Genomic DNA, 42,573 nt, shown 5'->3' with positions numbered 1-42,573 from the left:
TCCACGGCAACCGCATCGACGGCGTCGACGTCACCCCGACCACCAACGGCGGCTACCGCATCACCGAACCCACCAGCGGACACACCACCCGCTACCGAGGCGACGGCAGCGTCGCCGAAGGCGGCGTCGTGCTCACCGGGTTCTCGGGTGACCGGCACTTCGTGGTGACCCGCGACGGCCGGCCCCCGGTCCTCACCGATGTGAACGGCAAGCCGATCACCGACCTCAGGCTGACCCCGTTCGAAAACGGCCACCACATCACCGACCCGGCCACCGGCCGCTCCGTGCGCTACGACGGCGCCGGCACCGCGGTCGAGCGGGAACTCGGCCTGACCGAACTCGGCGAGCCGCACTTCATCGTCGACCGCGGCGCCGGCCCCGAACTCACCGACGTACGCGGCACCCCCGTCGCCGGCGTCGAGGTCACCCCGCTCACCGGCGGCGGCTACCGGGTCACCGAGACGGCCGGCGGCCACAGCACCCGCTACTCCGCCAACGGCTGGGCCGCCGAACACGGCATCGCCCTCGGCGGCGTCGAACCCCGCTTCGTGGTCGGCGAGGGCCCGAACCGCCACCTCACCGACGTGCTCGGCACCCCGGTGCCGCACCAGACCGCCACGCTCACCGCCGACCAGGGCTTCCGGATCGTCGACACCCGCACGAACGTATCCACCCTGCACGGTGCCGACGGCGCGTTCATCGAGCGCGGCATCGCCGTCGGCGGCCCCGGCGAGCCCCGCTTCGTGGTCGGCGAGGGCGCCGCCCGGGTGCTCACCGACGCGAACGGCGTCCGCGTCACCGACCGCGCGATCACCGTCGTCGACAACGGCTACCGCGTCACCGACCCGACCACCGGCCACTCCTTCCGCCACGACACCGCCAACGGCACGTTCGAGCACGGCACCAAGCTGGGTCGCGCCGACCAGGGCCCGTTCGCGGTCGGCGACACCCTCACCGACCTGCACGGCAACCCGCTCCCGGTGGAGCAGCGGCTCACCCGCCTCACCGCCGCCGACGGCACGCACACCGGCTACCGAGTCGACATCGTGCACCCGAACTCCCCGCGTCACGGCGAGTTCCACGAGTTCGGCACGAACGGCACGGTCACCCGCGAGGGGTTCAACGTGCTGGACGACGGCCGCTTGACCAACCACCAGTACGTCGTCGACCACAGCACCCCGACACCGACCTGGCGCCAGGACTTCCACCCCGACTCCCCCGGCGGCCCGTTCACCCACAACGAGTTCCAGCACGGCACGGTGGACACGAGCGGCGCGGCCAACGGCGGACTGCGGCTGAAGTCGAATTCGCCGGACCGGGTGGTGATCTTCGAGCGCCGGATGTTGCCCGGCGGGACCACGCTCGACGCCTTCCGGCGTACCGACCTCAGCGGCTTCGGCACCTTCAGCCACCGCACCAAGTGGATCGAGTGGGGCGCCGACGGCACACCCCTCGCCCAGGGTTCGCGCAAGTTCGACACGTCCGGCTTCGGCTACACCGACGTCGACCGGCACTTCGTCACGGTCCGCGAATTCCGGGACACCATCCAGAAGTTCGACGGCCGGGCGGGACACACCCTCGGCGTCAAGGGCACCGACGGCTGGACGTGGCACCGCTACGACGGCGCCGGCAACGAGTTGGCGAGCGGTCCGCGTACCACGCACTGGGACGGCGGCTGGAGTGACCGCCACGGCCCGGGGGCCGGCACCCACGCGGGCGAACTGGTCCAGAAGCAGTGGGGAGAAGTGCACCGGACCGACCATGCCCGGCACTACCTCGAACACCCGCTGGGCGCCGACGGTTTCCGCAAGGCGTCCTGGGACGAGTTGTCGCCGCAGGGCAAGGAGGCCGGGAAGCACGTGGTGGAGACGAACGGTTCGACGTTCACCACTACCCGGGTCTCCGAGCAGCGCCCGCCGAGTTGGGCCCGAAAGTGGCTGACCGACAACTGGACGAACCCGACCGGCAACCACGCCTTCCTCGCCTCCGACACCCGCTACCAGGTGTTCACCTGGGAGAAGTCGGTCGCCGGCGCGGACGGCACCGTGGTCCGCAGCAACGGCACCCGCTTCGTCGGCGACGACGGCAGTTCCTTCGACATCCTCGCCGACGGCACCTTCGCCCGCTCGCAGATCAAGTTGGCCGACGGTTCGACCCTCAAGGCCGGCGACACGGTACGGCCGCACGCGAACGCCCCCGCCGGAACGATCCCGTGGAGCAAGGGCGACGTCATCGGTTATCGCCTGGATGCCGGCGGGCGGAACTGGCAGGACTTGCGACCGGTGACGAACGCCGACGGCGTCGTCACGCATTGGGAGATGGTTCGCGAGGGCTTCGAGAACGGCAACATCCGGCACTACACCACGCCGGAATCGCCCGTGCACGGCACCCCGGACGCGCCGATCCCGGCCCCCGAGATCCCGGTGGCCCCCAACCCGCGCAGCAACTGGGTCGAGTACGACGCCCACGGATACGTGGCCGGGCGTCGGGATACCTGGACACTCGCCGCCGGCAATGAGATCACGATCGTCGCGCACGGCTCGTCCACCGCGAAGACCTGGCGGTGGGAACGCCTCGATGCCGCCGGCCAGGTGCAGGAGTCCGGCAAGCGGGTGTTGTTCCGCAGCTCGGACGACCCCAAGCTGCCGTTCGACGACTCGTTCCGGGACTTCGACGCGCACAACAACCTGGTCCGCGAACGACGCATGCTCGACGACGGCCGCTACGTCGACGCGTGGCAGGCACCGGGCACCCAGACCTGGACCTGGCACAAGTTCGACCGGGCGGGCGCGATCATGCCCCAGCCGGGCACGGGCACCCACGAGCGGGTGTGGTGGAACCCGAAGGCGGCCGAGGGCGCCGGCGGCTGGCAGGCGACCCCGCTCGACGGCAAAAACCTGCTCTTCCGCGACCGGTTCGTACCCACCACGGGCGAGACGCTGGTGATCCGCGAGACCCCGCCGCACATCACCGACGCGCCGGCGCGGGTGCGCGAGTACGGGCCGGGCGGCGCCACGTCGCCGAACACCGCCACCTGGAAGGAGTTCGACCACGGCACGGCGGTGCGCACCCGATCGCTCACCCCCGAGGGGAACTACCTGGAACGGGACGCGTGGCGCGGCCAGTGGCGGCGCTACGACGAGCACGGCAACCTGCTGGCCCGGCGCACCGACGGCGGCGCGGTGATCACCACCGACTCGCTGGGCCGGTGGCGCGTGGTCGGCAGCGAGTACGACTTCCGCGGCCAGGTGACCGAGGTGCGCGGCTGGGTGCGGCGCGTCCGCGAGGGCCAACGCATGCCGTGGCGGGGCGACATGACCGGGATCGACGTGACGCAGTTCCGCACCGCGTTGACCGGAATCCCGGGCGTCCCGCCGACCGGCTCGATCCACCTGGCCGAAGCCGCCTACCAGGGCGCGGGGACGGTCCTGGGCAAGAAGCTCGCGCTGGAGTTCGCCCAGGAGTTCGCCATCGAGTTCACCGCGAACATCATCGTCGCCGACATCAACGCCAGGTCGCAGGGCAAGAGCCTGACCGAGACCGACTGGCAGAAGGCGGCGCTGAACGCGGCGGTCGGCGGCGTGGTCAAGGGCGGTGTGGGGGCCTTCGTGCACGAGAACAAGTGGGACGGCTTCCGCAAGCTCGGCGACCTCAAGAGCGGCTACGGCAACATCGACGGCGGCAAGCACTGGAACCGCCGGCCGGGCAACCACGACAAGACGTGGGCCAACGAGTGGGCGGGCAACGAGACCGCGGTGCGCTGGCGCAGCGGCACCTACGACTTCGGCTACAGCGCCGGCGTCGGCATGCTGGCCGGATTGATCAACGGCAGCATCAACGCGAGCGTGTTCGGCATCAAGGGCGCCGACGGCCTCACCCACAAGCTCTCCGGCTGGGAGGCGCTGGGCGACGGCGGGATCGCCTCGTTGTCCGGCGTGGTCAGCACCGGCAGTGCCTCGCTCGCCCGGATCGGCTTCCTCAACGCCGCGGGCGGTCGGTTCTTCCACCGCCAGGGCGTCAGCGAGTTCCTGCTCAACATCGGATTCAAGATCGGCGAGAAGATGTTCAACGGGTGGTTGTTGCCCAAGGTGCGCGCGGGGATCGATCCGGTCTGGTACCAGCAGAAGGATGCGTAGCGAAGGTGCGTAGCGCACAGATGTCGAGCGTCGAGCGGCACACCGGCGGCGGGCCGGTGCCCGTGCGGGTGGCCGCCAAGGGCCGGGGCGCCCACCGCCGGATCGCGGACGCGGTACGGGCCGCCGCGCCGGGGGCGACCGTCGTGATCGAGGCCGGCCACTACACCGAATCCCTGGTGCTGGCCCGGTCGGTGACGCTGTGTCCGGAACCGGGCGGGGGCGAGGTGGTACTGACCGCGAGCGCCGAGGGGCCGGCGATCACGGTCGACGCGGCGGACTGCGCGGTGCGCGGGCTGACCGTGCAGGGCGCGGGCGGCGACGCGCCGGCGGTCAGCGTGGGTCCGGGCGCCGGCCTGATCGTGGCCGACTGCGCGGTCCGGGGCGGTCGGATCGAGGTGCGCGGCGGGCCCGATCGGGACGAACCCGACGGCGCCGACCCGGACTTGGACGCGCCGCCGACGGCCGGCGGCACCACCTCGGCGCTGCTGCTCACCGGCACGCGCGTGACCGGCGCGCGGCTCGCGGGACTGCACGTGTCCGGCGACGCGCGGGCCCGGGTGGAGGACGTCGAGGTGGGCACGATCGAGGGCACCGGGATCGTGGTCTCCGGCAGCGCCCGGGTCGGCATCGCCCGGCTGCGCCTGGACGCCACCTCCGGCTCCGGGATCCGGCTGCGCGGCCGGGCCGTACTGCGCCTGGCCGACTCGGTGTTGCACGGCTGCGGGCGGGTGGGCCTGCTCCTGGAGGACGCCTCCTCTGCCGCCGCCAGCGAGAGCCGGGTCAGCGCGCCCGGCGCGGCCGGGATTCGGCTCGGCGGCAGCGCGCGGGCCGAACTGACCGACTGTCGGATCCTGGACGCCGCCGCGGCCGGCATCGTACTCGACGGCAGCGCGCGGGTGCTCGCGCAGGGCTGTGCGGTCCGCCGCTCGGCGACCAACGGGGTGCTGCTCACCGAGGCCGCGGCGGCCGAGTTGACCGACTGCCGCATCCTCGACTCCGGTTTCGGCTCGATCCACGCGGCCGGTACCGCCGTTCTCAAACTGGCCGACTGTCGGGTGGTGGGCACCCCCGAACACGGCGTGCACACCGCGGACACCGCCCGGGTCGAGCTGACCGACTGCACGGTCTCCGCCGCCGCGATGAGCGGGATCGCGATCACCGGCCGCTCCTCGGCCGCGCTCTCCGGCTGCCTGGTCGCGGACACCACGACCGGGATCGGCATCGCATCGCCCACCGGGTCGCGGGTGTCGGGATGTACGGTGCGCGCCGCCGGGCGCACCGGGATCGAGGTGACCGGCGAGGGTGTCGCCGAGTTGACCGGCAACCGGGTCACCGGCGCGGGTGCCGCGGGCATCGTGTTCGACGCGGGCTCGCGGGCCGAGTTGGCGGGCGGCTCGATCGAGGACTGCAGCGGGTCGGGGCTGGTGGTGTGGACCGGCGCCCGGCCGACGGTGCACGGGGTGCGGATCGAACGTCCGGGCAAGAACGGGCTGTTCGTGGCCGAGCAGGCCGGCGGCACCTACACCGGCTGCGACGTGATCGGCGCGGGCTACGCCGCGCTGCACGTGGGCGGCGGCGCGGATCCGCTGTTCCGGCGTTGTCGGCTGCGCGACTGTACGGACGACCTGAGCACGGATCCGGAGGCCGCGCCGGTGTTCGACGACTGCGATCCGGCGCTCGGCGGCACGCGGGCCGGCGCACAGCCCGCCCCCGCGGCGATCGCGGGGGTCGGGCCGGGCCCGGCCGCCGCACCGCCGGTGCCGGATCTGCCCGAGGTGGTCGAGGAGAAGCTGACCGACCTGCTGGTCGAACTCGGCGAACTGGTCGGCCTGGACGGGGTCAAGCGCGACGTCGCGTCGATGGCCAAGCTGATGCAGACGGTCCGGCTGCGGGTCGAGGCCGGGCTGCCCGCGCCGCCGTTGAGCCGGCACCTGGTCTTCGCGGGCAACCCGGGCACCGGCAAGACCACGGTGGCCCGGCTGTACGGCCGCCTGCTCAAGGCGCTCGGGCTGCTCGGCCACGGGCACCTGGTCGAGGTCGACCGCAGCGCGCTGGTCGGCGAATACGTGGGCCACACCGGGCCCAAGACCGCCGCCGCGTTCAACCGGGCGATCGGCGGCGTGTTGTTCATCGACGAGGCGTACTCGCTCTCCCCGCTCGCGGGCGGCAACGACTTCGGCTCCGAGGCGATCGCCACACTGGTGAAGCTGATGGAGGATCATCGCGACGACGTGGTGGTGATCGCGGCGGGCTATCCCGACGACATGGACCGCTTCGTGTCCTCCAACCCGGGCCTGGCGTCGCGGTTCACCCGCACGCTGCTCTTCGAGGACTACGACGCCGAGCAGTTGGTGGCCATCGTCGAGCAACAAGCCGAGCGTCACCGCTACGAACTCACCCCCGCCGCACGCACCGAGTTGCTCGCCCTGTTCGCCGGCATGTCCCGGGGCGGCGGCTTCGGCAACGGGCGTTCGGCCCGCCAGGCGTTCCAGGAGATGACGGAGCGCCAGGCCGGCCGGGTCGCCGAACTCGAACACCCGGACGCGGCGCAGCTGATCGCGTTGGAGGTCGCGGATCTGCCGACGTCGTTGGCCTCGTAGTCCGGGGGCACGACGTCAGCGCGGATACATCTTGACCACCTTGCCGTCCAGATCGGCCCGCAGGTAGCCGGAGCCGTAGTCGTCGCTGACGTACACCCTCAGCGACGCCACCCGGTCGATCAGCCCGAGGTCCACGATCACGTAGCGGTTCTTCGGCGTGGTGATGCCGAGTTCCTTGTCGGCCTTGGCGAACAGGGCGGGCAACGCGTCCCAGTTGACCTTGGTGAGGTCGATGGTCTTCTCGTCCTCACCGGTGCGGCCGAAGCCGTTGTCCTTCGTGGTCTTCCCGTCGCGATAGGAATAACGGTCCTGGAGGCGGGCATTGCCGGGCACCGGTGCGTCGATGGAGGCGAAGGTGTCATGGACGCTGAAGGACTTGACCTTCGTCCCGCCGATGACCGGCTTCATCGACTCGATCACACCGCGGATCCCGGCCGGCGTCATCAGGTTCTCCTTGTCCGCGGCGGGCTTGGACGCCGTCCGGGTCGGCGACGGTCGCTCGGCCGGCTCGGTCGGCTCGTCGTTCGGCGAACTCTCCCGCGCATCGGGCGAGATGTTTGTTCGCGTCGCCGCCGGCTTGGCCCCGTCCCCGGCCGCGTCCGACCCCGAGTCGCGAAGCTGGGACACCAGGAGCACCGCGACGAGCGTGCCGACCAGGGCCGTGGCGACCACCGATCCCCCGACGATCCGGTTGCGCCGGGCCCGCTGCCGGGCGGCCGACTCGGGCGTCGCCGGGGTGAACACCGAACCGTACGGCGAGCCCGCTCCGGACGACCCGGCCGCCGCCGACCCGACCGGCGCCTCGCCCGAAGAGTCGGCCGAAGCTCCCTGCGATGAACGGGAGTTCGGCCCTGCGTCGACCCGATCCGCCCCCGCCCATCCGGGCCCTACCCGGTCCGCTCCCGCCCACGCGGGCCCGGACCCGGACCGCGAACCCATATCGGCCCCGAACGCGGCATCGAAGCCGGAACGGGACCCGGTGTCCGCCCCCGATTCGACCGCCCGACCACCGCCGAGCTCGCCCGGCTGCCACGCCAGGGCGTCGGCCACCGGCAGCGCCGAGGTCGTGTGCTGCGACGAGGCCCGCGCGCCCGGCTCGCCCGCGGCCGCCGCGAGCAGCGCGTCCAGTTGCGCCGCGTCCGGCCGAGCCGCCGGGTCCCGCACCAGCAGCGCTTCCAACACCGGCCGCAACGCCCCCGCGCGGACCGGCGCCGGCACCGTCTCGGTGAGCACCGCGGCGAGCGTGGCCAAGCTGGTCGCCCGGCGCAGCGGGTGCTCCCCCTCCACCGCCACGTACAACATCATCCCGAGCGACCACAGGTCGGACGCGGCGTTGTCCTCCTCGCCGCGAATGCGCTCCGGCGCGATGTATTCGGGCGAGCCGATCAGGTCCCCGGTCGCGGTCAGGCTGGTCGACTCACGCAGCGCGGCGATGCCGAAGTCGGTCAGGACCGGGCTGCCGTCGGCGCGCAGCAGTACGTTGCCCGGCTTCACGTCGCGGTGGTGGATCCCCGCCGCGTGCGCGGCGCTCAGCGCGGACAGTACGCCCCGACCGATCACGGCGGCCTCGACGGGAGCGATCGGCCCGTTGGCCAGCCGGTCGTGCAGGGATCCGCCGGGGACCAGCTCCATCACCAGCCACGGGTGCGGGACCTCGGCGGCGTCCACGATGTGATGGATCGTCACCACGTGCGGGTGGTTCAGCCGGGCCAGCGACCTGGCCTCGCGCAACACCCGCTCGCGCAACATCCGGGCGGCGGTCGGATCGTCCTCCAGGAGTGCCGGGTCGGGCGGCCGGACCTCCTTGAGCGCGACCTCGCGCTCAAGGGCCAGGTCGCGCGCCCGCCAGACCAAACCCATGCCGCCACCACCGAGCCGCTCCAGCAACTCGAAGCGGCCGTCGATCACGCGTCTGCCAGGTATGCCCGGGGTCATGCGGCACACCCTACAAATCAGGACTCCCACAACCGGTACCGCCGGCCGCATCGTGGGCAGATCCCTCGCCGAGGCGCCGTCGAACGTCGCCGCCGAGCAGGCCCGCGACCGCTCAGCCGCGCCGTGCCGCCACGACGTCGAGCAACCGGCCGATCCGGTTGCTGATGATCATGTCCACACCCATGTCCAACAGCCTGCGCATCACCCGGGGCGAGTCCACCGTCCAGGCACTCACGCCGTATCCGTCCGCATGGCAGCGCGCCACCGACTCCGCGTCGTACGCCCGCCAGCGCAGGTTGATGTACTCCGGCCGGAGCGTCCGCAGCACGTCCTCGCCCGGCACCCGCGCGAACGAGTCGCCGCTGAGCCCGATGTGGGCCTCGGGCGCATGTTCGCGGACCATGCCCATCGCGACCGGTCCACCGACGTAGAGGATCTGCTCGTTCAGCCCGTGCCGGGCGACCGCCTCGGTCGCCGGACCGGCCAGTTCGATCTCGCCGAAGTCGACCATCAGCCCGCCGGGGCCGCCCTTGATCAGGTCCAACGCCTCGTCGAAGCTCGGCACCCGATACTTCCCGCGCCGGCCGATCTCCCGGACCTCGGCCAGGGTCAACTCGCGCACCCGCGCGTTGCGCCACCACAACCGGCGCAGCGTCGCGTCGTGCAGCAGGACGAGGTGTCCGTCCCGGGTCACCTCCAGGTCGATCTCGACCAGGTCGGCCCCGCGCTCCAGCGCGCTCGACAACGACGGCAGGGTGTTCTCCCGGTAGCGTCGGGGGTCGCCTCGGTGGGCCACGGCCAGGGTCACGACAAACCTCTCGATCGGGGACCGGCGGGCACACCGTACACGCGCCGCGCCCGCCCCGGGTTCATCGCGTCGAGGGCCCGCCGGAGGCGCCGAATCCGCGCAGCAGGGTGTCCACGATCCGGGTGGCGAGCACGTCCGCGTCCTCACCCCGGTCGTCCTGCGCCGACTCGTGGATCAGCGCGTAGTAGACGCGCCGGGTCCAGTCGAGGTCCACCTCCGGACGCAGCAGCCCGCTCTCACGCGCCCGGCGGAAGAGCCGATCGCACCGATCGAGCACGTCGGTGTGCAGGTGCGCGACTTCGGGGTCGTCGGTACGCAGCGCGTTCATCGCGAAGCCCCACGCGATCTTGACCCGCAACACGTTCGCGGTCACCTGGTACAGCGCCACCGCCGGCGGCGTGGCGTCCGGCCGCGCCGCCGTCACCGCGTCGTGGAACTGCTGTGTGGCCCACCGGGTCATCGCCACGATCAGCGCGTCGCGGGTGGCGAAGCGCCGGTGCACGGTGGTCCGCGCCACGCCGGCGGCCTCGGCGATCTGCTCCATCGTGGCCGAGGGGTTGGCGCTCAGGATCCGCTCGGCGGCCTCCAGGATCGCGCGCACGGTCCGCTCCGCGTCCGCGCGCAGCGGTCGCGCCCGGCCACCGGCTCCGTCAGTTGGGGAAGTCACCCTCGAACTGTACGACAACGACGCCGGTCGGTTCATACTTGCTACATCAGTGATGCATGTTCTAGGTTCACTGCATCACCAAAGCAGCAGGTCGGTCATCGAAAACCATCGATGCCGGCTGCCCACCAAGGAGTTCTCATGGACCTGCGCCTCACCGACAAGGCCGCCCTCGTGACCGGCGCGAGCCGCGGCATCGGGCTCGCCATCGTGTCCACGCTCGTCGCCGAAGGGGCCCGGGTCCTGGCCGCGTCCCGCACGATCACCCCGGAGTTGGCCGCCACCGGCGCCACGACCATGACCGTCGACCTGGCCCGACCCGACGGCCCGCGCCGCATGGTCGATCGGGCCCTCGCCGAGTTCGGCCGGCTCGACGTCCTGGTCAACAACGTCGGCGGGGGCGACGCCGGCGGCGAGTCGCAGACCGGCGGCTTCCTGAGCTTCACCGACGAGCAGTGGCTCGCCTCGTTCGAGCTGAACTTCCTGGCCGGCGTACGCACCACCCGGGCCGCGCTGCCCGCGTTGGTCGACACGCGCGGCACGATCGTGAACATCTCCTCGCTCGGCGGCCGGGTGCCGCACAGCGGGCCCGTGCCGTACACGACCGCCAAGGCCGCGCTCACCGCGTTCGGCAAGGCCGTCGCGGAGGAGTTCGGCCCGCGCGGCGTCCGGGTCAACACCGTCTCCCCCGGCCCGGTGCGCACCGCGATGTGGGAGGCGCCGGACGGCTACGGCGCCCAACTGGCCGCGTCCATGGGCCTGTCCCACGAGCAGCTGCTGGACGCCCTGCCCGGCGCGTCGGGCATGGTCACCGGCCGCTTCGTCGACCCGGCCGAGGTGGCCACCGCGGTCGCCTACCTGGCCTCCCCGCTCGCCGGCAGCGTCACCGGCACGGACCACCTCGTCGACGGGGGCGCGCTCAAGGCGGCCTGAACCCCGCGGTCGGGGCCGGGCCGGTGCGATCGGCCGCACCGGCCCGCCCGATCGACACCGCCGCTCACCCCACCCGGGGCCGCACCCCGAGCGCGGGCAAGACCGTCTCGCCGATCCGATACGCCTCCTCGAGGAGCGGATTGCCGGAGAGGATGAACGTATCCACGCCCAGCGCCTCGAACTCCTGCAACCGCTCGATCACCTGGGCGGTACTGCCGACCACGGCCGTGCCGGGCCCCGGCCGGAACAGGCCCATCCCGGGCCACAGGTTCGGCGACACCTCCAACTCCCGGGCCCGCGCCGGTACCCGGCCCCCGTGCTGGCGGAACTGCCTTTCCCAACCCACCCCGTCGGCGTCGGCCGCCTGACCCAGCTGCCGGGCGTACGTCGCATGACTGGTCACCTCCAGCAACCGGTCCGCCGCCGCCCAGGCCTCGTCCTCGCGCTCCCGGACGATCAGGTGCAGCCGCAGCCCGATCCGCAAAGAACGCCCGTGTGCCGCCGCCCGCTCGCGCACCTTCGCCAGCTTCTCCGCGAGCTGGTGCGGCGGTTCGCCCCACGTCAGATACACGTCGACATGCTCGGCGGCCATCTCGATCCCGGCCGGGGACGAGCCGCCGAACCACAGCGGTACGTGCCCACCCTCGCGATGCAGCTCGCGCAGCCCGGCGCCGGCCTGCTTGAGGTCGTAGAAGGTGCCCTTGTGGTCGAAGACCTCGCCCGCGGTGAGCCGCTTGACGATGTCCCAATATTCGGCGCTGAGTTCGTACCGCTCGTCGTGTTCGAGATGCAGCCCGTACTCGCGCAGCCCCTCGGTCGAGCCGTTGACCACGTTGAACCGCAACCGCCCCGGGCCGAACAGCGCCTCGAAGCTCAGCGCCATCTTCGCCAGCAACGTCGGCGCGATCAATCCGGGATGCACCGCGAGCAGCGGCCGAAACGTCGGCGCCGCCGCGGCCAGGACACTGCCCAGCGACCACACGTCGTACAGATCCGTCGCGAGCAGCGCCCCGCTGAAGCCCAATCGATCGACCGCGCCGCCCAGTTGCTGGAGGTAGGCCAGGTCCACCGGCCGCCGCCCGGCGGGCTCCCACGGATAGGGCCCCTCGCGCGGGATCACGTACCACAACACCTCGGGACTCATCGGCCCGCACCGTCCGCCGCCGCGAGCGCCCGGGTCACCGGCGCGGACAACGCCGCCGTCTGCGCGTCGGCCACCGTGATCGGGCGGTCGATGAACCCGTTGGCCGCGAAGATGTCGGCGGCCTCCTGCTGCTCGGCGATGAACGAGGCCGGGATCGGCTCCAGCCGCCACGGCAGCGCCGCCAGCGCCTCGGCCCAATCGGCCCGGGTGCCGGGCAGTTCGGCCGCGTGCAGTTCGGCCGCCTCCTCCGGATGTGTCGCCGCCCAGGCGTCGGCCTCGCGCAGCGCGCCCACCACCGTCGCGACCACCTCCGAGCGCTCCTCGGCGAACGCACGGCGGGCGAAGAACACCGAGCGGTCGGTGATCACGTCGCCGACCCGGTGCAGCACCCGAAGGCCAGGCTCGCGGCGCGCGGCGGCCAGTTCGGGGCCCTGCGCGACCCACCCGGCGATCTCGCCGGCGCGCAGCCGCGCCGCCTGGTCCTGGCCCTCCGCCGGCCGCACCGGGGTGATGTCGTCCCGGTAGGACAGGCCGACGTCGTTCAACGCCTTGGCCACGAAGTGCGTCTGCCACGACCCGATGCTCAGCACGACCGTGCCGCCCTTGAGATCCACGGTGGTACGCACCGGGCCCTCGTCCGCGACCAACAGCGCGCCGTGCCCGGGCCGCGGCGCGGACACCGCGACATAGACGATGTCGTGGCCCTGCGCCTGACCGACGATCGGCGGCGTCGATCCCGTGCCGCCGAAGTCGATCGTGCCGGCGCCGAGCAGTTCGCCCACCCGGGTGCCCTCCACGGGCAACCAGGTCACCGTCTCGCCGAGCGGTTCCAGGGCACGTTCGAGGATGCCCAGTCGGGCGAGCAGGTACAGCGACGGATTGCTGCCGTGGACACCGATGGTGACGGTCATTCAGATCACTCCGGACGTGGACGGGACGGTGGCGGAAGTCGTGGCGGAACTCGTGAGGGAAGCGGTGGGGGCGGCCGTGACGGGCGCCGAGGGGACCGTGGCAGACGCCGTGGGGGCGGTCGGGGCGGCGGGACCCTTGACCGGCCCGTCCGCGACCCGGACCCCCAGGTCCGCCAGGAGCCGCCGCCGCAGCGCGGCGAAGGCCGGATCCGTCGGGTCGCGCGGTCGGTCCACGGCCACGATCTCGTCCGTGACCAGATTGCCGTCGCGCAGCACCGCGACCCGGTCGGCCAGCCGGATCGCCTCCTCGACGTCGTGCGTGACCAGCAGCACGGCGGGCCGGTGCACCCGGCACAGCTCGCCCACCAGGTCCTGCATGCGCATCCGGGTCAGCGCGTCCAGCGCCGCGAACGGCTCGTCGAGCAGCAGCAGTTCCGGCTCGCGCACCAACGCCCGGGCCAGCGCGACACGTTGTGCCTCGCCGCCGGACAACGTCGCGGGCCAGGCCGAGGCGTGCCCCTCCAGGCCCACCTCGGTCAGCGCACGCAGGCCGATCTCCCGAGTGGCCCGCCCCCTCGGCAGCCCGACCACCACATTGGCCAACACCCGCTTGGAGGGCACCAGGCGCGGCTCCTGGAAGACGATCGTGCGGGCCTCCGGAACGAGCACGGTGCCGCCGTCGTGCCGATCGAGTGCGCCCAGGATGCGCAGCAGGGTGGTCTTGCCGGTGCCGCTGGCGCCGAGCAGGGCGACGAACTCGCCCCGCGCGATGTCCAGATCGACGCCGTCGAGCACGGCCCGGGTGCCGAACACCCGACGCAGGCCCGCGAGATGCACGGCGGTCTCGGCGCTCATCGGCCCGCCCCCTGACCCTGGCCGCGCCACGGCATCAGCACCCGCTCCAGGATCCGCACGATCACGTCGGCGAGCAGGCCCAGGATCGCGTAGACGAGGATGCAGACGGTGAGGATGTCGGTGCGGGAGAAGCTCTGCGCCTGGCTCATCAGATATCCGATCCCCGCCGTGGAGTTGATCTCCTCGGCCGCGATCAGCGCGATCACGCTCAGCGTCATGGACAGGCGCAGCCCCGAGAGGAGCGCGGGCAACGCACCCGGCAGCACCACCTCGCGGACCAGCGCGAGCCGACCGACGCCGAAGCTGCGCATCGCCTCGACCAGCTTGCGGTCCACATTGCGCACCCCGCCGGACGCGGAGACGTACATCGGGAACGCCGTGGCCACCGCGATCAGGATCACCCGGGCCGACTCGCCGATCCCGAACCAGACCATGAACAGCGGGACCAGCGCGAGGAACGGCACGGTGCGCAGCAACTGCACGGAGGAGTCGAGCAGTTCCTCGCCGAGCCGGGAGAAGCCGGTGAGCACGCCCAGGGCCAGGCCGATGGACAGCCCGAACACCAGGCCCAGACCGGCGCGGCCCAGCGACACCCGTAGCGCGTCCGGGAGTTGCCCGTTGTCCCACATCTCGCGCGCGGCGTGCACGACGTCGGCGGGCGAGCCGAGCAGATCGGGGCTGAGCGCCCCGCTGTGCGAGGCCCAGGCCCAGCCGCCGATCAGCGCGAGCGGCCCGATCGCGCGCAGCGCGGGGCTGAGGAGGCGCGGCCGGGGTCGCGGGATGCGCGGACGCGGGGCGACCAGGCCGGGGTACTCGCGCTCCGGGGACTCGGCCTCGATCGCCCGGGGTTGTGCCTCGATCACCGTGGGCGCGCTCATCCCGCCGCCCCCGCGAGGGTCTCCACGTCGAGCAGGTGCGGCTTGACGTCGACGAGGGTCTGGGTGACCTTCTGGTCCTGGAAGAACCGGGCCACCTTGCCGAAGCGCTCCACGTCGGCGGGCCTGATCGGCTCCACCGTGGCCCCCTGCCGGGTGAAGTCGGTCTGGATGCGCTTGGGTTCGGCGCCGTAGGCGGTGGGTCCGGAGTCGGTGAAGACGTTGATGTACGCGGCGGGGTCGGCGATCTCCTTGGTGCCGGCGTCGTGCAGGTAGGTGTAGAACGCCTTGACCACGTCGGGGTGCTTGTCCGCGAACGCGTTGCGCACCGCCCAGACCGAGTAGTTGTCCGAGCCGAGCGCGCGCCCGTCGGCCAGGAAGCGGGCATTGCCCGAGGCCAGGGCCGGTACCGAGTAGGTGGCCCAGGTCGCCCAGGCGTCCACCTGGCCGGCCGCGAACACCGGCGCGGTCTGGTCGGCCCGCAGATAGACCCGCTCGACCTTGTCGGCCGGGATCTTCGCCTGTTCGAGCGCGGCGAGCAGCAGGTATTCGCTGGTGCCACCCTGCGAGCAGGCCACCTTCTTCCCGACCAGGTCCTGGATCGAGTGGATCTTCGAGTCGCTCTTCACCAGGATGCCCTCACCCGCCAGGTCGGGGGCGGTGGCGCCGAACAGCTTGAAGCTCGGCTTCTGTCCGAGCGCGGCCACGGCGGAGGTGATCGAGCCGAGCGCCACGTCGAGTTGCCCGGCGTTGATCGCCTGCGCGGCCGGCGCGAACGGGCCCGCGCTGCCGGTCCAGGAGACCTTGGCACCGACCTTGGCCAGGGCCGCGTCCAGCGAGCCGTCCTTCTTGCCCCGGGCCAGCACCCCGTTGTTGCCCGGGTCGGGAATCCGCAACGTGATGTCGCTCTTGCCGCCGCTCGCCGCCGACGCCTTGGTGTCCTTCGAGGAGGAGCCGCAGCCGGTCAGCGCGATCAGCGTCGCGGTCGCGAGCGCGACGGCGGACAACAGTCGGGTGCGGTGAGGGGGCCGGCTACTCATGGGGAACCTCCAGCGGTGATATGCGAGACGGTGCGGGGTCGTTCGGGTGCGTGGCGTGGGCGCGGGCACGAGCGCGGACATCGGCGAGTTCGCGGGCCAGCCGCAGCGGTTCGGGATCCGCCCAGGCCGGTACGTCCACCGGCCCGGCCAGGAAGCCCTGTGCGAACAGGAACCGCTCCTGCCGGGCGAGCAGGTCCAGGCGTTCGGCGGACAGGTCGATCCGGAGCGTGTCCGGGCCGAGTTCGCGGTACGCGCCGGCCACCCCGAACGCGCCCGCGCCGGTCTCGGCGCCCAGGATCCGGGCCACCTCGGCAGGATGCTCCGGCGCCCAGTCGGCCGCCTCGACCAGGACCGCCAGGAATCGGCTGACCAACTCCGGGTGGTGATCCAGGAGTTCGTGGTGCACGGTGATCGGTCGCGGCGTCCCGTTGTTGATCCGCACCGCCCGGTCCGGCACCGCGTCCAGGTCCACCGCGACCACCGCGCCGTACCGGACGGCCGCCTCCACGGCCAACGCGCCCTTGACGTAGACGGCGTCCACCACGCCCCGGCTCAGCGCGGCCAACTCGGCCTCCCACTGCCCGCCCCCACGCGCCGCCGGCACCTCGACCGGGCGTGCGTCGGCCAGGGTGGCGCCGGCCAGGGACAACGCGCCGGCGAAGCCGTGCAGGGCCATCGCCCGCCAGAAGTCGATCGCGATGTCGTGCCGGGGCACGGCCAGTCGCAGTCCGCGCAGCTGCTCCGGCGAGGCGATCCCGCTCTCCGCCCGGACCAGGATCGCCTGGCGCTCCTCGATCCAGGTGAGCCCGACCAATCGGGTCTCCTCACCGCGCGAACGCGCCCACAGCGCGGGTACGTTGCCGCCCTCGCGGAACAGTCCGGGCAGCGCGTGCGTGTAGTGGTGGTCGGCGGCGACATCGGCCGAGACGTCCTGCAGCGACCGCACGGTGATCCCCTCGGCCGCGAACTCGGCGTCGAGCAGGCCCAGATCGGCCGCGATGCCGGTGGCGGTGGGGACGGGACAACGGGTGAACCACAGCTCGTCGGGACGTGCGCCGGTCAGGGCGGTCATGGGAATACTTCCGTTCGCGTTCGAGGCGTCGACGGGATCCGCGACCGGTTCGACACGGCGCGGATCGACCCGGGACCGAACCGGTCCGGGCAAGGAAGAGAGAAGACAAGAGAGGGGTGGAACAAAGGGGGTGGCGAGACCTACCCGACGCGCGGGTCGAAACCGGGGCGGACCGAAGGCATCACCCGGTCGGGCAGGGACCCGTCAAGGAAGACGAGCCGAAGCCCCGAGGAAACGCGGGTCGGGTCAGCGACAGCCGGCGCTGGAGACGCGCGCGAGGTCGATGTGCCGGCGGCTCGTGAGCAGCGCCCGGACGCCGGCGAGCGGCGCGGTGTACGACGCGACTGCGGACACGCGGGCCTCCTCACGGCATTCGTCCGGCAGGGGTGCGCCGAATGGCGCATCGGGGTGGATCCTGGCACGATCCGCGCCACCCGATCAAACTTTCCCACGATGTGGGATATCCGGTCGCTCTCCGACGCGCCCCGTGGCGCGGAGTGGTCCGCACCCTTGCCGTATGGTGAAAACCGCCTGTCGAACGGCGAGTTGGGGAAGCCAGTGAAGACTCCGAAAATCCCGGCGCACGAGCCCGCCGGCACACCCGAGCCGACCGGCACGCCTGAACCGGCCGCCACACCCGAGCCGGCCGCCGCCCCGGACGCTCCGCACACCGCCGACCCGCCCCGCCCGGCGACCGCCCCTTCCGGTGCCCAGGCCGTGCAGCGCGCCCTCGGCATCCTGCACTGCTTCCGGGCCGGCGGCACCGACCTGAGCGCGTCGGACATCGCGCGCCGCCTGGGCCTGTCGGTGTCCACCGCGCATCGGCTCGCCCGAACCCTGGTCGGCGCGGGCTTCCTGGACCAGGACGACCGCACCAGCCGCTACCGCCTCGGTCCCGTGGTCGCCGAATTGGGTCTGCTGGCCTACCACCAGCGCGGCCTGCACCACGCCGCCCCGGAGTTGGAACAGCTGTCCCGACGCACGTCGGCGACGTCCGACCTGGCCATCCGCAGCGGCCGGCACGCCCTGGTCCTGGTCGGCAGCTCGGTCCAGCCCGGTACCGGTCTGGGTCTGCGCCGACCGCTGCACTCGACGGCGCTGGGCAAGGTCCTGCTCGCCTGGGCCGACCCGGCCGAAGGCGGCCTGGCCCCCCTGCTCCCGCTCGCCCCGCAGACCGACCGCACGATCGTGGACCCGGTCGCGCTCCAGGCCCAGTTGGACGCGGCGCGGGCGATCGGCTACGCGCTCAACGACGGCGAGTCGGTACCGGGGGTACGCACCCTGGCCGTACCGGTCCTGAACCGCGCCGGCCACGCGCACGCCGCGCTCGCCGTGCGCTCCACCCCCGCCGTGATGACCGACGAGCGCATCCCGTGGTTCCGCGACCGGGCCCAGGCGTGCGCCGACGCCTTGGAGGTACTGCTGCTCCCGCCGCATCGACGCCGACTGCGCGAGTCCGGGCTGCCCGCCGAATAGGCGCACGCCGAAGGGCCCGCCCCGACCCCGCGAAGCCGGAGTCGGGGCGGGCCCGAGAAGTACCGTCCGGGTCAGGCGGCGGCGACGAGCGCGTCGCGGCCCAGCACGCGGGTGCGGGTGGTGACGGTCGACCCGGCCCTCGGGGGGGCGAACACCGCGAGCCGCAGGAACACGAACCGGGCCAGACCCGCCACACCGGAGGCGGTGAGGTAGGTGGCCTGCTCGACCATGATGCTCGGCGCCGCCTGGACCGCGTGCAGCCCGAGCATCGCGGCGGTGGTGAACAGGTAGGCCATCAGGGCCGAACCGCCCGCCTGGACGTGCGCCTTGAGGTTGGCCCGGCCGGCGCGGAAGGAGAACCGGCTGTGCAGTTCGGTGGCGAGGACGGTGCCGGCCGCGGTGACCACGGCGTTGGTGACGACGAGCGGCAGGGTCCCGTTCAGCGCGACGAGCGCGGCGCTGGAGGCCAGTCCCGTACCCCCGCCGAAGACCACGAATCGAACGAAGGAGGCGGCCGTGCCGGGGGCTGTCGAGTTGGTGGTGTCCTGTCCTGCGACCCGGCTGCGGTTGTTCACGTGACTCTCCTCGGCCCCCTGCGGACCCCCTCGGTCCGACAGGTCCAACCTAGGGATTCGGCAACACATTCCCCATGGTGCTCACTTCCCTCTGTGGGTAGGGCTGGCCCCACCCCCCGCAGGGTGGGCCGCCAGGGGCCGAAACCGTCGCCCGCGCGCCCGAGATACGCCCGACAAATCCTCTTATAACCGAACAAAAGGCAGCGCTCAAACCCATCCCCGGACCGGGGAACCAACCCGGCCCGCAACTCGTTCCCCGCAAATGTCTCCCTCGTCACATCTCCCGGATCCGCACCCGTCTCCGCCCCCAACCCCCACGACCATCCACATGGATGCCGCGAGCCGGTAGCATTAGTTTTGTGAGCACACGAATCGCGGACCTCGACCCCGGCGGCGCCCCCCTGCTCGGCGAACCGCTGCCGGTGGAGCTGGCCAATACCCGCTACGCGGTACGGGGCACGCCGCATGAGGGCCTGGCCGAGCCCGCGCACCTGGCCGCCTGGCTCCGCGACATCGCACCGCGCCTGGGCAACCCGCCCTCCGAGGCCGCGCTGCTCGCCATGGACGCGCACGACCTGGCCCGCGCCCTCGACCTGCGCGACTGCGTCGGCGCCCTGCTCACCGCCGCGATGACCGACACCGTGCCGGCCGCCGACATCGTCGAGCGGCTGAACACCTATACCCGGGCCGCCCCGCAGTGGCGCGAGCTCACCTGGCCGGCCGCCGTCACCCGCACCGAGGCCGACCCGATCACCGCGGTCCTGGCCGAACTGGCCGGCGCCACCGTCGACCTGCTCACCGGCCCGGACCGCACCGAGTTGCGGGCCTGTCACGGCCCGGGCTGCATCCTGCACTTCGTCCGGAACAACCCGCGCCGCGAATGGTGCTCGGCGGGCTGCGGCAACCGCGCCCGCGTGGCCCGGCACTACCGGCGCAGCAAGAACCCGTCCGTCGACGGCTGACCCTGTCCGCAGGAGACACGCAGACGCAGGAGACGCAGCAGACACAGGAGACAAGGGACTCCCCTGAAGACCGGAATGCCGGCCTCCGAAAGACTCTGGGCGAATCCCCAGCGAGAGGCTCAGATCTTCCATGCGCGTTCCGTCCCTGCTCCACACGCGCTCCGTGGGCGCCGCGGCCGCCGTCCTGGTCGCCACCACGCTGCTGTCCGGCTGCCTCGGCAAGAGCGACGACAAGAAGGACCCCAAGGCCGCCCCGGCCGCGACCGAGTCCAAACCCCCGATCGTCACGATGCCCCCGGCTCCGACGCTGCCCGCGAAGTCCGACCCGTCGGCGAGCCGGCCGCCCGCCGGCACCGCGAACCCGAACAGCAGCCCCGGCCGGGTCAAGATGGTCAAGCTGCACAAGGGCGACTGCATCAACCAGAAGGGCGAGGACGTCCTCACCGTCGCCTGCACGACACCGCACGACGCCGAGGTGGTGGGCGAGTACACCATCCCCGACTCGCTGCCTCCGACGAGCATGAAGTTCAAGGACGAGATCACCGCGAAGTGCACGGAGCTGACCTCGGGCGCGGCCGGCCGCAACAGCACCATCGAGCTGTCGAAGCTGTCGTTTCGACCCACGTCCGGCAGCTGGCTCAATGAGCACGACCGCGACCTGACCTGCCTGCTCAAGCGCACCGACGGCACACCCCTGACGGCGCCGCTGAAGTAACGCGGCACGCCGCACCGTTCCCCACCGCAGCCGACCCCGCCCGTGTCCCCGGGCGCGGTCGGCTGCGCCATGTCCGGCCACCCTCGCGCACGATCACGAACCGCCCCTGCCGGCGGTCGCGAACCGATCCTTGCCGGCAATCACGAACCCACCCCCGCCGGCGCCCGCGAACCCGCCGCCACCCCCCCGTCGTGAACAGGCCGACGGACGACGGGAATCGGCCGCGATTCCCTATCGCGTTCGCGATGATCGATGGCCTCTTCGGACCGGATTCACCCATTCGAGGGGCTTGTGGGCCACACGACCGATCCGCCCCGAGCATCCGCGTAGCCTGGCGCCCGCGACGGTGGCCCGGATCGCCCTTCCGGCACCGGCACCGGCCGCGAGCGCACCCGAACATGCCACCGGCGGCCCGATCCGCCGAGCGGTCCGCAGGACACCCGCACGATTCGATTCCGACTTTTTTCGAGGATGCCGATGGTTCTCGCTGGATCGTCCCCCGGAGGCCGACGGCCGGCCCTCGTCTGGATCCTCCCCTTCCTCGTGACAGCCGTGTGCGCGGCCGCGGCCGTGGCCGCGGTCTCCGACCAGGCCCGCCCGGCGGTGGCCCTGTGCGGCGGACTCGCGACCGTCGCCGTCGCCGTGTGCGCCGCGGAGGCGGGCAGGCGCGGGCGCACGATCGCCCAACTGCACACCAGGCTCCAGCAGCAACAGATCGGCCTGCGACGCCGACTCGCCGAGCAGGAGTCGGAGATGATCCGGCTCTCCGAGGAGATGTTGCCCGAGGCGATCGGCCGACTGCAGATGGGCGAACCGGTACCCGAGGTGATGCGCAAGGTCGCGCCGCACCCCAAGGAGCCGACCGAGTTCGCCATCGCGCACCGCAACGTGATCCGCTCGGTGATCGACACCGTCAGCGCCGAGGAGGACCTGCGCGAGTCCGCCCAGCGCGCGTTCGTCAACATCGCCCGCCGCGTCCAGGCCACCATCCACCAACAGGCCCAGGACATGCGGGACATGGAGGACCGGCACGGTGACGACCCGGTGGTCTTCCGCGACCTGCTCCACCTCGACCACGGCAACGCGCTGATCGGCCGCATGGCCGACAGCATCGCGGTGCTCGGCGGCGCCCGCCCGGGCCGCCAGTGGGAGACCGACATCGGCATGTACAGCGTGTTGCGCGGCGCGATGTCGCGCATTCTCGACTACCGCCGGGTCAAACTGTCGTCGGTCGTCGAGGTCGCGGTGATCGCCCAGCACGTCGAACCGCTGATCCACGCGATCTCCGAACTCCTCGACAACGCCACCCGATACTCGCCGCCCTCGACCACCGTGCACCTGAGTACGACCGAGGTGCAGAGCGGCATCGCGGTCGAGATCGAGGACGCCGGCGTCGGCCTGAGCGAGGAGGCCCGCCGCCGCGCCGAGCGCATCCTGTCCCTGGACGGCGACGCGCTCAACCTCGGCGACCTGGGCGAGACCCCGCGGCTGGGCCTGACCGTGGTGGCCCGCCTCGCGCACACCTACAACTTCAAGGTGATGTTGCGTCCGTCGGCCTACGGCGGCGTGCGCGCCGTCGTGGTCATCCCGCAGAACCAGATCACCGCGAACGTGCCGCCGATGTACCCGATGCCCGAGCATCTGTCGCATCTGGAAGAACTCCCTTCCCTGCACGACCTGATGACCGAAACGCCGGCGCACACCGAGTTCGGCGCCAACGGTCTGCCCCAGCGCCGCCGACGCGGCCTGGGCACGGTGCCCCGCGCCGGTGGCACGCGCGGACACCGCGCCGCCAAGCCGACGACTCCCGCCGCCGCCCCGAGCGTCGACGAGACCCCGCCGGGACTGGGCCTGGACGCCTTCCTCAGCGGCATCAACGGCGAACCGCCCAAGGAACCACGATCCGAGGCCGGCGAAAACTCGTGGGACGACGGGGGATACCGATGACGGCGTACCGACCCAACATGGACTGGATGCTCTCCGACCTCGCGAAGAGCGTGCCCTTCACGCGCTACATCGTGCTGCTGTCCGCCGACGGCCTGCGGATGGCCCAGCACAACACCGCCGCCGACACCGCGGACCGGCTCGCCGCCGCGTGCGCCGGCCTACAGAGCCTGGCCGCCGCGGTGGCCGCCGAATTCCCCAAGGGGGACGGGCGGATGCGGCTGGTGGTGATCGAGGTCAACGGCGGCTACTTCTACATGATGGCCGCCGGCGCCGGCGCCTACCTCGCGGTGCTCGCCGACGGACAGGTGGACACCGGCCTGCTCGGCCACCGCATGCGCGACCTGGTGATCCGCATCGGCGAACACCTGACCAGTCCGCCACGCCACGACGGGGCCTTCCCGTGACCGTGCCGCGGCGCACGCGGCGCGTTCCCTACCCCGAACGGCTTTACCTGGTCGGGGAGAACCCGGACGACCCCGGCCGGTTGGACCTCGTGACGCTGTTCGTCGCCAAGCACACACCCACCCGCGGGATGGGCCCCGAACCCGCCGCGATCCTGCGCATGTGCGAACAACCGTTGTCGATGGCGGAGATCTCCGCCCACATGCGGTTACCCACCAGCGTCCTGACCCTGGTGCTCGCGGACATGGTGACCGCGGGCGACCTGGAGGCCCGGGCCCCGATCCCGGCCGCGTCGTTGCCCGACATCGATCTCCTCAAGGCGGTGATGCATGGACTACAACGGCTCTGAGACCCTCGTCGGGCCGCGTCCCGAGGACATGCTGCCCGCGACGGCCGCCGCCGCGGTCAAAGTCGTGATCGTCGGCGGGTTCGGGGTCGGCAAGACCACCCTCGTCGGCGCGGTCAGCGAGATCCGTCCCCTCACCACCGAGGAGACGATGACCCAGGCGGGCGTCGGCATCGACGACCTCTCGGGCGTCGAGGCCAAGACCACCACGACGGTGGCGATGGACTTCGGCCGGATCAGCCTCAACGAGCACCTGGTGCTCTACCTGTTCGGCACCCCCGGGCAGGAACGCTTCTGGTTCCTGTGGAACGGCCTGTTCGACGGCGCGCTGGGCGCCGTGGTGCTGGTCGACACCCGGCGCCTGGAGGTGTGCTTCGACGTGATGGGCCGCCTGGAGGATCGCGGCGTGCCGTTCGTGGTCGCGGTCAACACGTTCCCCGAGTCGCCGATCTACTCCATGGACGAACTGCGCGGCGCGCTCGACCTCGACGACACCGTACCGATGGTCGACTGCGACGCCCGCGACCGAGGTTCCAGCCGGGATGTGCTGATGGCGCTCATGCAATACCTCCACACGCTCACCACGAACCGGGAGACGCCATGACCGCTCCTCCCCCCGTTCCGCCGCCCGGTTGCCCCGCGCACGCGGGCGCGACGGCCACCGAGGGCATCACGCGGTTGTACGGTCCGGAGACCATCGCGGATCCGGGTGCCGCGTACGAACGACTGCGCGCCGAATACGGGGCGGTCGCCCCGATCCTGGTCGACGGCGATTTCCCCGGCTGGCTGGTGCTCGGCTACCGGGAGAACCTCGAGGTCATGCGCACGCCGAGCCGGTTCTCCCGGGACGCGCGCAACTGGCGCGACTGGCGCGAGGGCCGGATCCCGCCGGACGCGACGATCCTGCCGATCATGGAGTATCGCCCCGACTGCGTCTCCAGCGACGGCGCCGAACACCAGCGGTTGCGCTCGGTGGTCACGGAGAGCCTGGACCGGTTCGACCGGCGCGGCATCCGCAAGCACGTGCAACGCCTGTCGCACGAGCTGATCGACCGGATCGCCGCCGACGGCCACGCCGACCTGGTCGCGCAGTTCGCCCAGCAGTTGCCGATGCTGGTCATCGCGCAGCTCTACGGTCTGCCCGACGAGATGGGTCCGCAACTGGTGCAGGCCAGCGCCGAGTTGATGATGCAGAGCGAACGTGCCCTGGAATCCAACGAGTTCATCCTGCAAACGCTGCGCGACCTGGCGGACCGCAAACGCCGCGAGCCGGCCGCCGACTTCCCCTCCTGGCTGATCGAGCACCCGAACCGGCTGTCCGAGGACGAGGTACTGCACCACCTCAGGCTCGTGATGGTCGCCGCCAACGAACTGACCATCGCGCTGATCGCCAACACCCTGCGGGTGGTGCTCACCGACGACCGGTTCGCCGCCTCACTGGCCGGCGCCCGGTTGAGCCTGCCCGACGCGGTCGAGCAGGTCCTGTGGGACGAACCGCCGTTGTGGGTCATCCCGGGTCGCTGGGCGCTGGTCGACACCGAGTTGGGCGGGCGGCGGATCCGGGCAGGCGACCTGCTGGTGCTCGGCGTGATGGCCGGCAACGTCGACCCGCGGATCCGTACCGACCTCACCGTGCCCGTCCACCACAACCGGGCCCACCTGGCGTTCAGCGGCGGCGCGCACCTGTGCCCGGGGCAGGACATCGGCCGGGCCATCACCGACACCGCGATCGACACCCTCAACAGCCGACTGCCCGACATCCGACTGGCCCACCCGGACCAGCCACCCGCCTGGCACGCCGCCACCTGGGCCCGCTACCTGACCTCGCTGCCGGTCGAGTTCACCCCGGTCCCCCTGGTGGAGCCCGCCGAGTGGGTCCGCCCCGCCCGCCCCGACCGGGCGACCCGCCCGCCGGAGCCGCTGCTCCCGCCGCTGCCCACCACGTGGTGGTCGCGGCTGAGCACGTGGCTCTTCGGCTGACCCGGCGAGCGCCGGGCCGCCCCCCGGCGCTCGATCACCGCACGAGCACCGGGCGGGCCCGACCCGCCGGGTTCACCGCTTCGCGGTGATCACCCGCAGCAGGGCCCCGACCGCGTCGACCATCGCCGCCCGCGAAGCGGACAGCGCCGGTCGCGGGTCGGCCTTGCCGGGGGTGGCCGCCAGGCGCTCGCGCAGCGTGCCGGTGTAGGCGATGTTCAGCGCCGTACCGACGTTGATCTTGGTCATCCCGGCCGATACCGCCGCCCGCAGTTCCTCGTCCGGCACGCCCGACGAGCCGTGCAGCACCAGCGGGACGCCGACCGCCTCGCGCAGCCGGGCTATCAGGTCGTGGTCGAGCGTGGCGGTGCGATCGAGCATCGCGTGGCTGCTGCCGACCGCGACGGCCAACGCGTCCACCCCGGTCGCCTGTACATATGCCGCCGCCTCGGCCGGATCCGTGCGCGCCCCGGGCGCGTGCGCGTCCAGCGCGGGATGGCCCGGCTTGCCGCCCACCTCGCCGAGTTCGGCCTCCAGGGTGATGCCGCGAGCGTGCGCCCAGGTCACCGCTTCGGCCGTCGCCGCCACGTTCTCCGCGTAACCGAGCCGCGAGGCGTCGAACATCACCGAGCTGATCCCCGTACCCTCGGCCGCCGCCAGCAGTTCGACCGACTCGACGTGGTCCAGGTGCAGTGCCACCGGCACCCCGGCCTCCTCCGCCAGCACCCGGCACGCGGCCGCGAGCGGTCGCAGCCGTCCGCCCCGGAACTTCACCGCGTTCTCGCTGATCGCCACCACCACCGGCAGCCCGGCCCGCTCGGCGGCCGTCACCACCGCCTCGGCGTGTTCGAGGGTGATCACGTTGAACGCGGCCACCCCCACCCCGTCCGCCCGCGCCGCGTCGGTCAGTATCCCCGTCGAGGTCAAGCCCATCGCACAACTCCTCTGGAACGATCCCGTCCGGCACCACAACCATCACCACCGCGCCGCCCGCGCCCTACGCCGGCGGCACCGCGTCCACCCGCACCCGAGGCCGCCAGGCCCGGTACAGCTCGCCGTCCACGTCCCCGGCCAGCGGCGCGGCCACCGCCGCCGCCGACAGGGCCACCGCGTCGCGCAACCGCTCCGGCCACGGCACGCCCTCGGCCAGCCCCCGGGCCAGCGCCGCGACCGCCGCGTCCCCGGCGCCGGTGGCGTTGCCGTGCACCGATTCCGGCGGCACCGCCCGCCACCACCCGGCATCGGAGGCGGCCAACATCCCGCCCGGACCGAACGACGCGACCACCGCGCCGCCGGCCCCCGTCCGCGCCGCCAACCGGGCCACCGCGCGCAGCGGATCACCCTCCCCGGTCGCCGCGAGCAGCTCGTCCGCGTTCGGCTTGACCACATCCGGCCCGGCCGCCACCCCCGCGAGCAGCGCCGGCCCCGAGGCGTCCAACAGCACCGGCACGCCCGCCGCCCGCGCCCGGGTGACCAGTTCCGCGTAACCGCCCTCGGGCACCCCCGGCGGCAGACTCCCGGAGAGCACCAACGCCGAGGCGCCGGGCAGCAGTTCCGCCGCCGCGGCGACCACCCGCGCCCACTCCTCGGCGGTCCGCGAGGGGCCGAGTTCGTTCAACGACGTCGCGCCGCCAGACGCGGTCTCCACGATCGTCGTGGTGCACCGCGTCTCGCCCACCACCGGCACCGAGGTCAACGCGATGTCGGCCGCGGCCAGGTCGGCCCGTATTCGCTCGCCCGTCGGGCCGCCCAGCGGCGCCACCGCCACGACCGCGACCCCGAGCGAGCGCAACACCCGCGTGACGTTGATCCCCTTGCCACCGGCCCGCCCGCCGACCGACGCCGGCCGGTTCGCCCCGTGCCGGTCCAGTCGTTCCAGGTGGTAGGTGACATCCCAGGCCGGGTTCGGCGTCACCGTGACGATCACGACGCCCGCCCCGCCGGCCCGCGCCCGACGTCCCTCACGACGCGTCCAGCACCACGGACCGGGTGAGGTGCCTCGGCTCGTCCGGGTTCAGGCCGCGGCTCTCCGCGATCGCGACCGCGAGCCTTTGTACCCGGATCAGCTCGGCCATCGGGTCGAGGGAGCCGGCCACGAAGGTGCCGCCGGTGACCGCGACCTGCTCGGCCAGCCCCTCCGGCACCGGACCGAACACCCACGTGACCCGGTTCGGCGCGGCGATGCTGATCGGCCCGTGCCGGTATTCCATCACCGGGTAGCTCTCGGTCCACGCCCCCGCCGCCTCGCGCATCTTCAACGCGGCCTCGGCGGCCAGTCCCGCCGACCACGACGAGCCGAGGAAGGTGAACTGCTCGGCGGCCACGAACGCGGCGTCCGGCTCCCAGGCGACGGCGGTCTCCGCGTCCCGCACCGCCGCGGCCAGGTCCTCGCCCAGGTGCGCGCGGAACAACGCGAGCGCCGTGGTGGCGAACCGGGTCTGCACGACCGAGCGCTCGTCGGCGAAGTCGAGCATCACGATCTCGTCCGCCGCGGTCGTGATCGGCGTCCCGGGCGGGCCGGTGATCGCGGTCGTGGCGACCTTGCCGCGCACCTCCGCGAGCAGCCGCAACACCTCGGTCGTGGTGCCGGAGCGGCTCAGCGCGACCACCCGGTCGTAGTCCCGTACGCCGGGGAACTCCGAGGCCGCGAAGGCGTCGGTGACCCCGAGCCCGGCCCGCTCGCGCAACACCGCGTACGCCTGAGCGATGAACCACGACGTCCCGCAGCCGACGACCGCGACCCGCTCGCCGCTCTTCGGCAGCCCCGCGCACTCCCCCGCGAGCGCGGCGGCGCGGGCCCACAACGCGGGCTGGGTGGCGATCTCGGCGGACGTGTGACTGACGGTCGTCATGGCGCTCCCGGGGTGCTCGAACGATGCGCAGTGCTGCGCACTGCTGCACTCACATGCTTGAAACTATTCATTTGATAGCAGTTTCACGCACGAATGAGCAACGCCGCACACCCCACCCAAGCCCGACTCATCCCGATTCGCGGCAAATTTCGCCCCGGTCGCCGCCCCGTGCCCCGCCCGCCGGCGCCGGTCCGCCGCCCCGCCGGCTAGGCTCTCCCCCATGGATGGATTGGCCGATCTTCTGCGCGGGATCAGGGCCGACGAGGCCCTGTTCGACCGGCGGATCGTGCCCCCGGCGGGGTCCGTCCGGCTCGATTGCCGCACGCCGCTGACCATCTGCACACTCGTGCGCGGCGGCGGCCGCATCGTGCCCGAGAACGGCCCGCCGCGCCCGCTGCGCCCGGGCGACACGGCGGTGGTCCGCGGCCCGGCCCCGTTCACCTTCGTCGCCGACGCGCCCGCCGACCCGGCCACCGACGCGCCGACCGAGCTGATCTCCGGCGCCTACCGCGCGCACACCGACATCGGCCGCCGACTGCCCACCGCGCTGCCCGACCTGCTGGTGGTGCCGGACCCGGACGGCGACCATCAACTCCTGGACTTCCTCTCCGCCGAGGTCGCCGCCGACCGGCCGGGCCAACAGGTCGTGCTCGACCGCCTGCTCGACTGGTTGCTGGCCTGCACGCTGCGGGCGTGGTTCGACCTCCCCGAGGCGCACGCCCCGCAGTGGTACCTGGCCCTGGCCGATCCGATCGTGGGCGCCGCCCTGCGCGCCGTACACGACGCCCCGGCCCGCCCCTGGACGATCGCCGCCCTGGCCGCCGAGGCCGGCGTGTCCCGCACCTCACTCGCCGAACGCTTCACCGCCCGCGTCGGCCAACCGCCGCTCACCTACCTGACCGAGTGGCGGATGGCCCTGGCCGCCGAACTGCTCACCGAACCCGACGCCACGGTCGCCGCCGTCGCCCGCCGGGTCGGCTACGCGGACGCGTTCGCGTTCAGCACCGCCTTCAAACGGGTCCGCGGCCTGAGCCCCTCGGCCCACCGCACCGCCCACCACCGCGCCGCGTAGTACCGACCCGACGCAAAACCGCGCGGCCGACGAGGTCCCGGACGCACGCACATGCCCCCCGGCTTCTCACCCATGGTTGCCGGGCGGCGCGCGAAGCAGGCTGGACGCATGACAACCACGACCCGACCCGCATCGCAGCACCCGATCCTCGTCCTGGGCGGCACCGGCAAGACCGGCAGCCGCGTGGCCGCCGCCCTGCGCGCCCGGGGCGCCGACGTCCGGGTCGCCTCCCGATCCACCGAGGTGCCCTTCGACTGGTCCGACGAGAGCACCTGGGACCGGGTCCTGGACGGCGTCCGAGCCGTCTACCTGGTCCCACTGGACGGTGCCGAGGCCGGTCCCGCGTTCGTACGTCGGGCGGTCGCCGCCGGCGTCGAGCGCGTCGTCCTGCTCTCCGCGCGAGGCGTCGACACCCCCGGCTACTTCGCGGCGGACGATCCGGCCACGCGAGCCCGACTCGACCTGGAGGCCGCCGTGCGCGGCGCCGTCCCGGCGTGGACGATCCTGCGCCCGGGGTGGTTCGCGCAGAACTTCAGCGAGGGCCTGTTCCGCGACGGCATCCAGGCGGGCGAGCTGGTCCTGCCGACCGGCGCCGCGGCGGTGTCCTTCGTCGACACCGAGGACATCGGCGCCGTGGCCGCCGCCGCCCTGCTCGACCCCGGCCACGACGGCGAGACCTACGAACTGTCCGGCCCCCGGGCGCTGACCTTCGACGCCGCGCTGGCCGAGATCGCCGCCGCCGGCGGTCGGCGGGCCGACTACGTGGCCGCCGACCCCGACGAGTACGCGGCCGCCCTGATCGCCCAGGGTGTGCCCGAGGTCGAGGTGGCCATGTGGACCTCCGCCCTGGGCAGCATCCACCGCGGCCTGGAGGCCACGATCTCCGACGGCGTCCCGCGCGCGCTGGGCCGCCCGGCCCGCGACTTCACCGAGTTCGTGCGCTCGGCCGCCCCCACCGGCGCCTGGACGCCCTGACCCCCGACCACCCACCCGCCGGGCCCGTCCGACACACCGCGGACGGGCCCGCCCGCACGCCCGCGACCGAATTCCACGACGCCCGCCGGAGGTCCCGGCCACGCCGCCGAAGAGGGCAAAAGAATCCGGCCCACAATCACCCGACCGCATTCCGGATGCCGCCCGCCCAATCACCGCGCTCACCCATCGCATCCGAAAGCGGCACGCTCGGTATCGACTGCCGAAACCCTCCGCCCGAATTCACTCTTTCGCCGGCGCGGCGCACCGGATATCCATCCCGGCGGCAAAACAATCACGCACAACCGCTACCACCCGAACAGCCGATGAATACCGATCCCGGCGACACCCGATTCCCGGCGGCCCGCACCACCCCGCGCATTACCGCCGCAGCGCCGCGCAAAAAAGTCCGGCCACCGCTTTCCACCGCGCCCCGACCCCCGCGCCGGCCCCCGCCGGCCCACCCGTCGGAGCCCGACGCCCGGCGGCGGCCCCCGACTTCGCGGGCGTAACGCGCCCGAGGGCGGGCATTCTCAAGACAGGTTCGGGATCGTCCGAGCGACCCCGACGCCGACGACCGGTCCCTGTCCTGTCCCTCCGACCCCACCCTCCCCGAACATCCGTCTCGTCCCACCGGCATCCGGTCGCCGCCGATCCCCGGCCCGGCAGGCGTGTGCGACCGCGCCCGAGCCCGGAAACCCGGGCCCATCGGCACGATCACGCAGATCACCGGACCGTCCCGCACACTGGGGGACCAACCGCTCGAAGCCGCTGCGGACCGACGTGACCCAGGTCACCCTCGTGGAGGCGTAACACTTGTACCGATCGGAGCGATGCCTTGAGTGGCGCCGGCAGCGCCGACGGGTCCGGTCCCGCGGATCCGTCATCGATTCGGTGTAGTTGCGGCGCCGCAGCATGCCCGCGTGAACCGAGAGGTTATTTGTGACCCCGAGCTCGTCCAGCACGCTTCCCAACAGAATCGCCGAATCGGAATCTCTGGTGGCGCTCATCGAGCGCGGCCGTGCCGAAGGATCGATTACCGGCGAGGACATACGCCGAGCCTTCGAAACGGATGCCATCCCTGCGACGCAGTGGAAGAGCATCCTCCGTAGCCTCAACGAGGTTCTTGACGAGGCGGGTGTGACGTTGACCGTCAACCCGGTCAAAGAGACCCAACGGAGAGACGTAGCCACAACTCGGCGATCTGTCAAGAAGACGCTATCCACGCGCTCAACCCGTGTCAAGAACACAGAGACCTTGCCCGCGCAAGCCACGCCCGCGGCAACGGAATCGGGAGAGTCCGTCGTGGAATCTGCTCCGAAGCCGAAGAAGGCCGCAGCCAAGAAGAAGACCGCGGCCAAGAAGACGACGTCCACCACCACCACCGAGACCACCCCCGTCGAGCCGAGTGTCCCCAAGGACGGCGACGAGGCGTTGGTCGAAGAGGACCTGTTCGACGAGCCCGGCGACGCCGTGGCCCCCGAGGTCGGGCCCAGCGGTTTCGTTCTCACCACCGACGAGGACGACGCCCCGCAGCAGCAGGTCACCACGCCGGGTGCCACCGCGGACCCGGTCAAGGACTACCTGCGGCTGATCGGCAAGGTCTCGCTGCTCAACGCCGAGCAGGAGGTGTCGATCGCCAAGCGCATCGAGGCCGGCCTGTTCGCGCTGGAGAAGCTGGACACCGAGCCCGGCCTGACCCCGCAGTTCCGGCACGAGCTGGAACTCGTCGCCGAGGACGGCAAGCGGGCCAAGAACCACCTCCTGGAGGCCAACCTCCGCCTGGTGGTCTCGCTGGCCAAGCGCTACACCGGTCGCGGCATGCTCTTCCTGGACCTGATCCAGGAGGGCAACGTCGGTCTCATTCGTGCGGTCGAGAAGTTCGACTACACGAAGGGCTTCAAGTTCTCCACCTACGCCACCTGGTGGATCCGGCAGGCGATCACCCGGGCCATGGCCGACCAGGCGCGGACGATCCGCATCCCGGTCCACATGGTCGAGGTGATCAACAAGCTCGCGCGCGTGCAGCGCCAGATGCTCCAGGACCTGGGCCGCGAGCCCACCCCGGAGGAGCTGGCCAAGGAACTCGACATGACGCCGGAGAAGGTCGTCGAGGTCCAGAAGTACGGGCGCGAGCCGATCTCGCTGCACACCCCCCTCGGCGAGGAGGGCGACAGCGAATTCGGTGACCTGATCGAGGACACCGAGGCGATCCGACCGGCCGACGCGGTCAGCTTCACCCTGCTTCAGGAGCAGCTGCACTCGGTCCTGGACACCCTCGCCGAGCGCGAGGCCGGGGTGATCTCGATGCGCTTCGGGCTCACCGACGGTCAGCCGAAGACGCTGGACGAGATCGGCAAGGTCTACGGGGTGACGCGCGAGCGCATCCGGCAGATCGAGTCGAAGACGATGTCCAAGCTGCGCCACCCGTCCCGCTCCCAGGTGCTGCGCGACTACCTGGACTAGAGGCAGGACCCCGGGTACGGACGGACCGCCACGGCGGCGCCCTCCGTCCGTACCCGGCGCAATCCTCCGCGCCACGGCACCACCTCGACGCCCGGCTGATCCCACCAAGTGCGGACATCGGCCGACTCGTCCCCTCCGCCGACCGCGAACTCCCGCGTGTGGCAAGGGAGTCGACCGCAGGAGCCCACCGGTCGCCGCCTACCATCGGCGGTGAGCCGTTCGGCCCCTCCGGCGACCACGAGGTGTTGAGATCATGACCGAGAACGCGGAATCCCGACTGTGGTCGACCGACCCGGAGGGCGCGCCCGCGCCGGCCGGGGTCGACGTCACCGTGCCCAGCGTCGCCCGTGTCTACGACTTCCTGATCGGCGGCAAGGACAATTACGCGGCCGATCGCGAGGTGGCCCGGAAGCTGATCGCGGTGGCGCCCGACCTCGCGCGCGACGCCGGCGCGCATCGGCGCATCCTGCACCGGGGCGTGCGCTTCCTGGTCGAGCAGGGCGTCCGGCAGTTCCTCGACATCGGGTCCGGGTTGCCGACCGCGCAGAACACCCACCAGGTCGCCCAGGCGGTGGCGGCGGACAGCACCGTGGTCTACGTCGACAACGACCCGATCGTGCTCGCGCACGGTCGTGCGCTGCTGGCCGAGAACGAGCGGACCACGGTGATCACGGCCGATCTGCGTGAGCCCGGGTCGATTCTGAAGAACCCCGAGGTGTTGCGCCTGATCGACTTCGACCGGCCGGTCGCGCTGATGTTGCTGGGCGTCATCCACCACATCAACGACGACGAGGACCCGGCCGGCCTGCTGCGCACCTACCTCGACGCGCTGCCGTCCGGGAGTTGGCTGTTCCTGACCCACTTCCTGCGCAGCGGTCCCGAGTCGGAGCAGATGGAGCGGGTCATGCAGGGCTCGCACAAGAGCGGCCGGTTCCGCGAGCGCGCGGAGATCGCCGCCTACCTCGACGGGCTGGAGCCCGCCGACCCGGGGCTGGTGTACGTCGACCTGTGGCGCCCGGAAGAGCCCGTCGACGAGGCCGACCTCACGGTGAGCCAACGCCTGGTCCTCGGCGCGGTCGCCCGCAAGCCGTAGCGGGTGCGGTCCGGCGGCGGCCGTGGGCATGCGTGGGCGGTGTTCGCACGATGCATACGATGAGGCCATGAGCACGCCGATCGCGGACGATCCGGCCCGGTGGATCGGGCGAGATCTGCATCTGGAGGTGTCCGGGGCGGGCGGGCGGCGTGCCGGGTTGATCCGGGCGATCCGGGAGGCCATCCGCAGCGGACGGCTCGGGCCGGACACGCCGTTGCCGCCGTATCGCTCGCTCGCGGCGGATCTGGGCATCGCGCGCAACACCGTCGCCGACGCGTACGCGGAGTTGGTCGCCGAGGGCTGGTTGACCGCGCGGCAGGGGTCCGGGACGCGGGTGGCCCGGCGGGCCGAGCCGTTGGCCGCGCCGCGCCCCCGGGCCAGGGTGCGACCGGTCGCCGGGAATCCGGCGGGGCCGACGTACAACCTGCGCCAGGGGCAGCCCGACGCGGCGTCCTTCCCGCGTGCGGCGTGGGTGGCGTCGGCGCGGCGGGCGTTGAACGCGGCGCCGAGCGAGGCGTTCGGGCCCGGGGATCCGCAGGGGCGCCCGGAGTTGCGGGCCGCGCTGGCGGACTACCTCGCGCGGGTGCGGGGGGTGCGTACCCATCCGGACCGGATCGTGGTCTGCTCCGGGTTCGCGCATGCGTTGCGGTTGTTGTTCGGCGGGGTGTTGCGGGGGCCGGCCGCGGTGGAGGCGTACGGGCTCGCCTTCCATCGCTCCATCCTGGCGGCGGCGTCGGTGCGCACGTTGCCGCTGGCGATCGACGAGCACGGCGCCGACACGGCCGGGTCGGCCGCGTTGGCGCGGGCGCGGGTGGCGGTGCTCACCCCGGCCCACCAGTTCCCCACGGGCGGGCCGCTGCCGCCGGAGCGTCGGGTCGCCGCGCTCGACTGGGCACGGGCGGGCGGCGGGATCGTGGTGGAGGACGACTACGACGGGGAGTTCCGCTACGACCGGCGGCCGGTGGGCGCGGTCCAGGGCATGGATCCGGACCGGGTGATCTATGTCGGTTCGGTGAGCAAGAGCCTGTCCCCCGCGATCCGGCTCGGCTGGATGGTGTTGCCCGGGCATCTGGTCGAGGACGTGCTCGCGGTGAAGGGACAGCGCGAGGCGTGGGCCGGGGTCACCGATCAGCTCACGCTGGCCGACTTCATCGAGGGCGGCCACTACGACCGGCACATCCGCCGGATGCGGCAGCGCTATCGGGCCCGCCGAGACCACCTGGTCGCGGCGCTGGCCGAACACGCACCGCACGTAAGCGCAACGGGAATCGCCGCGGGCTTGCACGCGGTGTTGCAACTGCCTCCGGGCACCGAGCCCGCCACCGTCGCCGCAGCCGAACGCGAGGGCCTGGCCCTGGACGCCCTGTCGACCTTCCGCCACCCCGACACCGACTCCCCGGCCCGCGACGGCCTGGTGGTCGGCTACGCCACACCCCCGGACCACGCGTACCCGGCAGCGGTAACGGCACTGTGCCGAGCCCTGGCCTCGGCAACGGCGTAACCACGCACCCGAGCAGCACCGAACCCGGATCCGGGAAACCCACCCCACCTCCCCAACGCTCGCAGCCCGATGCTCGGCGGGCGGCTTCCCCCGCTCCCCTGCCGGCCGGCTGCGCCCTCGCCGGGCCCGGCGTCCGGTGGCAGCGCCTCGCGGTTTCGGGTCGTCCGCCGGTCAGGCGAGGGCGTTGACGATTGTGGTGAAGGCGGTGGGGAGGCGGTGGGCGGCCGGGACGATCAGGCGGGCGGTTCGGGGGTGGGCGCGGGCGGTGAGGAGGGCTTCGGTGAGTACGCGGTGGCGGCGGGAGAGGCGGCGCCAGTCGCGCTCGTAGCGCTCGGGGCGGCCCGCCCGCACGGCCGCGACCAGGGCGCGGGCCGAGGCAAGGGCCAGGGCGACGCCCTCGCCGGTGAGCGCGTCGGTGTAGCCGGCCGCGTCGCCCACGAGCAGCACCCGGCCCGCGACGCGGCTGCGCACCCGCCGGCGCAGCGGTCCCGCGCCGCGTACCTCGCCGCCCGCCGCGCCGGCGAGCCGTTCGCGCAGGGCCGGGAACGCGGCGAGGTGGTCGGCGTAGGTGCGACCGCGCGGGCCGAGCATGGCGACGCCCACCAGCTCCGGGCCGACCGGCGTCACGTACGCCTCGCCGCGCGGCGACCAGTGCACCTCGACGAAATCGGTCCACGGCGCGATCGGGTAGTGCCGGCGCAGCCCGTACCGCCGCTCCCGCCGATCGCGCGGCGCGGGGCCGAGCGCGGCCCGTACGGGCGAGTGCAGGCCATCGGCCGCCGCGAGCCAGCGTGCGGTCAGCCCGGCCGCGGTCACCGAGTGCGCGTCCTGGCGGACCTCGGCGACCCGGCCGATCCGGTGCTCCACGCCCAGGGCCAGGGCCCGTTCGTACAGCGCCGCGTGCAGCGTGGTCCGGCGCACCCCGAGCCCCGGCCCGGCCCGGAACCGCGCCTCCACCGCGTGCCGGCTGTCCACGTACCGGATCCCGGCCAACGGCCGCCCGGCGGGCGTCACTCCGAGCGCGGCGAGCGCGGCCACCCCGGCCGGCATCAGCCCCTCGCCGCACGCCTTGTCCACCGGCGTGGGGCGCGGTTCGACCACAACCACACGCAGCCCCGCGAGCGCGCCGTGGATCGCGGTGGCCAGCCCCGCCGGCCCACCACCCGCGACGAGCAGGTCGATCACGCGGTCGCCGCCGACAGCGCGGCGGACTCGCAGCGAATCCGGACCACCATCAACGCGGCGTTGAGGGTGGTGAAGGCGAGCGCGGTGATCCAGGCGCCGTGCACCAGGGGCAACGCCGCGCCCTCGACCGCCACCGCGACGTAATTGGGGTGGCGCAGCCAGGAGAGCCGATACGGCCCGCGCCGGATCAGCGGCGACCCGGGCACGACCACGACCTGGGTGTTCCAGTGCGGCCCGAGCGCGGTGATGCACCACCAGCGCAACGCTTGCGCGGCCACCGTGAGCGCAACCATGGTCCACCCGAGCGCGGGTACGAACGGCCGGTCGGTCAGGCCGACTTCGAGTACGCACGCGGCCAGCAGGCCGACGTGCAGCACGACCATCGGCGGGTAGTGTCCCCGCCCACTGACCACGCCGCCCCGGGCCAGGCTCCAGGCCAGATTGCGCCGCGCGACCACCAGTTCCGCGAGCCGTTCGAGGGCGACCAGGCCGACCAGGGCGAAATACCAATACATCGCGACCTACCACTCCACCAGGACGAGTTCGGAGCAGAACCCGGGGCCCATCGCGATCATCAGGCCGGGGGTCCCTGGTTCCGGCCGGGCGGCGATCGTGTCGCGCAGCACGTGCAGCACCGACGTCGAGGACAGGTTCCCGGTCGCGGCCAGGGACCGCCAGGTCGCGTCGAGGGCGCCGGCGGGCAGGTCCAGCGTCTCGGCGACCGCCTCCAGCACCCTGGGGCCGCCGGGGTGGCACACCCACGCGGTGATGTCGGCCGTGGTCAGGCCGTGGTCGGCGAGGAAGTCCCGGACGTCGCCGCCGAGATGGGTGCGGGCCATCTCCGGTACGTCGGCGCCGAGCACGATCCGAAAGCCCGAACCGCCCACGTCCCAGCCCATCACCCGCTCCGAGTCGGGGTACATCCGGCTGCGGGCGGCGATCACCCTGGGCCCGTCCCCGTTCCCGTGTCCCGGCTCGCGGTCGTCCCCGCGGACCACCACCGCCGCCGCGCCGTCGCCGAACAGCGCGCTCGCCACCACGTTGGCCATCGACGCGTCGTCGCGCTGGAGGGTGAGCGAGCACAGCTCGACCGAGACCAGCACCGCGACCTCGTCGGGCCGGTCGCGCAGGTAGTCGTGCAATCGGGCGATCCCGGCCGCACCCGCCACGCAGCCCAGGCCGAACACCGGCAGCCGTTTGACGTCCTCGCGCAGGCCGAGCCGGCCGACCAGGCGCGCGTCGACGGAGGGCACCGCCAGGCCGGTCACGGTGGTGAACAGGATCAGGTCCACGTCCCGCGCGCCGAACCCGGCGGCGCCGAGCGCGGACTCGGTCGCCTCGGCGGCGAGGTCGACCGCGACCTCCAGCCAGACGTCGTTGGCCGCGCCGAAGTCCGCCAACTTGGCGTAGTGGTCGAGCGGCAGCGCCAGATGGCGGGTGTCCACCCGGGCACTGGCGTGCACCCGGTCGAGTACGCGCCGATCGGCGCCGGTCGGCAGGCACAGCGCCGCGAACGTGTCGGTGATCTCGGCCTGTGGGTATCGGTGCGGCGGCAGTGCACCACGGACGGCGGCGATGCGGGTCATGGCGATTCCCCTGCTGGATTAGGGGGCGGGGCTGGAATAACGGGTGAAAAGGCAGGTATCGGGAGGTGGGAGAGGTAGGAACGCTGGAACAGTGCCCAGCGCGAACACGGAACCCACGTCGTTTGCCCGTAGTTGCCGCCCGCATGCGCTCCGACCCCTCCGGTCCCACCGCCGACTCACCCGAAGGACACCCACGTGAGTGACACCGCAGCGCCGAGCCGCCCCGCCTCGCACCCCGCCCCGCGCCCCCTCGGCCGTCCGCTCGCCCGCCTGCGCGCCCGCCGCCGCTCCGGCGCTCCCGGCCATCCTGAACGGCCCCCCGCCGTCGGCCTCCTGCTCGCCTGCCACCCCGGCCCGACCGTCGCCGTGACCGCGCTGACCACCGGGCTCGCCCGCGCCGCCGGCCGGGACGCGCGCGGCTGCGTACTGGTGGGCGCGGCCGTGCTCGCCGGGCAGTTGTCGGTCGGCTGGTGCAACGACGCGGTGGACGCCGAACGGGACCGGGCGGCGGGGCGCGGCGGCAAGCCGGTGGCGGCCGGCCTGGTCGGGGCCGATCAGGTGGCGCGCGCCGCCCGCCGCGCGCTCGTGGTGTGCGTTCCGCTGTCCTACGCGTCCGGGCCCGCGGCCGGCACCGCGCATCTGGTCGGCGTGGGTGCGGCCTGGGCGTACGACCTCGGGGTCAAGAGCACGACCGGGTCGTGGGTGCCGTACGCGATCGGATTCGGCAGCCTGCCGGCGTTTGTCGCGTTCGGGCTGCCGGGCCGACCCGGGCCCACCTGGTGGATCGTCGGCGCCGCCGCGCTGCTCGGCTGCGGGGCGCATCTGGCGGACGCGCTGCCGGACCTGGCCGGCGATCGGGCGACGGGGGTGCGCGGCCTGCCGCACCGGCTCGGCCCGACCGGGATCCGGGCGCTCACCCCGCTGCCGCTCCTCGCCGCCACCGCGCTGCTCGCGTACGGCCGGCCGGATCGCGCGGGCCGACTCGCCCTCCTCGGCGCGGGCACCCTCGCCGCGACCGGCGCGCTGCTCGGCGGCCGGCGGCCCCGGATCCCCTTCGCGTCCTCCGTGGCGGTCGCCGCGATCGACGTTGTGCTGCTGCTCCGCCGGGGTACCGGGATCGCACGGACCGGTTCGCGTGACGTCGGACGATCATCACGCCAATGCGCGTAGACCCGTCCCCGCCAGAGCTGTTTCGGTATGCCCTGAAAAAGGGCTGATGGGATGAAATAGAGCGATCGCTGCTTGACGGTCTGTCAAATTGGATCTTCGTATTTAACAATCTGTCCCATTGTCCCGCTCAGAGCATCAGGAAATCATTCATGCCCATAGCTCGATCCAGGATCAGTCCAAACCGCCCGCAGATCGGTCGCCCCGAGCCAGCTCGTGCCGTGCCGGCACCTCTGTCCCCTCACACTGGAGGAACCCGCACATGAGCGGTCGCTTCACCCACCGCCGTCTGATCGCGTCCGCCGCGACCCTGATCGCGGGATCCATGCTGTTGACCGCCTGTGGCGACGACGGCGGCGACAGCGCGCTCGGCAAGAAGGACGAGAACGCCCCCTTCTTCAAGATGCTGCCGCCCGACGTCCAGAAGTCCGGCAAGATCACGATCGGCTCCGAGGTCGCGTACGCGCCCATCGAGTTCATGAAGGACGGCAAGGCGGTCGGCGTCGACCCCGAGCTGGCCGCGGCACTCGCCAAGCAGCTGGGCGTCAAGTACGACTACAAGAACTCGCAGTTCGACTCGCTGATCACCGGCATCACGTCCAAGCGCTTCGACATCGTGATGTCGGCGATGACGGACAAGAAGGAACGCCAGGGCCAGGGCCTGTCGTTCGTCGACTACTTCCGCGCGGGCACCTCGATCCTGGTGCAGAAGGGCAACCCGCAGCACATCAAGTCGCTCGACGACCTGTGCGGGAAGACCGTCGCGCTCCAGCAGGCGACCACCAACGAGGACGTCGCCGCCGCCCAGTCCAAGAAGTGCGAGGAGTCGGGCAAGGGCGCGATCACCATCCAGAAGTACGAGCACGACGGCGAGGCCCTGCTGAAGCTGAAGAGCGGCGCCGCCGCGGCCGACCTCAACGACTTCCCCGTCGCCGCGTACAACGCGCAGACCTCCGGCGACGGCAAGGACTTCGAGGTCACCGGCGACCAGATCGACGCCGGTCTGTACGGCATCGGCGTCGGCAAGGACAACACGCAGCTCCAGCAGGCGCTGAAGTCGGCCCTGGAAGCGCTGATCAAGAACGGCGAGTACGCCAAGATCCTGGCCAACTGGAAGGTCGAGGCCGGCGCCGTCACCGACGTCACCATCAACGGCGCCACCTCCTGATCGCCGGGTCCGGCCCGACCGTCGCCCGGCGGCCGGGTCGGACCCGAACCGCGCCCGCCCGACCGCGTCCGTACTCGTGCTCCAAGAGGAGGTCACCCGACCGTGACCACGCCCGCAACACCCCCTGCCGACAAACAGCCGGTCAAGCGGGAACCCATCAAGGCCATCCCCGTACCGCACTACGGCCGCTGGGTCGCCGCCGTCGTGGTCCTCGCCCTGGTCGGCCTGCTGATCAACGCGTTCGCGAGCGCGAAGATCCACTGGGACGTGACCGGCGACTACCTCTTCGACGACCAGATCATGAAGGGCGCCGGCAACACCCTGCTGATCAGCCTGGCGGCCATGGCGGTCGGGCTCGTCCTCGGTGTGCTGGCGGCGATCATGCGGCTGTCCGGCAACCCGGTCACCTCGACCGTCGCCTCTGTCTACATCTGGTTCTTCCGCGGCACCCCGGTCCTGGTGCAGTTGCTCATCTGGGGCAACCTCGCGCTGGTCTTCCCGACCATGTTCGGCCAGAACACCAACGATGTGATCACCCCGTTCATGGCGGCGCTGCTCGGCCTCGGCATCAACGAGGGCGCCTACATGGCGGAGATCGTGCGCTCCGGCATCCAGTCGGTGGACGAGGGCCAGACCGAGGCGGCGCACGCGCTCGGCATGTCCAAGGGCCGCACCCTGCGCCGGATCGTACTGCCGCAGGCGATGCGGGTGATCGTGCCGCCGACCGGCAACGAGTTCATCAACATGCTCAAGACGTCCTCGCTCGCCAGCGCGGTGGTCTATCCCGAAGTGCTGCAGAAGGCGAAGGACGTGTACACGCACAACCTCGCGGTGATGGAACTCCTCTTCGCCGCATGTTTCTGGTACCTGCTGCTGACCACGGTGTTCAGCATCGGCCAGTACTACCTCGAGCGCTACTTCGCTCGTGGATCCAGTCGAGCCTTGCCGCCCACGCCGCTCCAGCGGATCATGGCCAATGTGTTCAGCACCCGGCGCCCGGGGGGCAAGACCCGATGACGACCAATCTCGACAAGCCCGCACCCCGCCCGGCCGAGCCCGGTCGGGTGATGGTCCGGGCCGAGGACGTCTGCAAGTCGTTCGGCCCTCTCGAAGTGCTCAAGGGCATCGACCTGGAGGTCGCGACCGGCGAGGTCATGTGCATCGTCGGCCCCTCCGGCTCCGGCAAGTCCACCTTCCTGCGCTGCATCAACCACCTGGAGAAGGTCAACGCCGGGCGGTTGTGGGTGGACGGCCACCTCGTCGGCTACCGGGAGAAGGACGGCAAGCTCTACGAGCTCAAGGACAGCGAGGTCGCGCTCAAGCGGCGCGACATCGGCATGGTCTTCCAGCGCTTCAACCTGTTCCCGCACATGACCGCCGCGGGCAACATCATGGAGGCGCCGACCCAGGTCAAGGGCATAAGCAAAACCGAGGCCCGGGCCCGCGCGCACGAGCTGCTGGCGCGGGTGGGTCTGGCCGACAAGGCCGACGCCTACCCCTCGCAGCTGTCCGGTGGCCAGCAGCAGCGGGTGGCCATCGCCCGGGCACTGGCGATGGACCCCAAGCTGATGCTCTTCGACGAGCCCACCTCGGCGCTCGACCCCGAACTGGTCGGCGAGGTGTTGGAGGTCATGCGCGGGCTGGCCGAGGACGGCATGACGATGATCGTGGTCACGCACGAAATGGGCTTCGCCCGCGAGGTGGGCGACTCATTGGTGTTCATGGACGACGGGTTGGTCGTCGAGGCGGGTAATCCGCGCGAGGTACTGGCCAACCCGCAGCACGAGCGCACGAAGGCGTTCCTGTCCAAGGTGCTGTGACCTCGGCGTAGCGCGCGTCTGGTCGGGTCGGCGGCCGTCCTGCTCCGTCCGGGGCGGCTCGCCGGCCCGGACGGAGCAATTCCGTTCGAGCCGCGGCGCGCGTGGGGTAGGGGCACCGGTGTCGCCCGGCTCGGGAGTCCGGGGATCCACCACCGCGGAGGAATCCGTCATGCCGCACACCGCCGACCGCCTCGCCGCACTGGCTCAGCAGGTCCTCGGCCGACCGTCGCCGATCCGGATCCGGGCCTGGGACGGCAGCGAGGCCGGTCCGCCGGACGGTCCGGCGCTGGTCGTGCGCAATCGCCGCGCGCTGCGCCG

General features: G+C 72.4%; 38 protein-coding genes (1 of these 38 cut by a window edge). 21 read left to right on the top strand and 17 right to left on the bottom strand.

All coding sequences use genetic code 11. From position 1 onward, the window contains the following. Together ACH4XV_RS02575 and ACH4XV_RS02570 are read left to right on the top strand one after the other, a co-directional pair. The coding region (locus ACH4XV_RS02575) for a hypothetical protein (protein WP_395786399.1) at positions 1-4,136 on the top strand (4,136 nt) is incomplete at its 5' end. Between the two features lie 5 nt (positions 4,137-4,141). Beyond that, positions 4,142-6,736 carry a right-handed parallel beta-helix repeat-containing protein gene (locus ACH4XV_RS02570; protein ID WP_395786397.1) on the top strand — a complete coding sequence of 865 codons (2,595 nt, stop codon included), beginning with the start codon at positions 4,142-4,144 and terminating at the stop codon, positions 6,734-6,736. A gap of 15 nt (positions 6,737-6,751) precedes the next feature. Here the strand turns inward: ACH4XV_RS02570 and ACH4XV_RS02565 are convergent, their stop codons facing one another. The 3 genes from ACH4XV_RS02565 to ACH4XV_RS02555 all read right to left on the bottom strand — a co-directional run bounded on the left by ACH4XV_RS02565 (position 6,752) and on the right by ACH4XV_RS02555 (position 10,146). Next, a complete protein-coding gene (locus ACH4XV_RS02565; protein WP_395786395.1) occupies positions 6,752-8,671 on the bottom strand; it encodes a serine/threonine-protein kinase in 1,920 nt (639 codons plus the stop codon). A 112-nt stretch (positions 8,672-8,783) separates the two neighbouring features. Then, the gene (locus tag ACH4XV_RS02560; protein ID WP_379998075.1) at positions 8,784-9,479 is read right to left on the bottom strand and encodes a glycerophosphodiester phosphodiesterase; all 696 of its coding nucleotides are present in this window, start codon (positions 9,477-9,479) and stop codon (positions 8,784-8,786) included. A 61-nt stretch (positions 9,480-9,540) separates the two neighbouring features. Further along, complete coding sequence (locus tag ACH4XV_RS02555) at positions 9,541-10,146, bottom strand: TetR/AcrR family transcriptional regulator (RefSeq protein WP_395786393.1); 606 nt, start codon at positions 10,144-10,146, stop codon at positions 9,541-9,543. A 138-nt stretch (positions 10,147-10,284) separates the two neighbouring features. Between ACH4XV_RS02555 and ACH4XV_RS02550 the strand changes: the two genes are divergently transcribed. Further along, positions 10,285-11,076: an SDR family NAD(P)-dependent oxidoreductase gene (locus ACH4XV_RS02550; RefSeq protein WP_395786391.1), complete on the top strand. Its 792-nt coding sequence runs from the start codon at positions 10,285-10,287 to the stop codon at positions 11,074-11,076. 64 nt (positions 11,077-11,140) lie between these two features. On the opposite strand, the gene ACH4XV_RS02545 is transcribed toward ACH4XV_RS02550, so the two are convergent. From ACH4XV_RS02545 to ACH4XV_RS02515, 7 genes are all read right to left on the bottom strand, one after another. Next, entirely contained in the window at positions 11,141-12,220 is a 1,080-nt protein-coding gene (locus tag ACH4XV_RS02545) for an LLM class flavin-dependent oxidoreductase (RefSeq protein WP_395786389.1), read from the bottom strand. Next, positions 12,217-13,131, bottom strand: a complete 915-nt coding sequence (locus ACH4XV_RS02540) for an ABC transporter substrate-binding protein (RefSeq protein WP_395786387.1) — start codon at positions 13,129-13,131, stop codon at positions 12,217-12,219. The genes ACH4XV_RS02545 and ACH4XV_RS02540 overlap by 4 nt, the downstream gene beginning before the upstream one ends. Beyond that, the gene (locus ACH4XV_RS02535; RefSeq protein WP_395786385.1) at positions 13,132-13,986 is read right to left on the bottom strand and encodes an ABC transporter ATP-binding protein; all 855 of its coding nucleotides are present in this window, start codon (positions 13,984-13,986) and stop codon (positions 13,132-13,134) included. After that, positions 13,983-14,864 carry an ABC transporter permease gene (locus ACH4XV_RS02530; RefSeq protein WP_395786383.1) on the bottom strand — a complete coding sequence of 294 codons (882 nt, stop codon included), beginning with the start codon at positions 14,862-14,864 and terminating at the stop codon, positions 13,983-13,985. The genes ACH4XV_RS02535 and ACH4XV_RS02530 overlap by 4 nt, the downstream gene beginning before the upstream one ends. Beyond that, positions 14,861-15,901 (bottom strand): ABC transporter substrate-binding protein, encoded by a 1,041-nt coding sequence (locus ACH4XV_RS02525; RefSeq protein WP_395786381.1) that lies wholly within the window; start codon positions 15,899-15,901, stop codon positions 14,861-14,863. The genes ACH4XV_RS02530 and ACH4XV_RS02525 overlap by 4 nt, the downstream gene beginning before the upstream one ends. Further along, positions 15,894-16,973 carry an ABC transporter substrate-binding protein gene (locus ACH4XV_RS02520; protein ID WP_395786379.1) on the bottom strand — a complete coding sequence of 360 codons (1,080 nt, stop codon included), beginning with the start codon at positions 16,971-16,973 and terminating at the stop codon, positions 15,894-15,896. The genes ACH4XV_RS02525 and ACH4XV_RS02520 overlap by 8 nt, the downstream gene beginning before the upstream one ends. 246 nt (positions 16,974-17,219) lie before the next feature. Then, a complete protein-coding gene (locus ACH4XV_RS02515; protein ID WP_321170712.1) occupies positions 17,220-17,327 on the bottom strand; it encodes a putative leader peptide in 108 nt (35 codons plus the stop codon). 363 nt (positions 17,328-17,690) lie between these two features. Between ACH4XV_RS02515 and ACH4XV_RS02510 the strand changes: the two genes are divergently transcribed. Continuing rightward, complete coding sequence (locus tag ACH4XV_RS02510) at positions 17,691-18,449, top strand: IclR family transcriptional regulator (RefSeq protein ID WP_395787041.1); 759 nt, start codon at positions 17,691-17,693, stop codon at positions 18,447-18,449. A gap of 71 nt (positions 18,450-18,520) precedes the next feature. Here ACH4XV_RS02510 and ACH4XV_RS02505 read toward each other — a convergent pair whose 3' ends face one another. After that, complete coding sequence (locus tag ACH4XV_RS02505; protein WP_395786377.1) at positions 18,521-19,024, bottom strand: hypothetical protein; 504 nt, start codon at positions 19,022-19,024, stop codon at positions 18,521-18,523. A 359-nt stretch (positions 19,025-19,383) separates the two neighbouring features. On the opposite strand from ACH4XV_RS02505, the gene ACH4XV_RS02500 reads away from it, so the two are divergent. The 7 genes from ACH4XV_RS02500 (at position 19,384) to ACH4XV_RS02470 (ending at position 25,376) form a co-directional block, all read left to right on the top strand. Beyond that, positions 19,384-19,986: a CGNR zinc finger domain-containing protein gene (locus ACH4XV_RS02500; RefSeq protein ID WP_395786375.1), complete on the top strand. Its 603-nt coding sequence runs from the start codon at positions 19,384-19,386 to the stop codon at positions 19,984-19,986. A 130-nt stretch (positions 19,987-20,116) separates the two neighbouring features. Next, positions 20,117-20,701 carry a septum formation family protein gene (locus ACH4XV_RS02495; RefSeq protein WP_395786373.1) on the top strand — a complete coding sequence of 195 codons (585 nt, stop codon included), beginning with the start codon at positions 20,117-20,119 and terminating at the stop codon, positions 20,699-20,701. A 543-nt stretch (positions 20,702-21,244) separates the two neighbouring features. Beyond that, the gene (locus ACH4XV_RS02490; protein WP_395786371.1) at positions 21,245-22,648 is read left to right on the top strand and encodes a sensor histidine kinase; all 1,404 of its coding nucleotides are present in this window, start codon (positions 21,245-21,247) and stop codon (positions 22,646-22,648) included. Continuing rightward, entirely contained in the window at positions 22,645-23,052 is a 408-nt protein-coding gene (locus ACH4XV_RS02485; protein WP_379998100.1) for a roadblock/LC7 domain-containing protein, read from the top strand. Before ACH4XV_RS02490 ends, ACH4XV_RS02485 begins: the two co-directional genes overlap by 4 nt. Further along, positions 23,049-23,399, top strand: a complete 351-nt coding sequence (locus ACH4XV_RS02480) for a DUF742 domain-containing protein (protein ID WP_395786369.1) — start codon at positions 23,049-23,051, stop codon at positions 23,397-23,399. The genes ACH4XV_RS02485 and ACH4XV_RS02480 overlap by 4 nt, the downstream gene beginning before the upstream one ends. Then, complete coding sequence (locus ACH4XV_RS02475) at positions 23,380-24,000, top strand: GTP-binding protein (RefSeq protein WP_395786367.1); 621 nt, start codon at positions 23,380-23,382, stop codon at positions 23,998-24,000. Before ACH4XV_RS02480 ends, ACH4XV_RS02475 begins: the two co-directional genes overlap by 20 nt. After that, on the top strand, positions 23,997-25,376 hold the full coding sequence (locus tag ACH4XV_RS02470) for a cytochrome P450 (RefSeq protein WP_395786365.1): 1,380 nt from the start codon (positions 23,997-23,999) through the stop codon (positions 25,374-25,376). The genes ACH4XV_RS02475 and ACH4XV_RS02470 overlap by 4 nt, the downstream gene beginning before the upstream one ends. 72 nt (positions 25,377-25,448) lie before the next feature. Here the strand turns inward: ACH4XV_RS02470 and ACH4XV_RS02465 are convergent, their stop codons facing one another. From ACH4XV_RS02465 to ACH4XV_RS02455, 3 genes are all read right to left on the bottom strand, one after another. Continuing rightward, positions 25,449-26,306 (bottom strand): ketose-bisphosphate aldolase, encoded by an 858-nt coding sequence (locus tag ACH4XV_RS02465; protein WP_395786363.1) that lies wholly within the window; start codon positions 26,304-26,306, stop codon positions 25,449-25,451. A gap of 64 nt (positions 26,307-26,370) precedes the next feature. Continuing rightward, positions 26,371-27,300, bottom strand: a complete 930-nt coding sequence (locus ACH4XV_RS02460; RefSeq protein ID WP_395786361.1) for a 1-phosphofructokinase family hexose kinase — start codon at positions 27,298-27,300, stop codon at positions 26,371-26,373. Between the two features lie 34 nt (positions 27,301-27,334). Further along, positions 27,335-28,225 (bottom strand): SIS domain-containing protein, encoded by an 891-nt coding sequence (locus ACH4XV_RS02455; protein ID WP_395786359.1) that lies wholly within the window; start codon positions 28,223-28,225, stop codon positions 27,335-27,337. Between the two features lie 220 nt (positions 28,226-28,445). Here ACH4XV_RS02455 and ACH4XV_RS02450 point away from each other — a divergent pair, with 220 nt between their 5' ends. The 5 genes from ACH4XV_RS02450 to ACH4XV_RS02430 all read left to right on the top strand — a co-directional run bounded on the left by ACH4XV_RS02450 (position 28,446) and on the right by ACH4XV_RS02430 (position 35,329). Further along, on the top strand, positions 28,446-29,297 hold the full coding sequence (locus ACH4XV_RS02450; protein ID WP_395786357.1) for an AraC family transcriptional regulator: 852 nt from the start codon (positions 28,446-28,448) through the stop codon (positions 29,295-29,297). 108 nt (positions 29,298-29,405) lie between these two features. Further along, positions 29,406-30,272 (top strand): NAD(P)H-binding protein, encoded by an 867-nt coding sequence (locus tag ACH4XV_RS02445; RefSeq protein WP_395786355.1) that lies wholly within the window; start codon positions 29,406-29,408, stop codon positions 30,270-30,272. Positions 30,273-31,211: 939 nt separating this feature from the next. Next, positions 31,212-32,735: an RNA polymerase sigma factor gene (locus ACH4XV_RS02440; protein WP_395786353.1), complete on the top strand. Its 1,524-nt coding sequence runs from the start codon at positions 31,212-31,214 to the stop codon at positions 32,733-32,735. Between the two features lie 253 nt (positions 32,736-32,988). After that, positions 32,989-33,828 carry an SAM-dependent methyltransferase gene (locus ACH4XV_RS02435; protein WP_395786351.1) on the top strand — a complete coding sequence of 280 codons (840 nt, stop codon included), beginning with the start codon at positions 32,989-32,991 and terminating at the stop codon, positions 33,826-33,828. 67 nt (positions 33,829-33,895) lie between these two features. Beyond that, the gene (locus ACH4XV_RS02430) at positions 33,896-35,329 is read left to right on the top strand and encodes a PLP-dependent aminotransferase family protein (protein ID WP_395786349.1); all 1,434 of its coding nucleotides are present in this window, start codon (positions 33,896-33,898) and stop codon (positions 35,327-35,329) included. Positions 35,330-35,500: 171 nt separating this feature from the next. Here ACH4XV_RS02430 and ACH4XV_RS02425 read toward each other — a convergent pair whose 3' ends face one another. The 3 genes from ACH4XV_RS02425 to ACH4XV_RS02415 are packed head-to-tail and all read right to left on the bottom strand — an operon-like array spanning position 35,501 to position 38,100. Next, positions 35,501-36,514 carry an NAD(P)/FAD-dependent oxidoreductase gene (locus tag ACH4XV_RS02425; RefSeq protein WP_395786348.1) on the bottom strand — a complete coding sequence of 338 codons (1,014 nt, stop codon included), beginning with the start codon at positions 36,512-36,514 and terminating at the stop codon, positions 35,501-35,503. After that, positions 36,511-37,029, bottom strand: a complete 519-nt coding sequence (locus ACH4XV_RS02420; protein ID WP_395786346.1) for an isoprenylcysteine carboxyl methyltransferase family protein — start codon at positions 37,027-37,029, stop codon at positions 36,511-36,513. The genes ACH4XV_RS02425 and ACH4XV_RS02420 overlap by 4 nt, the downstream gene beginning before the upstream one ends. Before the next feature lie 6 nt (positions 37,030-37,035). Then, a complete protein-coding gene (locus ACH4XV_RS02415) occupies positions 37,036-38,100 on the bottom strand; it encodes a type III polyketide synthase (protein WP_395786344.1) in 1,065 nt (354 codons plus the stop codon). 195 nt (positions 38,101-38,295) lie between these two features. On the opposite strand from ACH4XV_RS02415, the gene ACH4XV_RS02410 reads away from it, so the two are divergent. From ACH4XV_RS02410 to ACH4XV_RS02390, 5 genes are all read left to right on the top strand, one after another. Next, entirely contained in the window at positions 38,296-39,270 is a 975-nt protein-coding gene (locus tag ACH4XV_RS02410) for a UbiA family prenyltransferase (protein ID WP_395786342.1), read from the top strand. A 259-nt stretch (positions 39,271-39,529) separates the two neighbouring features. Then, positions 39,530-40,435 carry an ABC transporter substrate-binding protein gene (locus ACH4XV_RS02405; protein WP_395786340.1) on the top strand — a complete coding sequence of 302 codons (906 nt, stop codon included), beginning with the start codon at positions 39,530-39,532 and terminating at the stop codon, positions 40,433-40,435. 102 nt (positions 40,436-40,537) lie between these two features. Then, positions 40,538-41,452, top strand: a complete 915-nt coding sequence (locus tag ACH4XV_RS02400) for an amino acid ABC transporter permease (RefSeq protein ID WP_395786338.1) — start codon at positions 40,538-40,540, stop codon at positions 41,450-41,452. Between the two features lie 50 nt (positions 41,453-41,502). Next, positions 41,503-42,255, top strand: a complete 753-nt coding sequence (locus ACH4XV_RS02395; RefSeq protein WP_395787040.1) for an amino acid ABC transporter ATP-binding protein — start codon at positions 41,503-41,505, stop codon at positions 42,253-42,255. 169 nt (positions 42,256-42,424) lie between these two features. Further along, a protein-coding gene (locus ACH4XV_RS02390) for a class I SAM-dependent methyltransferase (RefSeq protein ID WP_395786336.1) crosses the window boundary here: on the top strand, positions 42,425-42,573 show its beginning. It continues 1,192 nt past the right edge of the window; the window shows 149 of its 1,341 coding nt (coding positions 1-149); its start codon is at positions 42,425-42,427; the stop codon falls past the right edge of the window.

The sequence above is a fragment of the Embleya sp. NPDC020630 genome, assembly GCF_044334985.1.
Lineage (GTDB): Bacteria > Actinomycetota > Actinomycetes > Streptomycetales > Streptomycetaceae > Embleya.
This window is presented reverse-complemented; position numbering and strand designations above follow the sequence as displayed.

Bases quoted from the DNA above. Each gene is read 5' to 3' on its own strand.
- ACH4XV_RS02565 (WP_395786395.1), bottom strand. From the start codon at position 8,671: ATGACCCCGGGCATACCTGGCAGACGCGTGATCGACGGCCGCTTCGAG.
- ACH4XV_RS02550 (WP_395786391.1), top strand. From the start codon at position 10,285: ATGGACCTGCGCCTCACCGACAAGGCCGCCCTCGTGACCGGCGCGAGC.
- ACH4XV_RS02545 (WP_395786389.1), bottom strand. From the start codon at position 12,220: ATGAGTCCCGAGGTGTTGTGGTACGTGATCCCGCGCGAGGGGCCCTAT.
- ACH4XV_RS02540 (WP_395786387.1), bottom strand. From the start codon at position 13,131: ATGACCGTCACCATCGGTGTCCACGGCAGCAATCCGTCGCTGTACCTG.
- ACH4XV_RS02535 (WP_395786385.1), bottom strand. From the start codon at position 13,986: ATGAGCGCCGAGACCGCCGTGCATCTCGCGGGCCTGCGTCGGGTGTTC.
- ACH4XV_RS02530 (WP_395786383.1), bottom strand. From the start codon at position 14,864: ATGAGCGCGCCCACGGTGATCGAGGCACAACCCCGGGCGATCGAGGCC.
- ACH4XV_RS02525 (WP_395786381.1), bottom strand. From the start codon at position 15,901: ATGAGTAGCCGGCCCCCTCACCGCACCCGACTGTTGTCCGCCGTCGCG.
- ACH4XV_RS02520 (WP_395786379.1), bottom strand. From the start codon at position 16,973: ATGACCGCCCTGACCGGCGCACGTCCCGACGAGCTGTGGTTCACCCGT.
- ACH4XV_RS02495 (WP_395786373.1), top strand. From the start codon at position 20,117: ATGCGCGTTCCGTCCCTGCTCCACACGCGCTCCGTGGGCGCCGCGGCC.
- ACH4XV_RS02485 (WP_379998100.1), top strand. From the start codon at position 22,645: ATGACGGCGTACCGACCCAACATGGACTGGATGCTCTCCGACCTCGCG.
- ACH4XV_RS02475 (WP_395786367.1), top strand. From the start codon at position 23,380: ATGGACTACAACGGCTCTGAGACCCTCGTCGGGCCGCGTCCCGAGGAC.
- ACH4XV_RS02470 (WP_395786365.1), top strand. From the start codon at position 23,997: ATGACCGCTCCTCCCCCCGTTCCGCCGCCCGGTTGCCCCGCGCACGCG.
- ACH4XV_RS02465 (WP_395786363.1), bottom strand. From the start codon at position 26,306: ATGGGCTTGACCTCGACGGGGATACTGACCGACGCGGCGCGGGCGGAC.
- ACH4XV_RS02455 (WP_395786359.1), bottom strand. From the start codon at position 28,225: ATGACGACCGTCAGTCACACGTCCGCCGAGATCGCCACCCAGCCCGCG.
- ACH4XV_RS02450 (WP_395786357.1), top strand. From the start codon at position 28,446: ATGGATGGATTGGCCGATCTTCTGCGCGGGATCAGGGCCGACGAGGCC.
- ACH4XV_RS02445 (WP_395786355.1), top strand. From the start codon at position 29,406: ATGACAACCACGACCCGACCCGCATCGCAGCACCCGATCCTCGTCCTG.
- ACH4XV_RS02435 (WP_395786351.1), top strand. From the start codon at position 32,989: ATGACCGAGAACGCGGAATCCCGACTGTGGTCGACCGACCCGGAGGGC.
- ACH4XV_RS02430 (WP_395786349.1), top strand. From the start codon at position 33,896: ATGAGCACGCCGATCGCGGACGATCCGGCCCGGTGGATCGGGCGAGAT.
- ACH4XV_RS02420 (WP_395786346.1), bottom strand. From the start codon at position 37,029: ATGTATTGGTATTTCGCCCTGGTCGGCCTGGTCGCCCTCGAACGGCTC.
- ACH4XV_RS02415 (WP_395786344.1), bottom strand. From the start codon at position 38,100: ATGACCCGCATCGCCGCCGTCCGTGGTGCACTGCCGCCGCACCGATAC.
- ACH4XV_RS02405 (WP_395786340.1), top strand. From the start codon at position 39,530: ATGAGCGGTCGCTTCACCCACCGCCGTCTGATCGCGTCCGCCGCGACC.
- ACH4XV_RS02395 (WP_395787040.1), top strand. From the start codon at position 41,503: ATGGTCCGGGCCGAGGACGTCTGCAAGTCGTTCGGCCCTCTCGAAGTG.